Source organism: Nocardioides sp. JS614 (genome assembly GCF_000015265.1).
Taxonomy (GTDB): Bacteria; Actinomycetota; Actinomycetes; order Propionibacteriales; family Nocardioidaceae; genus Nocardioides.
On sequence record NC_008699.1, the window covers coordinates 2,038,527 to 2,094,753 of the forward strand.

Annotated in this window: 55 protein-coding genes, 1 tRNA gene and 1 pseudogene (2 of these 57 only partly in view); 43 read left to right on the top strand and 14 right to left on the bottom strand. The window is 72.7% G+C overall.

The genetic code is table 11. From position 1 onward, the window contains the following. Positions 1 to 979 carry the 3' portion of a hypothetical protein gene (locus NOCA_RS11090; RefSeq protein WP_011755367.1) on the top strand. 263 nt of this gene lie to the left of the window's left edge, so the window shows 979 of its 1,242 coding nt (coding positions 264–1,242); its start codon lies beyond the left edge, outside the window; the stop codon is at positions 977 to 979. On the opposite strand, the gene NOCA_RS11095 is transcribed toward NOCA_RS11090, so the two are convergent. Continuing rightward, complete coding sequence (locus NOCA_RS11095) at positions 967 to 1,272, bottom strand: hypothetical protein (protein WP_011755368.1); 306 nt, start codon at positions 1,270 to 1,272, stop codon at positions 967 to 969. The two genes, NOCA_RS11090 and NOCA_RS11095, sit on opposite strands and share 13 nt — an antisense overlap. 101 nt (positions 1,273 to 1,373) lie before the next feature. Between NOCA_RS11095 and NOCA_RS11100 the strand changes: the two genes are divergently transcribed. The 9 genes from NOCA_RS11100 to NOCA_RS11140 all read left to right on the top strand — a co-directional run bounded on the left by NOCA_RS11100 (position 1,374) and on the right by NOCA_RS11140 (position 9,419). After that, positions 1,374 to 2,411 carry a PhoH family protein gene (locus NOCA_RS11100; protein WP_011755369.1) on the top strand — a complete coding sequence of 346 codons (1,038 nt, stop codon included), beginning with the start codon at positions 1,374 to 1,376 and terminating at the stop codon, positions 2,409 to 2,411. 16 nt (positions 2,412 to 2,427) lie between these two features. Next, the gene (ybeY, locus tag NOCA_RS11105) at positions 2,428 to 2,877 is read left to right on the top strand and encodes an rRNA maturation RNase YbeY (RefSeq protein WP_011755370.1); all 450 of its coding nucleotides are present in this window, start codon (positions 2,428 to 2,430) and stop codon (positions 2,875 to 2,877) included. 31 nt (positions 2,878 to 2,908) lie between these two features. After that, entirely contained in the window at positions 2,909 to 4,201 is a 1,293-nt protein-coding gene (locus tag NOCA_RS11110) for a hemolysin family protein (RefSeq protein ID WP_011755371.1), read from the top strand. Then, entirely contained in the window at positions 4,194 to 4,544 is a 351-nt protein-coding gene (locus tag NOCA_RS11115; protein ID WP_011755372.1) for a cytidine deaminase, read from the top strand. The genes NOCA_RS11110 and NOCA_RS11115 overlap by 8 nt, the downstream gene beginning before the upstream one ends. Positions 4,545 to 4,601: 57 nt before the next feature. Next, a complete protein-coding gene (locus NOCA_RS11120) occupies positions 4,602 to 5,981 on the top strand; it encodes an FAD-binding oxidoreductase (RefSeq protein WP_011755373.1) in 1,380 nt (459 codons plus the stop codon). After that, the gene (locus NOCA_RS11125) at positions 5,978 to 7,252 is read left to right on the top strand and encodes an SAM-dependent methyltransferase (protein WP_011755374.1); all 1,275 of its coding nucleotides are present in this window, start codon (positions 5,978 to 5,980) and stop codon (positions 7,250 to 7,252) included. Before NOCA_RS11120 ends, NOCA_RS11125 begins: the two co-directional genes overlap by 4 nt. Positions 7,253 to 7,321: 69 nt before the next feature. Then, positions 7,322 to 8,095: a siderophore-interacting protein gene (locus NOCA_RS11130; RefSeq protein WP_011755375.1), complete on the top strand. Its 774-nt coding sequence runs from the start codon at positions 7,322 to 7,324 to the stop codon at positions 8,093 to 8,095. Next, a complete protein-coding gene (gene era, locus NOCA_RS11135; RefSeq protein ID WP_011755376.1) occupies positions 8,092 to 9,033 on the top strand; it encodes a GTPase Era in 942 nt (313 codons plus the stop codon). Before NOCA_RS11130 ends, era begins: the two co-directional genes overlap by 4 nt. After that, a complete protein-coding gene (locus tag NOCA_RS11140; RefSeq protein WP_011755377.1) occupies positions 9,033 to 9,419 on the top strand; it encodes a nuclear transport factor 2 family protein in 387 nt (128 codons plus the stop codon). The genes era and NOCA_RS11140 overlap by 1 nt, the downstream gene beginning before the upstream one ends. Before the next feature lie 2 nt (positions 9,420 to 9,421). Here the strand turns inward: NOCA_RS11140 and NOCA_RS11145 are convergent, their stop codons facing one another. After that, positions 9,422 to 10,291, bottom strand: a complete 870-nt coding sequence (locus tag NOCA_RS11145; RefSeq protein WP_011755378.1) for a septum formation family protein — start codon at positions 10,289 to 10,291, stop codon at positions 9,422 to 9,424. Next, the gene (locus tag NOCA_RS11150) at positions 10,288 to 11,088 is read right to left on the bottom strand and encodes a septum formation family protein (RefSeq protein WP_011755379.1); all 801 of its coding nucleotides are present in this window, start codon (positions 11,086 to 11,088) and stop codon (positions 10,288 to 10,290) included. Before NOCA_RS11150 ends, NOCA_RS11145 begins: the two co-directional genes overlap by 4 nt. Before the next feature lie 172 nt (positions 11,089 to 11,260). Here NOCA_RS11150 and NOCA_RS11155 point away from each other — a divergent pair, with 172 nt between their 5' ends. Next, entirely contained in the window at positions 11,261 to 12,796 is a 1,536-nt protein-coding gene (locus NOCA_RS11155) for a SpoIIE family protein phosphatase (RefSeq protein ID WP_011755380.1), read from the top strand. On the opposite strand, the gene NOCA_RS11160 is transcribed toward NOCA_RS11155, so the two are convergent. Together NOCA_RS11160 and NOCA_RS11165 are read right to left on the bottom strand one after the other, a co-directional pair. Continuing rightward, complete coding sequence (locus NOCA_RS11160; protein ID WP_011755381.1) at positions 12,766 to 13,512, bottom strand: GAF and ANTAR domain-containing protein; 747 nt, start codon at positions 13,510 to 13,512, stop codon at positions 12,766 to 12,768. The genes NOCA_RS11155 and NOCA_RS11160 overlap by 31 nt on opposite strands. Continuing rightward, the gene (locus NOCA_RS11165; RefSeq protein WP_011755382.1) at positions 13,509 to 14,357 is read right to left on the bottom strand and encodes a sigma-70 family RNA polymerase sigma factor; all 849 of its coding nucleotides are present in this window, start codon (positions 14,355 to 14,357) and stop codon (positions 13,509 to 13,511) included. The genes NOCA_RS11160 and NOCA_RS11165 overlap by 4 nt, the downstream gene beginning before the upstream one ends. Positions 14,358 to 14,642: 285 nt before the next feature. Here NOCA_RS11165 and NOCA_RS11170 point away from each other — a divergent pair, with 285 nt between their 5' ends. Next, positions 14,643 to 15,824 (top strand): zinc-dependent alcohol dehydrogenase, encoded by a 1,182-nt coding sequence (locus NOCA_RS11170; RefSeq protein ID WP_011755383.1) that lies wholly within the window; start codon positions 14,643 to 14,645, stop codon positions 15,822 to 15,824. Positions 15,825 to 15,974: 150 nt separating this feature from the next. Then, complete coding sequence (gene leuA / locus NOCA_RS11175; protein ID WP_041547409.1) at positions 15,975 to 17,681, top strand: 2-isopropylmalate synthase; 1,707 nt, start codon at positions 15,975 to 15,977, stop codon at positions 17,679 to 17,681. Positions 17,682 to 17,690: 9 nt separating this feature from the next. Here leuA and NOCA_RS11180 read toward each other — a convergent pair whose 3' ends face one another. Beyond that, positions 17,691 to 20,453 carry a PAS domain S-box protein gene (locus tag NOCA_RS11180; protein WP_011755385.1) on the bottom strand — a complete coding sequence of 921 codons (2,763 nt, stop codon included), beginning with the start codon at positions 20,451 to 20,453 and terminating at the stop codon, positions 17,691 to 17,693. Positions 20,454 to 20,544: 91 nt separating this feature from the next. On the opposite strand from NOCA_RS11180, the gene NOCA_RS11185 reads away from it, so the two are divergent. The 5 genes from NOCA_RS11185 to NOCA_RS11205 all read left to right on the top strand — a co-directional run bounded on the left by NOCA_RS11185 (position 20,545) and on the right by NOCA_RS11205 (position 26,019). Further along, entirely contained in the window at positions 20,545 to 21,402 is an 858-nt protein-coding gene (locus NOCA_RS11185; RefSeq protein ID WP_158305661.1) for an alpha/beta fold hydrolase, read from the top strand. A gap of 29 nt (positions 21,403 to 21,431) precedes the next feature. After that, positions 21,432 to 22,166: a DNA repair protein RecO gene (gene recO, locus NOCA_RS11190; protein ID WP_011755387.1), complete on the top strand. Its 735-nt coding sequence runs from the start codon at positions 21,432 to 21,434 to the stop codon at positions 22,164 to 22,166. A 140-nt stretch (positions 22,167 to 22,306) separates the two neighbouring features. After that, positions 22,307 to 23,548, top strand: coding sequence for a sensor histidine kinase (locus NOCA_RS25750; RefSeq protein ID WP_049774313.1), 1,242 nt, complete (start codon positions 22,307 to 22,309; stop codon positions 23,546 to 23,548). A gap of 27 nt (positions 23,549 to 23,575) precedes the next feature. Further along, the gene (locus tag NOCA_RS11200; RefSeq protein ID WP_041546476.1) at positions 23,576 to 24,403 is read left to right on the top strand and encodes an isoprenyl transferase; all 828 of its coding nucleotides are present in this window, start codon (positions 23,576 to 23,578) and stop codon (positions 24,401 to 24,403) included. A gap of 8 nt (positions 24,404 to 24,411) precedes the next feature. Then, positions 24,412 to 26,019: a sensor histidine kinase gene (locus NOCA_RS11205; RefSeq protein ID WP_011755390.1), complete on the top strand. Its 1,608-nt coding sequence runs from the start codon at positions 24,412 to 24,414 to the stop codon at positions 26,017 to 26,019. A 23-nt stretch (positions 26,020 to 26,042) separates the two neighbouring features. Here NOCA_RS11205 and NOCA_RS11210 read toward each other — a convergent pair whose 3' ends face one another. Genes NOCA_RS11210 through NOCA_RS11225 form a run of 4 tightly spaced genes read right to left on the bottom strand, consistent with a single transcriptional unit; the run spans position 26,043 to position 29,233 of the window. Then, a complete protein-coding gene (locus NOCA_RS11210; protein ID WP_011755391.1) occupies positions 26,043 to 26,450 on the bottom strand; it encodes a Fur family transcriptional regulator in 408 nt (135 codons plus the stop codon). Further along, a complete protein-coding gene (locus tag NOCA_RS11215) occupies positions 26,437 to 27,450 on the bottom strand; it encodes a metal ABC transporter permease (RefSeq protein WP_011755392.1) in 1,014 nt (337 codons plus the stop codon). Before NOCA_RS11215 ends, NOCA_RS11210 begins: the two co-directional genes overlap by 14 nt. Next, the gene (locus NOCA_RS11220) at positions 27,447 to 28,310 is read right to left on the bottom strand and encodes a metal ABC transporter ATP-binding protein (RefSeq protein WP_011755393.1); all 864 of its coding nucleotides are present in this window, start codon (positions 28,308 to 28,310) and stop codon (positions 27,447 to 27,449) included. Before NOCA_RS11220 ends, NOCA_RS11215 begins: the two co-directional genes overlap by 4 nt. Then, positions 28,307 to 29,233, bottom strand: coding sequence for a metal ABC transporter substrate-binding protein (locus NOCA_RS11225; protein ID WP_049774314.1), 927 nt, complete (start codon positions 29,231 to 29,233; stop codon positions 28,307 to 28,309). Before NOCA_RS11225 ends, NOCA_RS11220 begins: the two co-directional genes overlap by 4 nt. 156 nt (positions 29,234 to 29,389) lie before the next feature. Here NOCA_RS11225 and NOCA_RS11230 point away from each other — a divergent pair, with 156 nt between their 5' ends. The 6 genes from NOCA_RS11230 to NOCA_RS26500 all read left to right on the top strand — a co-directional run bounded on the left by NOCA_RS11230 (position 29,390) and on the right by NOCA_RS26500 (position 36,009). Next, positions 29,390 to 31,171: a TolB family protein gene (locus tag NOCA_RS11230; protein WP_011755395.1), complete on the top strand. Its 1,782-nt coding sequence runs from the start codon at positions 29,390 to 29,392 to the stop codon at positions 31,169 to 31,171. 41 nt (positions 31,172 to 31,212) lie between these two features. Next, positions 31,213 to 31,533, top strand: a complete 321-nt coding sequence (locus NOCA_RS11235) for an antibiotic biosynthesis monooxygenase family protein (RefSeq protein WP_011755396.1) — start codon at positions 31,213 to 31,215, stop codon at positions 31,531 to 31,533. Positions 31,534 to 31,593: 60 nt separating this feature from the next. Beyond that, positions 31,594 to 33,009: a glycine--tRNA ligase gene (locus NOCA_RS11240; RefSeq protein WP_011755397.1), complete on the top strand. Its 1,416-nt coding sequence runs from the start codon at positions 31,594 to 31,596 to the stop codon at positions 33,007 to 33,009. Positions 33,010 to 33,033: 24 nt separating this feature from the next. Then, on the top strand, positions 33,034 to 33,789 hold the full coding sequence (locus NOCA_RS25755; RefSeq protein WP_049774315.1) for a hypothetical protein: 756 nt from the start codon (positions 33,034 to 33,036) through the stop codon (positions 33,787 to 33,789). A 43-nt stretch (positions 33,790 to 33,832) separates the two neighbouring features. Further along, positions 33,833 to 34,993, top strand: a complete 1,161-nt coding sequence (gene dusB / locus NOCA_RS11250) for a tRNA dihydrouridine synthase DusB (protein WP_011755399.1) — start codon at positions 33,833 to 33,835, stop codon at positions 34,991 to 34,993. 146 nt (positions 34,994 to 35,139) lie between these two features. After that, positions 35,140 to 36,009: an SH3 domain-containing protein gene (locus tag NOCA_RS26500; protein WP_011755400.1), complete on the top strand. Its 870-nt coding sequence runs from the start codon at positions 35,140 to 35,142 to the stop codon at positions 36,007 to 36,009. 30 nt (positions 36,010 to 36,039) lie between these two features. Here NOCA_RS26500 and NOCA_RS11260 read toward each other — a convergent pair whose 3' ends face one another. After that, a complete protein-coding gene (locus NOCA_RS11260; protein WP_011755401.1) occupies positions 36,040 to 36,726 on the bottom strand; it encodes a HEAT repeat domain-containing protein in 687 nt (228 codons plus the stop codon). An 88-nt stretch (positions 36,727 to 36,814) separates the two neighbouring features. Here NOCA_RS11260 and NOCA_RS11265 point away from each other — a divergent pair, with 88 nt between their 5' ends. From NOCA_RS11265 to NOCA_RS11290, 7 genes and pseudogenes are all read left to right on the top strand, one after another. Beyond that, positions 36,815 to 38,086: a deoxyguanosinetriphosphate triphosphohydrolase gene (locus NOCA_RS11265; protein ID WP_011755402.1), complete on the top strand. Its 1,272-nt coding sequence runs from the start codon at positions 36,815 to 36,817 to the stop codon at positions 38,084 to 38,086. A 176-nt stretch (positions 38,087 to 38,262) separates the two neighbouring features. Then, positions 38,263 to 39,177 carry a 2-hydroxyacid dehydrogenase gene (locus NOCA_RS11270; protein ID WP_011755403.1) on the top strand — a complete coding sequence of 305 codons (915 nt, stop codon included), beginning with the start codon at positions 38,263 to 38,265 and terminating at the stop codon, positions 39,175 to 39,177. A gap of 21 nt (positions 39,178 to 39,198) precedes the next feature. After that, positions 39,199 to 39,384: pseudogene (locus NOCA_RS28650) on the top strand (CHC2 zinc finger domain-containing protein); the annotation flags it as partial. A gap of 417 nt (positions 39,385 to 39,801) precedes the next feature. After that, complete coding sequence (locus NOCA_RS11275; protein WP_443189695.1) at positions 39,802 to 41,997, top strand: toprim domain-containing protein; 2,196 nt, start codon at positions 39,802 to 39,804, stop codon at positions 41,995 to 41,997. Then, on the top strand, positions 41,994 to 42,515 hold the full coding sequence (locus NOCA_RS11280; protein ID WP_011755405.1) for a hypothetical protein: 522 nt from the start codon (positions 41,994 to 41,996) through the stop codon (positions 42,513 to 42,515). The genes NOCA_RS11275 and NOCA_RS11280 overlap by 4 nt, the downstream gene beginning before the upstream one ends. A 55-nt stretch (positions 42,516 to 42,570) precedes the next feature. Further along, positions 42,571 to 42,643 (top strand) — tRNA-Asn (locus NOCA_RS11285). A gap of 108 nt (positions 42,644 to 42,751) precedes the next feature. Further along, positions 42,752 to 43,627 (top strand): sulfotransferase, encoded by an 876-nt coding sequence (locus NOCA_RS11290; protein ID WP_158305662.1) that lies wholly within the window; start codon positions 42,752 to 42,754, stop codon positions 43,625 to 43,627. A gap of 21 nt (positions 43,628 to 43,648) precedes the next feature. On the opposite strand, the gene NOCA_RS11295 is transcribed toward NOCA_RS11290, so the two are convergent. Together NOCA_RS11295 and NOCA_RS11300 are read right to left on the bottom strand one after the other, a co-directional pair. Continuing rightward, positions 43,649 to 44,377, bottom strand: coding sequence for a hypothetical protein (locus NOCA_RS11295; RefSeq protein WP_011755407.1), 729 nt, complete (start codon positions 44,375 to 44,377; stop codon positions 43,649 to 43,651). A gap of 44 nt (positions 44,378 to 44,421) precedes the next feature. Next, on the bottom strand, positions 44,422 to 45,135 hold the full coding sequence (locus NOCA_RS11300; RefSeq protein WP_011755408.1) for a cytochrome c biogenesis CcdA family protein: 714 nt from the start codon (positions 45,133 to 45,135) through the stop codon (positions 44,422 to 44,424). 145 nt (positions 45,136 to 45,280) lie between these two features. On the opposite strand from NOCA_RS11300, the gene NOCA_RS11305 reads away from it, so the two are divergent. The 11 genes from NOCA_RS11305 (at position 45,281) to hemA (ending at position 54,754) form a co-directional block, all read left to right on the top strand. After that, the gene (locus NOCA_RS11305; protein ID WP_011755409.1) at positions 45,281 to 45,928 is read left to right on the top strand and encodes an ABC transporter ATP-binding protein; all 648 of its coding nucleotides are present in this window, start codon (positions 45,281 to 45,283) and stop codon (positions 45,926 to 45,928) included. Beyond that, positions 45,925 to 46,587: a heme exporter protein CcmB gene (locus NOCA_RS11310; protein ID WP_011755410.1), complete on the top strand. Its 663-nt coding sequence runs from the start codon at positions 45,925 to 45,927 to the stop codon at positions 46,585 to 46,587. The genes NOCA_RS11305 and NOCA_RS11310 overlap by 4 nt, the downstream gene beginning before the upstream one ends. Positions 46,588 to 46,763: 176 nt before the next feature. After that, on the top strand, positions 46,764 to 48,077 hold the full coding sequence (locus NOCA_RS11315; protein WP_197687659.1) for a hypothetical protein: 1,314 nt from the start codon (positions 46,764 to 46,766) through the stop codon (positions 48,075 to 48,077). A gap of 11 nt (positions 48,078 to 48,088) precedes the next feature. Continuing rightward, on the top strand, positions 48,089 to 48,853 hold the full coding sequence (gene ccsA / locus NOCA_RS11320) for a cytochrome c biogenesis protein CcsA (RefSeq protein WP_011755412.1): 765 nt from the start codon (positions 48,089 to 48,091) through the stop codon (positions 48,851 to 48,853). Continuing rightward, positions 48,846 to 48,995, top strand: a complete 150-nt coding sequence (locus NOCA_RS27545; RefSeq protein WP_011755413.1) for a hypothetical protein — start codon at positions 48,846 to 48,848, stop codon at positions 48,993 to 48,995. The genes ccsA and NOCA_RS27545 overlap by 8 nt, the downstream gene beginning before the upstream one ends. Beyond that, positions 48,992 to 49,456, top strand: a complete 465-nt coding sequence (locus NOCA_RS11325; protein ID WP_011755414.1) for a cytochrome c maturation protein CcmE — start codon at positions 48,992 to 48,994, stop codon at positions 49,454 to 49,456. The genes NOCA_RS27545 and NOCA_RS11325 overlap by 4 nt, the downstream gene beginning before the upstream one ends. Before the next feature lies 1 nt (position 49,457). Then, entirely contained in the window at positions 49,458 to 51,434 is a 1,977-nt protein-coding gene (locus tag NOCA_RS11330; protein WP_011755415.1) for a heme lyase CcmF/NrfE family subunit, read from the top strand. Next, positions 51,431 to 52,000 (top strand): TlpA family protein disulfide reductase, encoded by a 570-nt coding sequence (locus NOCA_RS11335; RefSeq protein ID WP_011755416.1) that lies wholly within the window; start codon positions 51,431 to 51,433, stop codon positions 51,998 to 52,000. Before NOCA_RS11330 ends, NOCA_RS11335 begins: the two co-directional genes overlap by 4 nt. Then, a complete protein-coding gene (locus NOCA_RS11340) occupies positions 51,997 to 52,524 on the top strand; it encodes a cytochrome c-type biogenesis protein (protein ID WP_011755417.1) in 528 nt (175 codons plus the stop codon). The genes NOCA_RS11335 and NOCA_RS11340 overlap by 4 nt, the downstream gene beginning before the upstream one ends. Then, positions 52,521 to 53,411, top strand: a complete 891-nt coding sequence (locus NOCA_RS11345; RefSeq protein WP_011755418.1) for a tetratricopeptide repeat protein — start codon at positions 52,521 to 52,523, stop codon at positions 53,409 to 53,411. The genes NOCA_RS11340 and NOCA_RS11345 overlap by 4 nt, the downstream gene beginning before the upstream one ends. Further along, positions 53,408 to 54,754, top strand: coding sequence for a glutamyl-tRNA reductase (gene hemA / locus NOCA_RS11350; RefSeq protein WP_011755419.1), 1,347 nt, complete (start codon positions 53,408 to 53,410; stop codon positions 54,752 to 54,754). Before NOCA_RS11345 ends, hemA begins: the two co-directional genes overlap by 4 nt. Here hemA and NOCA_RS11355 read toward each other — a convergent pair. Next, a complete protein-coding gene (locus NOCA_RS11355) occupies positions 54,691 to 55,428 on the bottom strand; it encodes a PIG-L deacetylase family protein (RefSeq protein ID WP_011755420.1) in 738 nt (245 codons plus the stop codon). The genes hemA and NOCA_RS11355 overlap by 64 nt on opposite strands. A gap of 39 nt (positions 55,429 to 55,467) precedes the next feature. On the opposite strand from NOCA_RS11355, the gene NOCA_RS11360 reads away from it, so the two are divergent. Beyond that, positions 55,468 to 56,227, top strand: partial view of a hypothetical protein gene (locus NOCA_RS11360; protein ID WP_011755421.1) — the 5' portion only. It continues 263 nt past the right edge of the window; only the first 760 of its 1,023 coding nucleotides appear in the window; the start codon lies at positions 55,468 to 55,470; the stop codon falls past the right edge of the window.

A 56,227-nucleotide genomic window follows, 5' to 3' on the forward strand; every position in this document is an offset into this window, starting at 1 on the left:
TGCCGGGACCGACGACTACCGCTGCTTCCTGCTCGACCCCGGGCTGGACCGGGACGTGTGGCTCACCGGCAGCAACGTGCTGCCCGGCAACCCGCAGGTCGTGCACCACGTGATCCTGTTCCGGGTGCCGCCCGAGAAGACCGCCGAGGCCGAGCGCCTCGACGCCGGCACGCCGGGCGAGGGCTGGACCTGCTTCGGCGGCACCGGCATCTCCGGCGACTTCACCAACGTCGACGACGCGTCCTGGCTGGCCGCCTGGGCGCCCGGCGGGGACGAGACCAAGGTCCGCGACGGGTACGGCGTCCGCCTGGACGCGGGGTCCCGCATCGTCATGCAGGTCCACTACAACCTGCTCCAGGGTGCGGCCCCCGACACCTCGAGCACGTTGCTTCGCTGGATGCGGTCGGACCGTGACCTGACCCCCCTGCACACCTACCTCACCCCGGCGCCGGTCGAGATGCCGTGCCGGCCCGACCACGACGACTCACCGCTGTGCGACCGGGACGCGGCGGTGGCCGACGTGCTGTCCCGCTTCGGCGCCGCCGGCAACACCAACAGCCTGCTGCACCTGCTCTGCGGCACCGAGGCGCGCCCCTCGCGGACGACCTCGTGCACCCGCTACGTCAACCGGCCGGTGACCGTCCTCGGCGTCGCGGGCCACATGCACCTGCTGGGCCGGTCGCTGCGGATCGAGGTGAATCCCGACACTCCACGCGCGCGCACCGTCCTGGACATCCCGACCTGGGACTTCGACGACCAGCAGGTCCGCCCGATCCGCCCGGTGCAGCTCGTCCCCGGGGACACGGTGCGGATCACCTGCCGTCACGTGCAGTGGCTGCGGGACGTGCTGCCGGCCTTCGAGAGCAGCCGGGAGGACCGCTACGTGATCTGGGCGGAGGGCTCGACCGACGAGATGTGCCTGGGGATGCTGCAGGTCGCGTTCGACGAGAAGGAGCCGCGCTCACGTCACCACGCGTAGACCACGCGCAGGACGGCGAACACGACCGGCAGCCCGAACAGCACCAGCAGCGCCCAGGCGGTGACCCGGTGGCCGAGCTTGGTGGAGTCCAGCTGGCCGGCGAAGTCGAGGATGGCCCCGTCGGGCACGTGGTGGGTCAGCCCGATCCTGCGGGCGTCCGGCGGCAGGTGCTGGCCGGCGAACCAGTACGGCGGCGCCGGACGGTCCGGGTCGTCGAGGCTCCAGTCCTCGGCGTACGGGTCCTCGGCGTCCGGCTCCTCGCCGACACCCTCTCCCCACGCCTGGCCACCCATGCAGTCACGGTACTCGCAACTCGCTGGGCCGGTGCGGGGCCAGCCCGTACCATGGAAGGGCTCGATCGCCTATCGGAGAGGGTGCCCCGCGCGGGGCTTCCATGACAGACAGCAACCACCAGGGGGACCGCCCCGCGACCGCCACGCGGCACACGGTCGTGGTCCCCAACAGCATCAACATGGTCAGCCTGCTCGGGCCCGGCGACGAGCACCTCGGCGTGATCGAGCGGTCCTTCGACGCGGACGTCCACGTGCGCGGCAACCGGGTGGCGCTGTTCGGCGAGCCCGGCGAGGTGGCGCTGGCCGAGCGGCTCCTCGACGAGTTGGTCGCGATCATCCGCACCGGCCAGGGCGTGACGACCGAGACCGTCGAGCGAGTGATCTCGATGCTGCGTGCCGAGACCACGGAGCGCCCGGCCGACGTGCTCAGCCTCAACATCCTGAGCAACCGCGGCCGCTCGATCCGCCCGAAGACGCTGAACCAGAAGCGCTACGTCGACTCGATCGACAAGCACACGATCACCTTCGGCATCGGCCCCGCCGGCACCGGCAAGACCTACCTCGCCGTCGCCAAGGCGGTGCAGGCGCTGCAGTCGAAGAATGTCAACCGGATCATCCTCAGCCGCCCGGCGGTCGAGGCCGGTGAGCGGCTCGGCTTCCTGCCGGGCACGCTCAGCGAGAAGATCGACCCCTACCTGCGGCCGCTCTACGACGCCCTGCACGACATGATCGACCCCGAGACGATCCCGAAGCTGCTCGCCGCCGGCACCATCGAGGTCGCGCCGCTGGCGTTCCTGCGCGGCCGGTCGCTCAACGACTCCTTCATCATCCTCGACGAGGCACAGAACACCACGCCCGAGCAGATGAAGATGTTCCTCACCCGGCTCGGCTTCGGCTCGAAGATCGTGGTCACCGGCGACGTCACCCAGACCGACCTCCCCGGGGGCCAGAAGTCCGGGCTGCGCGCGGTCGAGGAGATCCTCGACGAGGTCGAGGACATCAGCTTCAACCGGCTCACCAGCCACGACGTCGTACGCCACAAGCTGGTCGGCAAGATCGTCGCGGCCTACGACGACTTCGACGCCCGCTCCGGCCGTTCGCAGGAGCTCAAGCAGGCCAACCGCCCCGGGCCGCGTTGAGTCCCGGGAGCCACCGATGAGCATCGAGATCCTCAACGAGTCCGGGCATCCGCTGGACGTGAAGCGGCTTGCCGCGCTGAGCCGGTTCGTGATGGACCGGATGCGCGTGCACCCGCTGGCCGAGCTGTGCATCAAGGCGGTCGACGAGCCCACCATCGCGCAGCTCAACGAGCAGTGGATGGAGAAGGCGGGCCCCACCGACGTGCTCGCCTTCCCGATGGACGAGCTGCGCCCCGGCCTGGTCGACGAGGATCCCGAGGAGGGCGTGCTCGGCGACCTGGTGCTCTGCCCCGACGTCGCCGCCCGCCAGGGCGAGACCGCCGGGCACGGCACCGAGGCCGAGATCGAGCTGCTCACGGTGCACGGCATCCTCCACCTGCTCGGCTACGACCACGCCGAGCCGGAGGAGCACCGGGAGATGTTCGGCCTCCAGGACGAGCTCCTGGCCGCCTGGCGCGCCCGGTGACGGGGCCGGTGAACGGTCCAGTGAGACCTCGGTGAGCGTCTGGCTGCTGCTGGCCGCGGCCGTCCTGGTCGGGCTGGCCGGGCTGTTCTCGGCGACGGACGCCGCGGTGTCGTCGTTCTCCCGGGCCCGCGCCGAGGAGCTGCTCGCGGAGGGCCGCCCGGGATCGAAGCGGCTGGTCGCGCTGCTCGACGACCTGCCGCGCTACCTCAACACCGCGCTCCTGCTGCGCCTGCTGTGCGAGGTCTCCGCGATCGTGCTGGTCACCCTCGAGGCCAGCAGTGCGTACGACGGCCGCGCGTGGCCGACCGCGCTGACGGTGATCGGCGTGATGCTGGTGGTCTCGTTCGTCGCGATCGGCGTCGCACCGCGCACCCTCGGCCGCCAGCACTCCGAGCGGTTCGCGCTGCTCTCGGCCGCGCCGCTGGCCACGGTGACGGCCGTGCTGGGGCCGCTGCCCCGGTTGCTGATCCTGGTCGGCAACGCGCTCACCCCCGGCAAGGGCTTCCGCGAGGGGCCGTTCTCGACCGAGACCGAGCTGCGCGAGCTGGTCGACCTCGCCGAGGCCTCCGCGGTCATCGAGTCCGGCGAGCGCAAGATGATCCACTCGGTCTTCGAGCTCGGCGACACCATCGCCCGCGAGGTGATGGTGCCGCGCACCGATGTCGTCTACATCGAGCGGCACAAGAACCTGCGCCAGACGCTGTCGCTGTTCCTGCGCAGCGGCTTCTCCCGGGTGCCGGTGATCGGCGAGAACCTCGACGACGTCGTCGGCATCGCCTACCTCAAGGACATCGTGCGCCGCGACTTCGAGGCGCCCGACGTCGAGTTCACCGAGCGCATCGACGAGGTGATGCGCCCCGCGCACTTCGTGCCGGAGTCCAAGCCGGTCGACGGGCTGCTCTCGGAGATGCAGGCCATGCGCCAGCACATCGCGGTCGTCGTCGACGAGTACGGCGGCACCGCCGGACTGGTGACGATCGAGGACGTGCTCGAGGAGATCGTCGGCGAGATCACCGACGAGTACGACGAGGCCACCGTCGAGGTGGAGAGCCTCGACGACGACGCCGTGCGGGTCTCCTCGCGCTACCCGATCGACGACCTCGACGAGCTGTTCGGCTTCGCGGTCGAGGAGGAGGACATCGACAGCGTCGGCGGTCTGATGGCCAAGCACCTGGGCCGGGTCCCGATCCCGGGCTCGGTGGTCGAGGCGCACGGCCTGCGGTTCGAGGCCGAGGGTGCCTCGGGTCGGCGCAACAAGATCGGCACCGTGCTGATCAGCCGGGTGGGGCCGGTCGACGACGAGAACGAGGAGAGCGATGACTGACGGCGCCGGGCTGACCGCCGAGGACGCGAAGCTGGTGACGCTCGCGCGGGCCACCCGCGCTCGGACCGGCGCGGCGGAGGGCGCCGCCGTCCGCGACGCCGACGGGCGCACCTACGCCGCCGCCACCGTGGACCTGCCCTCGCTGCAGGTCTCCGCGCTCGGCGTCTGCGTCGCGATGGCGGTCGCGAGCGGGGCCAAGGGGCTCGAGGCCGCGGTCGTCCTCACGGACGCGGCCGGGCTCGCCGACCCAGACCTCGGCGCGCTGCGCGACCTCGGCGGCACCGGCGTGGTCGTCCACCGCGGCGACCCGCGGGGGACCGTCGTCGAGACGGCGACGACCTGACGCACGCCGTACGGGCGACCTCTGACTGAAACCTGCCCGACCCCCACGTGGAGTAGGTTGCGCTGTGTGAATCTGCGTGGCTGGGCCGCACACGAGGTGGCCGTCGAGCGCCTCAGGTCCTCCTACGCCGCGATCCCGGCGGGCGCGCCGGTGCGCCTGGCGAAGAAGACCTCCAACCTGTTCCGCCCGCGGGCGGCCGCCGACGGCCCGGGACTGGACGTCTCGGGCCTGGACGGCGTGATCGCGATCGACGCCGTCGCGCGGACCGCGGACGTGCAGGGGATGTGCACCTACGAGGACCTCGTCGACGCCACGCTGCCGCACGGCCTGGTCCCGAAGGTGGTCCCGCAGCTGCGCACGATCACCCTCGGCGGCGCGGTCACCGGCCTCGGCATCGAGTCGACGAGCTTCCGCAGCGGCCTGCCGCACGAGTCGGTGCTCGAGATGGACGTGTTCACCGGCGGGGGCGAGGTCGTCACCTGCCGGCCCGGCCCGGACGGCGAGCACGGCGACCTGTTCGACGCGTTCCCGAACTCCTACGGCTCGCTGGGCTACGCCACCCGGCTGCGGATCGAGCTCGAGCAGGTGCCGGCGTACGTCGCCCTGCGCCACCTGCGCTTCGACGACCCCGGCCTCCTGGCGAAGTCGATCGCCGAGATCGCCAGGTCCCGCGCCCACGAGGGCACCCCCGTGGACGGCCTCGACGGCGTCGCCTTCGGGCCGGGGGAGTACTACCTCACCCTCGCCACCTGGACGGACGCGCCCGGACCCACGAGCGACTACACCGGGCAGCAGGTCTACTACCGATCGCTGCAGCAGCGGGAGACCGACCTGCTGACCATGTACGACTACCTGTGGCGCTGGGACACCGACTGGTTCTGGTGCTCGGGCGCCTTCGGGCTGCAGCACCCGACCGTGCGCCGGCTGTGGCCCAGGCGCTGGCGGCGCTCGGACGTCTACCACAAGCTGATCGGCCTGGACCGCCGGATCGGCTTCGCCGACTGGCTGGACCGGCGCCAGGGCCGGCCGCTGCGCGAGCGGGTCATCCAGGACGTCGAGGTGCCGGTCGAGCGGCTGCCCGACTTCCTCGAGTGGTTCGACGAGGCGGTGGGGATGCGCCCGGTCTGGCTGTGCCCCTGCGTGGCGCTGCGCAGCTGGCCGACCTACCCGCTCGAGCCCGGGCTGCTCTACGTGAACGTGGGCTTCTGGGGCACCGTGCACGTCGGCCCGGAGGCGCCGCAGGCGCCCCGCAACCGGGCGATCGAGCAGCGGGTGCACGAGCTCGGTGGCCACAAGTCGCTCTACAGCGACGCCTTCTACGACCGGGCGACGTTCGACAGGCTCTACGACGGCGACAACCTCGCCGTGGTGAAGGGTCGCTACGACCCACAGGACCGGCTGACCAGCCTCTACGACAAGGCGGTGAAGAGACATTGACTCGCCAGACCATCACGATCGCCCAGGCGTTCGACACCCTGCTCAAGGAGCCGCTCCCGCTGCGGTTCACGGCGTACGACGGCAGCGCGAGCGGTCCGGAGGACGCGCCGTTCCGCTTCGACCTGCGCAACCAGCGCGGGCTGTCCTACTTGCTGACCGCCCCCGGTGACCTCGGGATGGCGCGCGCCTACGTGACCGGCGACCTGGTCATCGAGGGGGTGCACCCCGGCGACCCGTACGAGGCGATGCGGCTGCTGCAGAAGGGCCTCAAGATGCGCCGCCCGTCCGCCGCGGAGGCGATCGAGATCCTGCGCTCGGTGGGGCTGTCGACGCTGCGCCCGCCGGCGCCGCCGCCGCAGGAGGCGATCCCGCGCTGGCGACGGGTGGTCGAGGGCCTGCGCCACTCCGAGGGACGTGACGCGGAGGCGATCCACCACCACTACGACGTGTCGAACACCTTCTATGAGTACGTCCTCGGCCCGTCGATGACCTACACCTGCGCCGTGTACCCGACCGAGGAGGCGACCCTCGAGGAGGCGCAGTTCACCAAGTACGAGCTGATCTGCCAGAAGCTCGGCCTCCAGCCGGGCCAGCGGCTGCTCGACATCGGGTGCGGCTGGGGCAGCATGGTCCGGCACGCCGCCCGCGAGCACGGCGTCCAGGTGCTCGGCGTCACCCTGTCGCGCGAGCAGGCCTCCTGGGCCCAGCAGGCGATCAAGGAGGAGGGCCTCGACGACCTCGCCGAGGTCCGGCACCTGGACTACCGCCACGTGGAGGAGACCGGCTTCGACGCGATCTCCTCGATCGGGCTCACCGAGCACATCGGCGTGCGGAACTACCCGGAGTACTTCGGCTGGATCCGCGACCACCTCCGCCCCCAGGGCCGGCTGCTCAACCACTGCATCACGCGGCACGACAACCGGCCCCGCGAGACCGGCGCGTTCATCGACCGCTACGTGTTCCCGGACGGCGAGCTGATCGGGTCCGGCACGATCATCACCCAGGTGCAGGACGCGGGCCTGGAGGTGCAGCACGAGGAGAACATCCGCGTGCACTACGCCAAGACGCTTGCCGGCTGGTGTCACAACCTCCAGGAGCACTGGGAGGCCTGCGTGGCCGAGGTCGGCGAGGAGGTCGCCCGGGTGTGGGGGCTCTACATGGCCGGCTCGCGGCTGGCGTTCGAGCGCAACGAGATCCAGCTGCACCACGTGCTCGCCACGAAGACCGACGCCAACGGGGCCAGCGGCTACCCGCTCCGCCACGCGTTCTGAGCTGCCCTCGCCCCCGAGCGAAGCTCGAGGGCGAGGACCCAGCCGCCGCCCGACCGATACGGTTGCCCGGTGAGCACCAGGGCCCAGCAGTACGACGCGCGGGTGTTGCGCCGCGAGCAGCTCTCGGCGCACCTGGTCCGGCTCACCCTCGGCGGGGCGGGACTCGCGGGCTTCGAGAGCACCGGCATCCCGGACGAATGGGTGGGGCTCGTGGTCCCCGGGCAGTTCCAGAGCCGCTACTACACGGTCCGCTCGTGGGACGGCTCGGAGCTGGTGCTCGACGTCGTCGTCCACGAGAGTGGGCTGGTCACCGAGTGGGCCCAGCTGGACGTCGAGGGGCAGGCGGTCACGATCACCGAGGCGAAGGGCTCGTTCGCGATCCCGGCCGACGCGCAGTGGCTGATCCTGGTCGGCGACCTGACCGCGATGCCGGCGATGGCCCGGATCGCCGAGACCGTCCGCGTGCGCACCTCCGTGTATGCCGAGGTCCCGGACGACCTGCCCGACTACCTCCCCCCGGGGCCGCAGGTGACCTGGCTGGACCCGCCGGGCGAGGGGGAGAGCCGGCTCGCCGAGGTGGTCGAGGGCATCGACTGGCCCGACGGTGCGGGCTACTTCTGGATGGCCGGTGAGTCGGCGCAGATGCGGGCGATCCGCAAGCACCTGATGCGGGTGCGGCACCTGCCGAGCACGGCGTACGACGTCATGGGCTACTGGCGCGGCGTCGCCCACCGCCAGCCGCGGGCCGTCGACCCCGGCCCGATCTACCGGGCGGGCAAGGCGGCCGGGAAGTCCGACGAGCAGATCTGGGCCGAGTACGACGAGGCGGGGGAGCGCCGGTGACCAACCAGGGGAGCGGGCCGCAGCCCGCGCACCGCAGCGGGTTCGTGTCGTTCGTCGGCCGGCCCAACGCCGGCAAGTCGACGCTGACCAACGCACTGGTCGGCAGCAAGGTCGTGATCACCTCCGACAAGCCGCAGACCACGCGCACGGTGGTCCGCGGCATCGTGCACCGTGACGACGCCCAGCTGATCCTGGTCGACACCCCCGGACTGCACCGGCCCCGCACCCTGCTGGGGGAGCGGCTCAACGACCTCGTGAAGACCACCCTCGCCGAGGTCGACGTGGTGGCGGTCTGCCTGCCGGCGAACGAGAAGGTCGGCCCGGGCGACCGGTTCATCGTCAACGAGATGGCCAAGATCAAGCGCACCACCAAGGTCGCGATCGCCACGAAGACCGACCTCGCGAGCCCGGACCGGATCGCGGAGCACCTGCTCGACATCGCGCGTCTCGGCACCGAGACCGGCACCGAGTGGGCGGAGATCGTCCCGGTCTCGGCGAAGTCGGGTGACCAGGTCGAGCTGCTGGCGGACCTGCTCGTCGGCCTGCTGCCCGAGGGGCCCCAGCTCTATCCCGACGGTGACCTCAGCGATGCGCCCGAGGAGATCCTCGCCGCCGAGCTGATCCGCGAGGCCGCGCTCGAGGGCCTGCGCGACGAGCTCCCCCACTCCGTGGCGGTGGTGGTCGAGGAGATGGGTCTGCGCGAGGGTCGCCCCGACGCCAAGCCCCTGCTCGACATCCACGCCAACGTCTACGTCGAGCGCGACTCCCAGAAGGGCATCATCATCGGCCCGAAGGGCGCCCGGCTGCGAGACATCGGCACCCGCGCCCGCGGCCAGATCGAGGCGCTGCTCGGCACCCCGGTCTACCTCGACCTGCACGTCAAGATCGCGAAGGACTGGCAGCGGGACCCGCGCCAGCTCAGGAAGCTGGGCTTCTGATGAGCCGTCCCGAGCCGCTCGCCCGCTGGCACGCCATCGCCGAGTCGCGCGACCCGGCCGGCCTGGCCGGGCTGCTGGCCGAGGACGTGACGTTCCGGTCCCCGGCGGTGCACACGCCGCAGGAGGGGCGGGACCTGACCACGGCGTACCTGTCCGCGGCGATCGTGGTCCTCGGCCCGACGCTGACCTACGTCCGCGAGTGGTACGACGCCTCCTCGGCGGTGCTGGAGTTCCGCGCGGAGCTGGACGGCCTGAGCGTCCACGGCATCGACATGCTGACCTGGGGCGCGGACGGCCGGCTCACCGACTTCACGGTGATGGTCCGACCGTTCACGGGGCTGCAGAAGCTGATCGAGCTGATGGCCGCCGAGCTGTTCGGTCAGTAGCCTCACGGCCCGCTCGGCGCCCAGCAGCGCCCGTAGCGCTGGCCACCGGCCCACTGCTCCGCGCTCGGCCACTCGTAGCCCCACTGGTAGTCGAGCGTGGACTCGGCGACCGCCGCGCCGGCGTCGCGGCAGCGGTCCTCCCCGGCCGCGCGGACCTGCTCCTCGCCGGGGTAGGCGTCCCCGGCCAGCGGCACGACCGCGATCGCGCGCCAGGAGTGGTCCGCGGAGCAGACCACCCGCTCGAAACCCGGGGTGCCCGGCTGCGCGGTCCCGCACATGCCGTAGCGGTCCCGGCCCGCGGGCTCGTCGAGCACGCCCGCCAGGCGCCCGGTCAGCGGTGCGAGCCGGTCCTGCGCGGCCAGGGCGACCACGTCGCAGCGGTACCACGCCGCGCCGGCGTCCGACTGCTCGACGGTCGGGGTGAACCACACCGCTCGGAGCATGCTGAGCCGCCGGTCCTCGCGGGTGCCGCCGACGAACGCGGCCAGTCGCTCGGGGCAGGCGGTGGCGACCTGGGCCTGCACCCGATCGGCGTCGACGGCGAGCAGGTGCCCGTCGACCACGGTGTCGAGCCGGCCGACGGCGAAGGTCATCGAGGTGTGCCGGCTCCCGCACTCGACCGGCGTCCGGTCGGTGGTGGGGGCGACCACCTCGTCGTAGGCCAACCGGTAGCAGGCCCGGTCCTCCGGGGCCGGCACCGGCGTGGCGGTCGGCGGCGCCGGGGTGCTGGCGGAGGCCGAGGGGGTCGGCTCGGCGGTCGGGTCGTCCCCGCCGCTGCAGCCCGCCAGGACCACGAGCCCGGCGACCACGCCCACCGCCAGACCGACGGCCAGCGCGCGGGAGGTCAGCGAGCGAGTCGCTGGTCGGCTCACTGGTCGGTCTTCGCCCAGCAGACCGAGCGGCGGTTGCCGGCGTCCCACTCCGCCTGGTGGAACCAGGTGTAGCCGAAGTCGTAGTCGACCGGGTAGTTCAGCCACGCGCCGACCGACTTGGAGCAGAAGTCGCGGGTGGTGACCTCGACGACCCGGTCGCCCGGGTACGCGTCGCCCTGGTCGCCGAGGGCGATGGTGGTCACCGCGCGCCACAGGTGTGGCTCGGTGCACGCGACCTTCACCGAACCGGCGACCGTCGGCCCGTCCGCGCAGACCATCCACTCGTCCTTGGGGCGCCCGAGCAGCAGGCCCTTGGCGGTGGTGGGCAGGTCGACGTACTCCCTGCTCTGCTCGCCGCCGCCGACCACGTCGCAGCGGTACCACCGTGCGCCGTCCGCCCAGGCGTCCTCGCTCGGCCGGAACCACGCCCAGCTGACCACGGTGCGCATCACCAGGCTCTCGTCGGCACCGAGGAAGTCCATGAACGCCTTGGAGCAGGTCTCGTAGGCCCAGGAGCCGAGGCCCTCGTCGTCGTAGTCGACGTCGTCGAACGTGCTCGGGAGCTGCCCGACGGCGTAGGTCTCGGCCGTGTGCGGCTCGGTGCACTCGACCGGCGTGGTGCTGTTGCTCGGTTCGGCCACGTCCTCGGGGGCGAGCACGCGGCAGGCACCGAGGTCCGGGGCCGCTTCGTCGGCGGCCGGCGCCGCCTTGTCGCCGCACGCGACCAGGACACCCGCCAGCGCCACCGCGAGGACGAGGGCGAGCAGGCGGGCACGGCGGCGCTCGGCCAACGGCACGGTTCCTCCTCGCAGGGTGCGGGCCCAGGGTCCGCGCGATCGTACCGCCGGGGATCCACCTCCCGGGCCCCCGGCGTAGTGATCCGGGACGGATGGGGTACCCGGGCCGCAGGGACCAGGTGCCCGCCACCGGGCAGCTGGGCGCAGGCACGCACGGACGAGGGGGTGTGAGGTGGACCGGGAAGGAATCAGGCAGCGCGACCGGTACGTCGTCACCGCCATGCAAGACGCCCTCCTGCCGGTCGGCGTGGTCGCGCTGCCCAGGGTCGACGTGGCGGCCCGGTACCTGCTCTCCGAGGATGACCGGTCGGCCGGTGGTGACTGGTTCGACACGGTCCCCCTGGGCGACGGCCGGGTCGGGCTGGTCGTCGGCGACGTCGTGGGCCAGGGCGTCACCGCGGCGTCGACCATGGGCCAGCTGCGAGCGGTGCTCACCGCCGCGCTGCTCGCTCGGGAGGACCCCGTCGAGGCGCTCGAGGAGGCGTCCCGGTTCGCCGCCGCCCTGCCCGAGGCGCGCGGTGCGACCGCGGTCGTCGCGCTCGTCGACCCGGCGGCCGGCGAGCGGGGGTCCCTGCGCTACTGCACCGCGGGCCACCCGCCGCCGCTGGTGGTGCGCGCCGACGGGTCCGCCGCCTTCCTGCCGGTCACCGGGGGCGGCCCGCTGGGGAGCGGTACGCCGCTGCAGGCAGCGGAGGCCGCCCTCGGCCCGGGCGACCTGCTGCTGCTCTACACCGATGGCCTGCTGGTCCGCCCGGACGCGGCGGCGGCGTCGAGCCTGGACGACCTGCTCGCGGCGGCCACCGACGCCTGCCGGGAGGCCGCACCGGCCGCGGCCGGGGCCGTCGCCGAGGCCGCCTGCGAGCTCACGCTGGAGCGGTTGACGCGGCGCACCGGGGTCGCCGACGACGTCACCGTGCTGGCCGCGCAGCTGCTCCCCAGCCGCACCGAGGACCTGTTGCTCGACCTGCCCGCGCTGCCGGACACCGTCCGGGTGGTCCGCCTCGAGCTCGGCGGGTGGCTGGCCGACCTGCGGCTGTCCTCGATCGACCAGCTCGCCCTCCAGCAGGCGGTCGGGGAGCTGGTGGGCAACGCGGTCGAGCACGCCTACCCTCCCGGCTCGCAGGCGCTGCACACCTCGGTGCGGGTCCGAGCCACCCACACCGATGCGGGGTGCATCGAGGTCGACGTGTCGGACCGGGGCCGGTGGCGGCCGCGCCCACCCGGCGGGACGCACCGCGGCCTGGCCCTGGCCAGCGGCTTCGTCGACCACTTGGAGCGGGTGCCGGCCGACACGGGGACCCATCTGCGGGTGCGGCACCGGGCCCTGCGCCCGGCGCACCTGCTCACCGCGACGCCCGGCGGTGCGGGCGCGGAGACCCGGGCGGCGCGGGAGCAGCCGGGCCTCAGCGTCCGGCGCAGCGCGAGTGGCGACCTGGCGCTGAGCGGCGCCGTCGACCCACTGAGCGTCGACCGCCTCGCGGCAGAGGTCCGCCGCTCGACGGCCGGGCCGGACCGCCCGGTCGTGGTCGACCTCTCGGCGGTGACGCTGCTGTGCAGTGGCGCGGTGCAGGTGCTCAGCGACGCCGTCCCCGGCGCCGGTTCCGCCCATGCCCCCGTGGTGCTGCGGACACCGGCCGGGAGCGTGGCGGAGCTGGTGCTCGAGCTGACCCGGGTGCCCTACGAGACGATCGAGGGCCCGCCCGGCTGATCCGTGCCGGCTCGCTCGTCATCCGGCCGGTCACCCGGCAGTCCGCGGTCCTCGATCACCTGCCGGGCGAGGTCGCGCAGCTTGACGTTGTGGTCGTTGGAGAACCGGTGCAGCACGTCGAAGGCGCGCTCGTAGGTCAGGCCGTAGCGCACGGCCAGCACGCCCTGCGCCATGCCGATCAGGTGGCGCGACTCCAGGGCCGCCTGCAGCCCGGAGACCAGGCGGGCCTTGCGCATCGCCTCGGTCGCGTGCGCGGCGTAGATCAGCGCGACGTCGACGGTCTCCTGGTCGAACGCGCCGGCCCGGTCGGCGTACAGGTTCAGCGCGCCGAGGGTCTCGGTCTCGGTGTGCAGCCGGATCGCCATGGCGGCGCGCACCCCGCGGTCGAGCGCGTCAGCGGCCCAGCGCGGGTAGCGGGTGTCGGTCGCGGTCTGCTGCACGATGCAGTTCTCCCGGTCGAACGCGACGTCGAGGCACGGGCCCTCGCCGTGCTCGTGCTGGAGCTGGTCGAGGCGCTCGACGTCGTCGTGGGTCGCGGCGACGGTCTGGACCCGGCCACGCCGCACCCGCAGCATGATGCCGGCCATCGTGCACGCCGGGATCGTCTCGACCGCGCGCTGGACCACCCGCTCGAACGTGACCGTCTCGTCGGGGTCGCTCAGGAGGTCGCCGCTCAGCTCGGCGAACTGTGCCGCGAGCGTGCGGGGTCCGCTCACCCGGCCTCCTTGAGCTCGTCCCTGAGGTCCCCGAGGATCCGGCTGAGCAGGCGCGAGACCTGCATCTGGGTGACGCCGAGGTCGCGGCCGATCTCCTCCTGGGTGAGGTCCTCGAAGAACCGCAGGTAGAGGATCCGGCGGTGCCGCTCGGGGAGCCGGCGTACGACGGGCGCGAGCAGCATCCGGGCCTCGGTCGCGGGCCCGTCGGCGTCCGCACCGGCGATCAGCTCGCCGACCGGAGTCTCGCCCTCGTGGCCCACTGGCTGGTCGAGGGAGGTGGGCTGGAAGCAGCCGAAGGCCGAGGCGGCGTCGCGGTACTCCTCGACCGTGGTGTCGAGCTCGGCGGCGATCTCGTCCTCGGAGGGCTCCCGGCCGCGCTCCTGGGTGAGCCGCTCGATCACCTGGTTCACCCGCCACTGGAGCTCCTGGATGCGCCGCGGGGGCCGCACCGTCCAGCCCTGGTCGCGGAAGTAGCGCTGCAGCTCGCCGCGGATGGTGGGGACGGCGTAGGTGAGCAGGTCGTTGCGCAGCTCGGGGTCGAACCGGTGCACGGCCTTGGTCAGGCCCTCGTAGGCGACCTGGCGCAGGTCCTCCTGGGGGATCCCGCGGTTGCGGAACCGGGCGGCGACCGCATCCGCGACACCGCGGTTGATCACGACGACCCGGCCGAGCACCTCCTCGCGCTCGCCTGCGTCGTCGCTGTGCTGGGCCTCGTCGAGCAGGCGCGCCGTGTGCTCGGCGCGCTCGGGGCGGGTCAGGCCGCAGTCGGGGTCCCGCGTGGGGTCCAGGCTCGGGTCGAGCCGGTCCGGAGGAGCGTCGGTGGAGGGGGCGGGCAACGTGGTCATCGGGCGTTCTCCATCCCGAGTGATGGGTCCTTGCCGGCTTCTTCAGCAAGGTTCGTGCGTCCGTCTCCTCCCGACGACGCTACCGGCTGAGCCCGGCAGCGCAACCCTCATCGGCGTCGGACGCCACGTCCAAACCCTTACCCGGGCGGTTCTGGCGAGAAACCCCGGGCCGCCGGAAGCACCCGAAGACCACCCCCAGGGGTGGGGTGATCGGCGTGTGGGCGGGCTCGTGCTGGGTACCCGGCGAGGAACCGTCGACCGCAGCTGAGAGGACGTCCGAGGAGCATGAAGGCAGTGACCTGGCAGGGCCGCAAGGACATCCGTGTCGAGGAGGTGCCCGACCCCCGGATCGAGGAGCCGACGGACGCGATCATCCGGGTCACCACGACCGGGCTGTGCGGGTCGGACCTGCACCTCTACGACCCGCTCACCCCGTTCATGACGCCGGGCGACATCGTCGGTCACGAGCCGATGGGCGTGGTCGAGGCGGTCGGCTCGGAGGTGACGGAGCTCGCCGTCGGGGACCGGGTGGTCGTCCCCTTCAACATCAGCTGCGGCTCCTGCTGGATGTGCGAGCGCGGGCTCCACAGCCAGTGCGAGACCACGCAGAACCGCGACACGGGCACCGGCGCGAGCCTGTTCGGCTACAGCTCGCTGTACGGCGCGGTCCCCGGCGGCCAGGCCGAGCTGCTGCGGGTGCCGTTCGCGGACTTCCTGCCCGTGCAGGTGCCGCACGGGCCCCCCGACGACCGGTTCATCTACCTGTCCGACGTGCTGCCGACGGCCTGGCAGGGCATCGCGTACGCCGGGGTGCCCGAGGGCGGCACCCTCCTCGTGCTCGGCGCCGGGCCGATCGGGGACATGGCCACCCGGATCGCGCTGCACCGCGGGATCCGGGTGATCGTCGTCGACCGGGTGCCCGAGCGGCTCGCTCGGGTCTCCGCCCGGGGCGCGGAGATCCTCGACCTCGGGGAGATCGACGACGTCGCCGAGCAGGTCCGGGGCCTGACCGGGGGCCGCGGCGCGGACAGCGTGCTCGAAGCCGTCGGCATGGAGGCGCACGGCTCGCCGGTCGCCGAGGCGGTGCAGAAGTCGCTGCGGCTGCTGCCCAAGAAGCTCCAGCAGCTGATGATGACCAACCTGAGCGTCGAGCGGCTCGCGGCGCTCTACCTGGCGTTCGAGGCGGTCCGCCGGGGCGGGACCGTCTCGATCTCGGGGGTGTACGGCGGCACCTCCGACCCGATGCCGATGATGCAGCTCTTCGACAAGCAGCTGCAGCTGCGGATGGGCCAGGCGAACGTCCGGGCCTGGACCGACGAGCTGCGGACGCTGCTCGAGCAGGACGAGGACCACCTCGACGTCGAGGGCTTCGCGACCCACCACCTGCCGCTCGACGCGGCACCTCAGGCGTACGCGTCCTTCCAGGCCAAGGACGACGGGATGGTCAAGGTCCTGTTCCGGCCCTGACACCACGTGGGCTAGAGTGGCCCCGTCATGACGCGCAGCCTCCTCCTTCGCTGCCGCAGCGAGGTCTGAGCCCACCAGGGCAGAGTCCGGACCCCCTCGCTGCGGAGTGACTGCGTGCGCCGGCCCCGCACCGACCCGAGCGAGGACATCATGACCATTCCCCAGCAGCAGCCCAGCGGTATGCCGTTCCGGCGCTACCGCCCGTTCCCCCCGATCGACCTGCCCGACCGCAGCTGGCCGCAGCGCACGATCACCCAGGCACCCCGGTGGCTCTCCACCGACCTGCGCGACGGCAACCAGGCACTGATCGACCCGATGTCACCCGCCCGCAAGCTGAAGATGTTCGACCTGCTCGTGCGGATGGGCTACAAGGAGATCGAGGTCGGCTTCCCGTCGGCCAGCGAGACCGACTTCAGCTTCGTGCGCCAGCTCATCGAGAGCGACCACATCCCCGACGACGTCACGATCTCGGTGCTGACCCAGGCCCGCGAGGACCTGATCGAGCGCAGCGTGCAGTCGCTGATCGGCGTACCCCGCGCGAACATCCACCTCTACAACGCGCTCGCGCCGCTGTTCCGCCGTGTGGTGTTCCGGGCCAGCAAGGACGAGGTCAAGGACATCGCCGTGCGCGGCACCCAGCTGGTGATGAAGCACGTCGAGAACAACCTCGACACGACCGTCATCGGCTACGAGTACAGCCCGGAGATCTTCACCAGCACCGAGCTGCCGTTCTCGGTGGAGGTCTGCGAGGCGGTCTCGGACGTCTGGCAGCCCGACGACGGCCGCGAGATCATCCTGAACCTGCCGGCGACCGTCGAGGTCGCGACCCCGAACGTGTACGCCGACCAGATCGAGTGGTTCTCCCGCCAGCTGACCCGGCGCGCGAACACGGTGATCTCGCTGCACCCGCACAACGACCGCGGCACCGCGGTCGCGGCGACCGAGCTGGCCGTGATGGCCGGCGCGGACCGGGTCGAGGGCTGCCTGTTCGGGCACGGCGAGCGCACCGGCAACGTCGACCTGGTCACGCTGGGGCTGAACCTGTTCAGCCAGGGCGTCGACCCGCAGGTCGACTTCTCCGACATCGACGAGATCCGGCGCACGGTCGAGTACTGCACCCAGCTGCCCGTCCACCCGCGACACCCGTACGCCGGCGACCTGGTCTACACGGCGTTCTCCGGCTCCCACCAGGACGCGATCAAGAAGGGCCTGGAGGACCTGGACCGGCAGGCCGCCGAGCAGGGCGTGCCGGTGGGGGAGCTGCCCTGGGAGGCGCCGTACCTGCCGATCGACCCGAAGGACGTCGGCCGCACCTACGAGGCCGTGATCCGGGTGAACAGCCAGTCCGGCAAGGGCGGCGTGGCCTACATCCTGAAGGCCGAGCACAAGCTCGACCTGCCCCGCCGCGCGCAGATCGAGTTCAGCCGGGTGGTCCAGGAGCGCACCGACGCCGAGGGCGGCGAGATGTCGCCCGACGAGATCTGGTCGGTGTTCTCAGCCGAGTACCTCGACCGTCGGACGCCCCTCGAGCTCAACTCCGTGCACACCTCGTCGGCGGCGGGGGAGAAGGACGCGCTCGACGTGAACGTCTACGTCCACGGCGAGCTGATGTCGCTGCACGGGGTCGGCAACGGCCCGATCGCGGCCTTCGTCAGCGCGATCAACGAGCTCCCGAACGACTGGGACGTCCGGGTCCTCGACTACGCCGAGCACGCACTCTCCGCCGGCGGCGACGCGCTCGCGGCGGCGTACGTCGAGTGCCTGGTCCGCGACCAGGTCTACTGGGGCGTCGGCGTCGACGCCAACATCGTCACCGCGTCGCTGAAGGCCGTGATCAGCGCCGTCAACAGGGCTTGACGGGCGGGCCTAACGGGCCAGGGGCAGTCGGACGGTGAAGGTGGTGCCCTGCAGGTGGGCGGAGTCGACGTCGATCCGCCCACCGTGGGCAGCGACCGTGGCGGCCACGATCGACAGCCCCAGGCCGGTGCCCTGGATCGCATGCGCCTGCGCGGTGGAGGAGCGGAAGAAGCGCTGGAACAGCCCGTTCTGCTCCTCCACGGGGATCCCGAGCCCGGTGTCGCTGATCGACAGCCAGGCCTCGTCGTCCTGCCGGCCGACCCGGCACTCGATGCGACCGCCGTCCTCGGTGAACTTGACCGCGTTGCCCAGCAGGTTGATCAGCGCCCGCTCGAGCTGGACCCGGTCGCCGAGCACCAGGACCGGCGCCGGCTCCGCGAGCATCGACAGCTCGAGGTCGCGGCCGGTGAGCTGGGGGCGGATCGCCTCCTCGGCGGGCGGCAGCAGCGTGGCCAGGTCGAGGGTGTCGTGCTGCCAGGCGGTGGCGCCCGAGTCCAGCCCGCTGAGCGTGAGCAGGTCGTCGCAGAGCAGGATCAGCCGCTGGCCGTTGCGGGCGATGCTCTCCAGCATCGGGCGCTGCTCCGGGGCCGGGTCGACGACGGTGCCGTCCTCGAGCAGCTCGGTGTAGCCCACGATGCTGGCCACGGGGGTGCGCAGCTCGTGGCTCACGGTCGAGACGAACTCGCTCTTCGCCACGTCGAGCTGGCGCAGCCGCTCGACCGCCAGCCGCTCCTTCTCGAGTGCGGCGACGAGCATCTCCTGGCTGGCGCGTGCCTCGGTGACGTCGCGGCCGGCACACAGGTAGCCGACTCGTGCGGCGAAGGTGTCGGCGGCGACGCTGAGCGACATCGAGACCGTGTGGCGGCGGCCGTCGGCGCCGATCCACGTCCAGTCCCGGGTTCCGGTGTCCGCGCCGCTGTCGATGCCCGCGACCAGGCGGGCGAAAGCCTCCTCGCCGGTGGCCCCGGACAGGCGCTCGGCGAGCTGCTCGGGATCGAAGAGATCCACGAACGGCGTGCCGACCGTGTCCTGGCCGTCATAGCCGAGCAGGTTCACGGCGCCCGGGTTGAAGACCGTGATCCGGCCCTGGGTGTCGATCCCGATGAGGGCCGTGGTGATGGCGGCCTCGAGGAGGTGTCGGTTCAGGCCCGCGGTCATCCGCTCCATGGTGAGGTCGGTGCCGGTGAGCACGATGTGGGTCGGCCGGTCGCGGTCGTCGTGGACGTACCCGGTGTTCCACTGGATCCGCCGGCGCTGGCCCGAGCGGGTCACCACGTCGGTCTCCCGGCCGACCTGGCCCTCGGGGGTGTCCGGGAGGCCGGCCGGGTAGCCGTCGGAGCCGGGCGGGGCGAACGGGAGGTCCCAGACCGCCACCCCGACCAGCTCGTCCTCGTCGAAGCCGGTGAGCGTGGTCGTCGCGCCGTTGACGCGGACGACGACCCCCATCAGGTCCGTCACGAGGATCATCGCCGCGGTGGTGTCGAGGGTCGCGCTGGTCAGCTTCTCGGCGGCCTCCAGCCGGCGGCGCGCATCGTACTCCGCCGTGACGTCTTGCAGCTGCGCCGAGAAGGTCGGCTCCGGGTCGTTGGTCAGCAGCGAGACCGCGACGTTGACCCGGGACCCGCGGCGGTCCCTCAGCCCGGTCTGCGCGCGCCACCCGTCGAGGTCGCCCGCGAGCATCTGCGCGGCGATCAGCTCCAGCGGCTCGGTGGTGTCGAGCAGCTCGGCCAGGTCGCGGCCCACGGGCGAGCCGGTGCGGCCGACGATCCGCGCCGCCGCCTCGTTGACGTCGACGATCTCGAGCGGGGTGTCGCCGCTGCGCATCAGGACCATGCCGATCAGGGACTCGGTGAAGTTGCGGCGGAAGAGCCGCTCGCTGGACGTCAGCCGGTCGAGCAGCCGCCGACGCTGACCGACCGCGATCGCGAGGGGCAGGCACAGCAGTGCTGTGCACATCAGGTAGAGCTGGGAGAGCGACCCCATGGACCGGGCGTCGAGCTCTCCGGTGCGGTAGTGATCGCCGAACGGTCCGTAGCCCTGCGCGGTCAGGAAGGTGACCAGGACCGCGAAGCCCACCAGCTCCCAGGCCGCGAGACGCAGGTCGAAGCGCAACGCCGCCCAGACGATCAAGGGGAGTGGCAGGAAGGACAGCGACAGCGACTGGTGGGGGGAGAACACGACGAGCGTCATCGTCGCGAGCGCGACCACCTGGAGCGGGGCCTCCCAGCGACGCGTGCTCCGCGCTGCGGGCCGCGCCATGGCGACCGGCACGATCACGAGTGTGGCCGCAGCGTGTGAGGCGCCGAGCGAGAGCCAGATCCGTCCGAACGAGCCGCCTTCGAGGAGATGGACGCCCGTGGCCCCGATCGTCGCCATCGTGAGGCCGCCGAGAAAGGCGGCGGTGACGAGTCGGATGAAGTCTTCGGGCGAGTCGAGGCTCGGCAGTCGGTCCCGTCCGTACAGCAGCACAGCACTGGCCACGACCGCGTCCGAGGTGTTGGCCACGCCGAACGCGGCCGAGACGTCCAGAGGCCGGCCCGCCGAGAGGTTCGCGATCCCGCTCACGACGCAGATCCCCAGCGCGAGCAGCCACCAGCGCCGGCGCGGGCTCGAAGCCACGAGCACCGCCGCGATGCCCGCCGCCGGCCACCAGGTCGCGACGGGATCGTCCTGGGGCGCGAACGCGACCGCGCCGACGCCTGCGACGTAGACCCCTGCCAGCAGGCCGATGGTCGCGGGCCAGCCGAGCTGCCCGCGACCAGACCAAGACATGGGTGCAGTCTCGTCCACCCGCGCCCGGAGCGCACGCTCCCACGCGCGGGGATCGGGGATCTGCCTGCCGCCGGTGGCCTATGTTGGGCCCATGCTGGTGTCGGAGCGGATCGGGCAGTTCTTCGTGGAGACGGAGGCCGGCCGTGATCGCCTCGAGTACACCGAGTACGGCTCCGGTGACGCGTGGGTGCTCCTGCTGCCCGGGGAGCTGATGCCGCGCCGGATGCAGCAGCCCCTGGCCCGGGTGCTCGCTGCGGAGGGGCTGCACGTGGTCACCCTCGACCCCCTCGGCCACGGCCGGTCCGACCGGCCGGCGGACCCGCACGCCTACTCGGTGACGGCGTTCGCCGAGCAGGCCGTCGCGCTCCTCGACCACCTGGGCGTCGCCCAGGCGGTGGTCGGCGGCACCGGGCTCGGCGCCAACGTCGCGCTCGAGGCCGCGGCGATCGCGTCCGGTCGGGTGCGCGGCCTGATCATCGACGCCCCGCTGCTCGACAACGGCGTGGAGGCCGGGATCCTCGCCTTCGGCCCGCTCCTGCTCGCCGCTCGCTTCCTGCCGCTCTCCGTCTGGGCCGTGCGCAGGCTGACCCGTCCGGTGCCGCGGGGGATCGTGCCGTTCTGGGCCGGCATCGCGCTCGACGCCTGCGACCAGCGGCCCGGGGCGATGGCGGCGCTGCTGCATGGGTTGTTCTTCGGCCGCGCGGCGCCCTCGGCCCGGGAACGCCGCGCGATCCCGGTGCCCGCGCTGGTCGTCGGCCACCCGGGCGACCCGATGCACCCGCTCGCCGACGCCAGGATGCTCGCCGAGGAGCTCCCGCGCGGGACCTTCGTGCGGGCACACTCGCTGCTCGAGTGGCGACTCACCCCCGAGCGTCTCGACCGGGCCGCGATCGGCCTGGCCACCGGGTGCTGGAAGACGCCGCGCCGCCACCGCCGCTCCGGCGCCTGAAACGCGCACGCACCCGGCACAATGGAGGGGTGCTGTACCGCGACGAGGCGATCGTGCTCCGCACCCACAAGCTGGGTGAGGCTGACCGGATCGTCACCCTCCTCACCCGGCAGCGGGGCCGGGTCCGGGCGGTCGCCAAGGGGGTGCGCCGCACCACGTCGCGATTCGGGTCGAGGCTCGAGCCGTTCACCCACGTCGACCTGCAGCTGGCCGAGGGCCGCAACCTGGACACGATCACCCAGGCGGAGACGCTGACCCCGTTCTCCAAGGGCCTGGGCCTCGACTACGACCGCTACACCGCCGGCACGGTGATGCTCGAGACCGCCGATCGTCTGGTGGCCGAGGAGCGGGAGCCGTCGGTTCAGCAGTTCCTGCTCCTGGTCGGCGGCCTGCGGGCGATGGTCGCGGGGGAGCATGCACCCGGCCAGGTGCTCGACTCCTACCTGCTGCGCTCGCTCGCGGTCGCCGGCTACGCCCCGTCCTTCGAGCACTGCGCGCGCTGCGGCACGCTGTCCGCCGAGGGCGCCCACCGCTGGTTCAACCCGTCGATGGGCGGGATGCTCTGCTCGACCTGCCGGGTCCCGGGGTCCGCGTCGCCGGCCCCGGAGACGGTCGCGCTCCTCGGCGCCCTCCTCGCGGGCGACTGGGCGGTGGTCGACCCCGCTGCGGCCCGGAACCTCAAGGAGGCCAGCACCCTGGTCGCCGCCTACCTCGCCTGGCACCTCGAGCGAGGCCTGAAGTCGATGGCGTACGTCGAGCGCTGATCCAGCGCCGCACCGAGTGCTCGCACCGGCCCGAACCCGGCGCCGGGCCCGGGCTCAGGTTCTGGGAGCACCCGCCGATCCTTCCCTGGACGAAGGACGGGAGGTGAGCGATGCGTGCCTGGGGGCCACGGTGCCGGTGGGTGGTCCGGCACCTGTGCTGGAACGGCGGCGAGCCGGATCCGCGCGTCCTTCAGTCGTCCTTCACGCTGATCCTGGCGATCGCCCTCGGGTTCCGGATCGCCGCCGAGGGGCCGGTCGCCCCGCTCTCGTGGCCGGTGGCCGGCGTCGTCATCGCGATCGTCGGCAGCCTGATCGTGCTGACGGCGCCCGCTCCTCGGGTCGACGTCCTGGCCCGGGCGTTGGCGGTCGTCCACATCGCTGCGCTCGGCATGCTCGCCCAGGGCTCCGAGCTCGGGATCGCCTCCGGGCTGGTCGTGTTCCCGTCGATCTGGCTGGGCCTCGAGCTGGGGCAGCGGGGGGTAGCGCTGGCGACGGGAGCGACCGTGGCGTTCATCGCCGTGCCGGGACTGGTCTCGCGCGGTGCCGGCGTCGCCCACGTGGAGTGGCTGCTCCTGCTGACGATCCTGGCGGGCTTCAGCGCGTTCGCGACCGACGCCGCGCTGATCGCGGCGCGCACCGCGCAGGCCCGCGCCGAGGCTCGTGAAGCGGAGCTCGCCGTCGCCTTGAAGGTCAAGGAGGACTTCGTCGCCCTGGTCTCGCACGAGCTGCGCACCCCGTTGACCTCGATCGTGGGGTACGTCGCCGTCGCCTTGGAGCGCGACGACCTGGACCCGGTCCTGCGCACGCAGCTCGACGCGGTCGACCGCAACGGCAAGCGGCTCGAGCGGCTGGTCCAGGACCTGCTCGACGAGGTCCAGCACTCCGGTCGACCGCTGCCGCTGCGCGAGCAGGACACCGACCTCGCCGTGATCGTCCGCGAGTGCGTCGCCGGTGCGCGCCTGCAGGCCGCCCGGGGCGGCGTCCGGCTGGACGCCGACGTCCCGGACAGCATCGCGTTCACCGGCGATCCCGAGCGGCTCGCCCAGGTCGTCGACAACCTGGTGTCCAACGCGATCAAGTACACCGAGCCGGGAGGGAGCGCCCGGGTGCAGGCGATCGTCGTCGCCGACGGCTCCGTGCGGATCTCCGTCCAGGACACCGGCATCGGGATCGACCCCGCGGAACGGGCCCGGCTGTTCAGCCGGTTCTTCCGCGGCGCGGAGGCCAGCCGCCGGGCGATCCAGGGCATCGGGCTCGGCCTGTCGATCACCAAGTCGATCGTGGAGAGCCACGGCGGGCGGATCGAGGTCGACAGCGAGCCCGGCCGGGGCAGCGAGTTCCGGGTCGTGCTCCCGTCGTACGCCGCCCAACTCGCCTCCTGAGGACCGTCCCCCGACTAGGCTCGCGCCGTGAGACGTGCCGTGCGCCAGCCCACGCCGCACCCGACGGGGGCGCGCCCCCCGGCGATCCCACGAGAGCTCGTGCCCCGGCACGTCGCCATCGTCATGGACGGCAACGGCCGCTGGGCCAAGGAGCGCGGGCTGCCGCGGACCAAGGGCCACGAGCGTGGCGAGCACTCACTGTTCGACGTCGTCGAGGGCGCCATCGAGATCGGGGTCAAGGCGATCTCGGCGTACGCGTTCTCCACCGAGAACTGGTCGCGCTCGCCCGACGAGGTGCGCTTCCTCATGGGCTTCAACCGTGACGTGATCCGCCGCCGTCGGGACGAGATGCACGAGCTCGGTGTCCGGGTGCGGTGGGCCGGGCGTGCGCCGCGGCTGTGGAAGTCGGTGATCCGGGAGCTGCAGGTCGCCGAGGAGCTCACCCGCCGCAACGACGTGCTCACCTTGACGATGTGCGTCAACTACGGCGGGCGCGCCGAGCTCGCCGACACCGCACGCAGCATCGCCCGCGAGGTCGCCGCCGGACGGCTGGACCCCGAGAAGGTCGACGAGAAGGTCTTCGCGCGGCACCTCTACGTCCCCGAGCTCGCCGACGCGGACCTGGTCTGGCGGACCTCGGGTGAGCAGCGGCTGTCCAACTTCATGCTGTGGCAGGCGGCGTACTCCGAGCTGGTCTTCACCGACGTGCTGTGGCCCGACGTCGACCGGCGCCACCTCTGGCACGCGATCGAGCTCTACGCGAGCCGGGACCGCCGGTACGGCGGCGCCGCCCCGAACCCCGTGCCGGGACCGAGCCAGGGCCCCGTCGCCGCCCCGGCGCCGGGCGAGGACTGAGCCGCGCCATGGGGAGGGTGGCGACGAGGCTCGCGGGGTTGCACCGCCGGCTGCTGTTCGCCGACGACCCGGATCCGGAGCTGCTCCAGGGTGTCTTCGCCGCCCTGTTCCTCCTCGACTTCGTGCTGCGCGCGGCCGGCGGCTCGTCGCCGGCGCTGGCTTCTTGGCCGGTCCTGGGGCTGCTCGTCATGGCGCTCGCCTCGGCGGCCGCGATCGCGGTGCCGTGGGAGCGGGCGCCCGTCTGGGCGGTCGGCATCCTCCCGGCCGTCGACATCCTCGCCCTCGGCTTCTCCCGGATGGACCCCGCCGGCGGCGCGACCGGGACGCTCGCAGTGGTGCCGGCGCTGTGGCTCGGCCGCCAGTACGGTCGGCGCGGCGCCGTCGTCGTCCTCCTGTCGACCGCGTTCCTGCTCGCCGGGCCGGGGCTGCTCTACCTGGGGGCGTCGGGGGCGAACCTGACCCGCACCGTGATGATCCCGCTGGTCGCCACCTGGGCCGCCCTGGCCATCTCCTACGCGCTCGAGCGGGTCCGGGCCGGCATCGAGGTGATCGAGCACCAGCGTCGGGTCTCCCAGGCGATCTTCGACACCGTCGACGTGGGCCTGGTGCTCCTGGACGAGTCAGGGGCCTACCAGGGGATCAACCGCCGGCACGCCGACTTCATCCGCCTCGCCTTCCCCGAGGGGCACCAGGGGCGAGCAGGCCAGCTCGGCGCGGTGTACGACGCCGACGGCACCCGGGAGCTGGCCGCGGAGGAGATGCCGACGCACCGCGCGAGCCTGGGCGAGCAGTTCGAGGACGTGCGGATCTGGGTCGGCCCGGACCCGCTGACCCGCCGGGCGCTGTCGGTCTCCGCGCGCCGGGTGGAGGACGAGGCCGGGGCCCTCGCCGGCGCCTCGCTGGCCTACAAGGACGTCACCGACTTCATGCGGGCGCTGCGGGTCAAGGACGAGTTCGTCGCCTCGGTCTCCCACGAGCTGCGCACCCCGCTGACCTCCATCGTCGGCTACACGCAGATGCTGCTCGAGCGCGACGACCTGCCGGCCGACGTCGTCGCCCAGCTCGAGGTGATGGCCCGCAACAGTGGGCGGCTGCACCGGCTGGTCGCCGACCTGCTGCACACCGCCCGCCTCGACGAGGGCGGGGCGCCCCTGGTGCGGGCGCCCGTCGACCTGGCTGCGGTCGTGCGGGACTGCGTGGAGGCCGCCGCCCCGGCGGCGCGTCGCTCTGGCGTCGAGCTCGTCCTCGAGCTGCCGCCGACGCTGGTGCTGCGGGCCGATCAGGAGCGGCTGGCGCAGGTCGTCGACAACCTCGTCTCGAACGCCGTGAAGTACACCAGCGCCGGTGGCTGCGTGCAGGTGACCCTGCTCCTCGACGGGGACCGGGCCGAGCTGTGCGTCGCCGACACCGGGATCGGGATCGCCGCGGCCGACCGGGACCGCCTGTTCACCCGCTTCTTCCGCGCCCGCCAGGCCGAGGAGCGCTCGATCCAGGGTGTCGGGCTCGGCTTGAGCATCACCAAGGCGATCGTCGAGAGCCACGGTGGCCGGATCGAGGTCGAGAGCGAGCTCGGCAGGGGCAGCGTGTTCCGCGTGCGGCTGCCCCTGGACGCCTGAGCCCGGCGGTGTGAGTACGGCGCTCAGCCGCAGCGCGCGCAGGTGCCGAAGATCTCCAGTGTGTGGCTGACCTCGGCGTACCCGTGCTCGGCGGCGATCGCCCTCGTCCACCGCTCCACCGCGGGACCCTCCACCTCGACCGTCGCGCCGCACGAGCGGCAGACCAGGTGGTGGTGGTGCGCCTCGGAGCAGCGCCGGTAGATCGCCTCGCCGTCCTCGGTGCGCAGCACGTCGACGTCGCCGGCCTCGGCGAGCCGCTGCAGGGTGCGGTAGACCGTGGCCAGCCCGACGGTCTCGCCGCGGCGGCCGAGCAGCTCGTGGATCTCCTGGGCCGAGCGGAAGTCGCTGAACGAGTCGAGCGCCTCGGTGACGGCGCGGCGCTGGCGGGTCGGGCGCAGGCGCGGGGTCTCCGCGTGCTCAGTGCTCGTCATAGTGCCTCCCGTGCGGGGCGTGCCGGTGGCCGTCGTGGACGTAGTCGACGTGGTCGCCGTGCTGGACCGCCACGTGACCGCAGTCCTCGCCGTGCTCGTGCGGGTGCTCGTCCTCCCCGACGGCTTGGTGTGCCGCGGTCGTGACGACGGGGAACGGGCGGCGCAGTCGCTGCCGCGCGCGCAGCCAGACCCCGATCGGCCAGGAGAGGGTGAAGCAGCCCAGGGCGAGCAGCACGATCGCCGGCCCGGGGGCGACGGTGGTGCCGTCGGGGGCGGCGGCCGAGATCAGCAGCCCGCCGACCGCGGCGACGGTCCCGAGGGCCATCGCCGCCAGGAGGGTCCCGCGGAACGAACGGGTCAGCTGCTGGGCGGTCGCGACCGGGACCACCATCAGCGCGGAGACCAGCAGCAGCCCGACGGTCCGCATCGCCACGCTGACGCTGACCGCGGCCAGCACGGCGACCAGGACGTTGTAGGCCCGGATGTTGAGCCCGGCCACCCGGGCGAACTCCTGGTCCTGCGCGACCGCGAACAGCTGGGGGGCGAGTCCGACGCCCAGCAGGACGACGACGCCCGCGAGCGCCATCGTCACCAGGACGTCGGCCTCCGACATCGTGGTGATGGACCCGAAGAGGTAGGTCTGCAGCCGCGCCCCGCTCTGGCCGGCGAGGCCGGTGATCAGCACGCCGCCCGCGAGACCGCCGTAGAAGAGGAGTGCGAGCGCCACGTCGCCGTTGGCGTGGCCGCGCTCGCGGATCACCTCGATCAGGATCGCGCCGAGCACCGAGACCAGCACCGCCATCCAGACCGGCGAGACGCCGGTCAGCAGGCCGAGCGCGACGCCGGTCACCGCGACGTGACCGATGCCGTCGCCCATCAGTGCGAGCCGGCGCTGCACCAGGTAGGTGCCGACGACCGGGGCCGCCAGGCCGGTGAACAGCGCCGCGATGATCGCCCGCTGCATGAACGGCAGGCCGAGCAGGTCCAGGTAGTCGCTCACCGGTCCTCCTCGGCGTGCCGGTCGAGGGGCGATGCCACGTGCGGGGCGTGGTCGTGGCGCGCCCCCGTCGCGTGGTCGTGGTGGTGCCCGGGGTCGAGGTCGTCGACGTGGGCGAGCGCCAGGTCCGCGGAGAGCTCGGGCTCGTGCACCTGGTCGTGGGTCAGCGGCGGGCCGTCGTAGGTGATCCGGCCGTCGCGCATCACCACCGCACGGTCGACCAGCGGAGCCATCGGGCCGAGCTCGTGGGCCACCAGCACCACGGTCGCGCCCCGCCCCGACAGCGTCGCCAGGCTGTCGGCGAGCACCTGCTGGTTGGGCAGGTCGACGCCCGCGGTCGGCTCGTCGAGGAAGAACAGCTCGGGCTCCCCGGCCAGCGCGCGGGCGATCAGCACCCGCTGCTGCTGGCCGCCGGACAGCGTCGAGACGCCGTCGCCCGCGCGGTCGGCCAGGCCGACCACCTCCAGGGCGTCGACGATCGCCGCGCGGTCGCGCCGCCCGAGTCGGCGGAACAGCGGGCGGTGGGTCAGCCGCCCCGACGCGACCACCTCCCACACCGAGGCCGGCACGCCGGAGGCCGCGCTGCCGCGCTGGGGGACGTAGCCGACCCGGCGCCAGTCGTGGAAGTCGTCGTACGCCGTCCCGAACAGCCGCAGGCTCCCGGCGGCCAGCGGGTGCAGCCCGGTGAGCGCGCGCACCAGCGTCGACTTGCCCGACCCGTTGGCGCCCATCAGCGCCAGGAACTCCCCGGCGGGGACCGTGAGGTCGATGCCGCGCAGGATCGGGCGGCCCGCGATGGCGACGGCGCCGCCGCTGAGCTCGACGACGGGCCCGGTGGCCGATCCTGGTGCGGGCGCGCTCAACAGTCGTTCGCCTTCTCGAGGGCGGCGAGGTTGGCGCGCATGAGGGAAAGGTAGTCCTCGTCGGCGGTGCGGTCGGTCAGCCCCTCGATCGGGTCGAGCACGTCGCTCTCCGCGCCGGTCTCCCGGGCGAGGGCCTCGGCCGCCTTGGCGCTGACGATCGACTCGGAGAAGACGGTGGTGACCCCGTCCGCGCGGATCAGGGCCTGCAGCCGGGCCAGGTCGGCCGGGGTCGGCTCGGCCTCGGGGGAGAGGCCGAGGATCGCCTCCATCTCGACGCCGTAGCGCTGCAGGTAGCCGAACGCGTCGTGGCTGACGACGACGGTGGTGCGGGTGCAGCTCGCGAGGCCGTCGGCGTACTCCTGGTCGAGTCCCTCGAGGTCGCCGCGCAGGTCGGCGGCGTTCGCGCGGTAGTCCGCGGCGTGGTCCGGGTCGGCCTGTTCGAGCCGGTCGGCGACGGCGTCGGCGACGTCGGCGAGCAGCAGCGGGTCGAGCCAGAAGTGCGGGTCGGTCTCGTCGGAGTCGACTCCGTGCTCGCGGAACGGCACCAGGTCGACGACGCCGGCCGCGTCCAGGACGTCGCCGGCCGCGTTCTCGTCCACCGCGGCGTCGACCGCCGGCTGGAAGCCGCGCTCGTAGACGACGAGCCCGGCCCCGGCGACCTCGGCGGTCACCGCGACCGACGGCTCGAGGTCGTGCGGCTCGCCGCCCGGTGCGGTGAGGTTCGTGACGTCGACGTGGTCACCGCCGACCCGGTCGGCGACGTACGCGAGCGGGTAGAACGCCGCCGCGACCCGGACCCCGCCGGCCCCCTTGCCGGCAGCGGAGGCGGGGCCGCCGCCGTCGTCGGTGAACGCCGCGCACCCGGTGAGAGTGAGCCCGGTGAGCGCGAGCGTGACGGGGATGGTGGCGGCAAGTCTCTTCATGAGAATCATTCTCAGCCAGATTGAGAATGATTGTCAAACTCGGAGGTCGTTCGTCCGGGGTGGCCCGTTCGGGCTATTACCGCGCCGCGAGGCGGACTCCTAGGTTGCTGAGATCGGCCCGGTCGGGCGGGCGCGTCACGGACACGAGGTGACCTGATGTCGAAGACCTACCCCACCCTCGCGGCGCTCTGTGTCGCCGCCGGGCTCGTCCTCCTCGCGCCGCCGACCGAGGTCGCGGGGGCGGCCGGGCCGGCTGCTGCGGCGACGACGACGACCGAGCGCGTGGCGGCGACCACGATCGACGACCGCCAGCTGGCGCGGTCGAAGGGCTGGGGAGCGGTGACCGCATCGAAGGCCTATCGGCAGACGCTCTCGAAGTCCACGATGAAGGGAGCGACCGCGACGACGAAGGCCGCGGGGTCGGGCGTCTCGGTCACCTTCGAGTTCGGCCCCCGCCGGGGGAAGGCCCAGATCGTCGTGGGGGGCAAGGTCCGCACGACGGTCTCGACCGCGGCAGCGAAGGTCCGCCTCCGGGCCGTCCAGGTCAGCGGTTCGGGCAAGGTCGAGGTGCGGGTGGTCGTGGGCGGCAAGGGGGTCTTCCTGGACAAGGTCGTGCTCACCCCAGGCTCCGGAGCGGGCTCGCCGTTCGCGACCGGAGCGATCAGCCAGGTCGACGCGACGTCCGCGGGCGCCGGCGCCAACGGGAGCTCGGTCAACTCCGCATCGGTGTCGCCCGACGGGAGGTACGTCGCCTTCTGGTCCAACGCGACCAACCTCAGCCCGGACGCGAGCGACGGGCTCATGCATCTGTTCGTCAAGTCGCTGGCGACCGGAGCCATCGGGGTGGCGGACACGTCGGCCAGCGGCGTCCTGGGCAACGACAACGGCTACACCGGTGAGGCGCGGGTGATCGGGTGGAAGCCCGGCAGCCACGAGCTGCTCTTCACCACCTATGCCAACAACCTGATCGACGGGTTCACCCTCGACGGCTCGTACGCCCCGTTCCTGATGGCCAAGAGCATCGACGACGGCTCGGTGGGCTACATCGCGGCCGCGGTCTCCGACGCGTCGTGGTCACCGGACGCGACCTGGATCGCCTTCAGCTCCAAGTTCGTCGACGGCTGCGCCACCGACCCGTGCCCGGGCAACACCAACTTCAGCTGGCAGATGTTCGCCTGGCAGGTGGGCACGGACACCTACGTGCCGGTCAGCGCCGACGCGTCGGGCGCCCTGCCCTCCGACGGGTCCGGGCCACTCGATGCTTCCGACCCCACGTGGAGCCCCGACTCGACGCGGGTGGCGTTCGTGTCCGCGTCCCACGAGCTGGTGCCGGGCGACACCAACGTCAACCGGGACGTCTTCGTCAAGAACGTGTACACCGGGGCCATCGTGCGGGCGTCCGTCTCCGCCGGCGGGGCGCAGGCGGACAACTACAGCGGGGACCCGGCGTTCGCGCCGACGGGCAACCGGCTGGCGTACAGCTCCGCGGCCACCAACCTCGTCCCCGGTGACGACAACTCCGCCCAGGACGTGTTCGTCAAGAACCTCGCGACCGGCGCCGTCTCGGCGGTCTCGGTGCGGCCGAATGGTCAGTTCGTGGTGAGTCCCGACGGCAGTCGGACTCCTGCGTGGTCCCCGGACGGCACCAAGATCCTGTTCACGTCACAGGCGTTCGCCCTGGTCGACCGAGCCGACAAGAACGTGGAGGACGACGTCTACGTCAAGGACCTCGCGAGTCAAGGGCTCCAGCTGGTGTCGGTGCGCCCCGACGGCACCAACGGCACCAGCTCCTCCACCCTGTTCGGCATGGTGGGGTCCGCGGGTCCCGCCTGGGCGCCCGACGGCCGGTCGGTGTTCTTCCTCTCCGCGGCGACGAACTTCGCGGCGCAGGACAACAACGCCTTCCAGCGGGACCTCTTCCGCAAGTTCCTCCGCTGACACGCTCGGTCGATCGTGGGGCGAGGCGGTATGGTCGCCGCGTGCTGGTCGTCAACAGGTTCCGGGTCCCGCTGTCCGACGGCGAGCCGTTCCGTGCCGACCTGGAGACCGCGCACCGCACGCTCGCCGCGTGCGCGGGGTACGCCGGCGGCGAGATCGGCCGGAACGTCGACGACCCGGAGCTGTGGGTGCTGACCACCAGGTGGGCCAACGTGGGCAGCTACCGCCGGGCGCTCTCGACGTACGACGTGAAGCTGCACGCGGTCGCGATCCTGAGCCGCGCCCTGGACGAGCCGTCCGCCTACGAGCTCGCCGAGCCCGGCACCACCCTCAACGTCGCCTCGACCCGGTCGTTAGGCTGAGCCCTTCCGATCACCCACTCTGACCGGCAGCCAGCCGGCCAAGTCATCAGGAGCGCCACCGTGGCCAAGCCCCCGCCGTCCACCGTCGACCACGTCGTCTCCCTCGCCAAGCGGCGGGGCTTCGTCTACCCGTGCGGCGAGATCTACGGCGGCACCCGCTCCGCCTGGGACTACGGCCCGCTGGGCGTGGAGCTCAAGGAGAACATCAAGCGCCAGTGGTGGAAGTCCATGGTCACCATGCGCGACGACATGGTCGGCCTCGACTCCAGCATCATCCTGCCGCGGCAGGTGTGGGAGGCCAGCGGCCACGTCGACACGTTCATGGACCCGCTCACCGAGTGCCAGTCGTGCCACAAGCGGTTCCGCGCCGACCACCTCCAGGAGGAGGTCGCGGAGAAGAAGTCCAAGTCCGAAGGGCACAGCGTCAACCCCGACGACGTCGATCTCGCGACGGTGGCCTGCCCCAACTGCGGCACCCGCGGCGCGTGGACCGAGCCGCGGCAGTTCTCCGGCCTGCTCAAGACCCACCTGGGCGTCATCGAGAACGAGGAGGGCCTGCACTACCTGCGGCCCGAGACCGCCCAGGGCATCTTCATCAACTTCGCGAACGTCGTGACCTCGAGCCGGCACAAGCCGCCGTTCGGCATCGCCCAGATCGGCAAGAGCTTCCGCAACGAGATCACCCCCGGCAACTTCATCTTCCGGACCCGCGAGTTCGAGCAGATGGAGATGGAGTTCTTCGTCAAGCCCGGCGAGGACAAGGAGTGGCACCAGTACTGGATCGACGAGCGCACCCGCTGGTACGTCGACCTCGGCATCGACCCCGACAACCTGCGCCACTTCGAGCACCCGCAGGAGAAGCTCAGCCACTACTCCACGCGGACCGTCGACATCGAGTACCGGTTCCGGTTCGCCGGCTCGGAGTGGGGAGAGCTCGAGGGCATCGCCAACCGCACCGACTTCGACCTGAGCACCCACTCCAAGCACTCCGGCCAGGACCTCTCCTACTTCGACCAGGCCAACAACGAGCGCTACGTCCCCTACGTCATCGAGCCGGCCGCCGGCCTGTCCCGCAGCCTGATGACCTTCCTCGTCGACGCCTACCAGGAGGACGAGGCGCCGAACACCAAGGGCGGCGTCGACAAGCGCACCGTGCTGCGCCTGGACCCGCGGCTCGCGCCGGTCAAGGTGGCGGTGCTGCCGCTCTCTCGCAACGCGGACCTCTCGCCGAAGGCCAAGGACCTCGCCATGGAGCTGCGCCGGGCCGGGTGGCACGTCGACTTCGACGACTCCGGCGCGATCGGCCGCCGCTACCGCCGCCAGGACGAGATCGGTACGCCGTACTGCGTGACCGTCGACTTCGAGACGCTCGACGACCAGGCGGTCACCGTCCGCGAGCGCGACAGCATGCAGCAGGAGCGGATCGGCCTGGACCGGATCAGCGCGTACTTCGCCGAGCGTCTGATCGGCTGCTGACCGCTCGGCATGCACAATGACCGAATGATCCGGCTCACCACACTGCTCGGGGCCGCCGTCGCGGGCGCGCTCGCTCTCGGCGGCTGCTCGGGATCCGACGAGGGCGCCCAGCCCGAGGAGCAGAGCACGCTCACGGTGCCGCCCGCCTCGACCGGGGCGACGCCGTACCTCCCGGTGCCCGACGGCGTCGAGCTCACCGAGCCGGGCAGCCAGCTCGCGGTCGGCGACCACGCGGTCGTGGCCTACCACCCGCGCCAGGAGCAGGTCGGCGCGCTCGACATCGCCGTCACCAGGCTCGAGAAGACCTCGATCAAGGACTTCTCGGCCTGGCAGCTCAGCGACGCCCAGAAGGCGTCGACGCCCTACTACGTGCGGGCCCGGGTCGAGAACGTCGGCGACACCGACCTCGGCGGCCGGCCGGTGCCGCTCTACGTCGTCAACGAGGACAACGTGCTGCTCGAGCCGACGCCGTTCGCGAGCTCCTTCCAGGCCTGCCCGAGCACGCCGTTCCCGGAGAAGTTCGCGCCGGGCGACACGGCGCGGGTGTGCCTGGTCTACCTGGCGCCCGACCACGGCGACCTCGTGTCGGTGAGCTTCCGTCCCGAGGAGACCTTCAACCCGATCACCTGGAGCGGCGACGTGGCGAAGTACGAAGCACCGCAGGCGGACCAGCCCAAGAGCGGGACGCAGGGCAAGGGTGGGACTCGGGGCGGAAAGGCCGACCCCAAGGCCGGCAAGGGCGGCACCCGGGCCGGCAAGGGCGGCACCCGCGGCGGCTGAGCCCGATTTGGGGCGCCGGACGGCGGCCCCGGACAATGGCTGCATGTCCTCGCCCACCTCACCGACCGGCAGTCCGGCCGGGGGGCTGGCCCTGGGGTCGCTGCGCGTCGACACCCCGGTGGTGCTCGCGCCGATGGCCGGCATCACCAACGCGGCCTACCGCCGGCTGTGTGCCGAGCAGGGGGCCGGCCTCTACGTCTGCGAGATGATCACCAGTCGGGGGCTGGTCGAGGGCGACCAGCACACCAAGGACATGCTGGTCTTCGACGAGCTCGAGACGATCCGCTCCGTCCAGCTCTACGGCAGCGACCCGGCCTACGTCGGCAAGGCCGCCGAGATCCTCTGCGCGGAGTACGGCGTCGCGCACATCGACCTCAACTTCGGCTGCCCGGTGCCCAAGGTGACCCGCAAGGGCGGCGGCGGCGCGCTGCCGTGGAAGCGCGGGCTGCTCGCCGAGATCCTGGAGTCGGCCGTCGCCGCGGCCGCGCCGTACGACGTGCCGGTCACGATGAAGACCCGCAAGGGCATCGACGAGGATCACCTCACCTACCTCGACGCCGGCCGGATCGCGCAGGAGTCCGGATGTGCGGCGATCGCGCTGCACGGCCGGACGGTCGCGCAGGCCTACTCCGGCGCGGCCGATTGGGACGCGATCGCGGCGCTGGTCGAGCACGTGGACATCCCGGTGCTCGGCAACGGCGACGTCTGGGAGGCCGCGGACGCACTGCGGATGGTCGAGGAGACCGGCGTCGCGGGCGTCGTGGTCGGCCGCGGCTGCCTGGGCCGGCCCTGGCTCTTCCGCGACCTCGCCGCCGCGTTCGGTGGCGAGGACGTCGCGACCCTGCCGGCCCTGGGCGAGGTGGCCGCGATGATGCGCCGGCACGCCGAGCTGCTGTGCCAGCACCTGGGGGAGGAGCGCGGCTGCAAGGAGTTCCGCAAGCACGTGACCTGGTACCTCAAGGGTTTCGGCGCGGGCGGCGAGATGCGGCGCTCGCTGGGCCTGGTCGACAGTCTCGCGGCACTCGACCGGCTGCTGGCCGAGCTCGACCCGGACGAGCCGTTCCCGGAGCGCGAGCTGGGCGCCCCGCGCGGGCGCCAGGGATCGCCGCGGGCCAAGGTCGCCCTGCCCGAGGGTTGGCTCGAGGACGCGGACGGTCGCGGCCGGCACGTCCAGGAGGACGCGGACGAGACCACCGGCGGGTGACGAGGAACACGCCGCTCCTGCTGCCCCCCGATTCCGGAGACCGCGGGGCGTGTGGTTGACTCGGGCGGTCGTTGCCGATTCGTGACCTTTCTCGGGTGTCCACGGCAGGGGCAGACCCCCGACAGCAACAGCAAAGGATCAGCGCTGTGGCAGAGCATCGCCACAAGCGGGCCGATGCCCGACGCAAGCCCCGAGCCGCCTTCATCGCCGCACCCCTCGCCGTCCTGGCAACCGCATCCGCGGTGTCGCTCGGTGTGGTCGCGACCAACCCGGAGGCGCGCGACCTGGTCGCTCAGGAGACCGCCGGTACGACCGCCGACCTCGGGGCCGCCGCGGACCGGCCGGCGCCCCTGTCCCGGGCCGGCTCGCGCGTCGGCGCAGCGGACAAGCGGGCCGAGAAGCTCGAGCAGCGGCGGGCGGCGACCGAGCGCGCCGTGCGGCGGGCCGACACGAAGCTGTGGACCACCACGGTGCTCAACCTGTGGTCCAACCCCGGCGAGGACGCCGTGCAGGTCGGCGAGCTCGAGGCCGGCAAGCGGATCCTGGTGACCGGTCGCTCCACCGATGAGCGGGTCGAGGTCGTGTGGCAGGGCAAGTCGCGGTGGGTGACCGCGGGCTACCTGTCCGAGGACAAGCCGCTCACCGCGGCCGCCGGGCTGTCCATGGCGCCCTGCCCGGACCCGAGCGTGGAGCACGGCCTGACCTCCGACGCGGTCTACGTCTACCGCTCCGTGTGCCACGCCTTCCCGCAGATCACCTCGTACGGCGGCTGGGACGACCACGGTGAGCACGCGTCCGGCCGGGCGCTGGACATCATGACCAGCGACGTCGCGCTCGGCAACGCGATCGCGGAGTTCCTGCAGCAGCATGCTGCCGAGCTCAACCTCTACGACATCCTCTGGCGCCAGCAGATCTGGACCCCGGAGCGCGCCAGCGAGGGTTGGCGCTCGATGTCCTCCCGTGGGTCGGCGACCGCGGACCACTACGACCACGTGCACGTCGCCACGAACGGCTGACCCTCGGGGAATTCCGGCGGCCCGCGGGGCTCACAGCAGTCGGGTGAGCCGCGCCTTCTGCAGGTTCTCCCGCACGATCCACGCGATGTCGGCGTCGGCGTCGTCGAGCGCCCAGAACGCCGGCAGGCCTTGGGCCGGGTCGGCGGCGACCGCGACACTCCAGCAGTAGCCCAGTCCCTGCCGCAGGGTCCGCACCTCGCTGTCGCCGCGGCGCTCGGCCGGCAGGTCGGCCAGCGCGCGCGTCGTACGCCGGCAGACCTCGATCGCGACCGCGGCGGCGGCGGGCCCGACGAGCAGCCGTGGCTCGCAGATGCCGGCAGCCGCGGCGCGCTGCACCAGCGGACGCGGGTCGTTCGCCCAGTCGAGGACGACCATCTCCAGGGCCGGAAGGTTGAGGTCGCCGAAGTGCTGGAGCGCCATCGCGACCGCCTCGCGGATCCGCCAGCGCTCGTCGGTGGCGAGCTCGCGCAGGCGCGCCTGCACCTCCGGATCCGCCGCGGTGGCGCCCAGGCCGAGGACCCCGCAGAAGGTGCGGTACTCGTCGCCGCTCGCGATCAGCTCGTCGTCCAGCGCCAGGTCGGCGAGCTCGGCGAACGCCATCGCGAGCTCGATGTTCCCACGCGGGCCCGGGAGGTGGGAGTGCCGGTCGAGGTAGCCCGGCCACGCGGCGCGGTCCAGCCGACCGAGGTCGGAACGGTACTCGTCGATCCGCGTCATGCCTCAACGATCTTCAATGTGGCGCGGGTCACGGTAGGGCCCGAGGTCCCAAGTCGAAGGTCAGTCGGTCGCACTAGGGTCTGCAGCGATGGAACACCTGGAGCTGTACGACGCCGCCGCGCGCGCGCGTCTGGTCGAGGAGCCGCCGAAGCGGGTCGACGCCCCCGAGCGGACGCCGTTCGAGCGCGACCGCGCCCGCCTCGTCCACGCGGCGGCCTCGCGGCGGCTGGCCGCGAAGACCCAGGTGGTCGGCCCGCAGAGCAACGACTTCGTGCGCAACCGGCTCACCCACAGCCTCGAGGTCGCCCAGGTCGCGCGCGACCTCTCACGGGCCCTCGGCAGCCAGCCGGACATCGCCGAGACCGCGGCGCTGGCCCACGACCTCGGGCACCCGCCGTTCGGCCACAACGGCGAGCGGGTGCTGGCCGAGCTCGGAGAGTCCTGCGGCGGCTTCGAGGGCAACGCCCAGACCCTGCGGCTGCTCACCCGGCTCGAGGCGAAGACCGTGGACGCCTCCGGTGCGTCGGTCGGCCTGAACCTCACCCGGGCGACCCTGGACGCCTGCACCAAGTACCCCTGGCCGCGGTCGGCGGCCGAGGAGCCGCAAGGGGTGCACGCCGACGGGTCGCCGCGGCTGGTGCGCAAGTTCGGCGTGTACGACGACGACCGGCCGGTGTTCGACTGGATGCGCCGGGGCGCGGTCGGCACCCACCAGTGCCTCGAGGCGCAGGTGATGGACCTGGCCGACGACGTCGCCTACTCCGTCCACGACATCGAGGACGGCATCGTCGCGGGCCGCGTCGACCTCACCCGGATCGACGAGGCCGCGGTCTGGGCGACGGTGCGCGACTGGTACCTCCCCGACGCGACCGACGAGGTCCTCGGCGCGACCCTCGCCGGCCTGCGCGAGGTCGGCAGCTGGCCGGAGGCGCCGTACGACGCCAGCCGCCGCTCGCTGGGCGCGCTCAAGAACCTCACCAGCGACCTGATCGGACGCTTCTGCGGGGCGGTGCAGCACGCGACGTTCGCCGCGAGCGACGGCCCGTTCGTGCGCTACGCCGCCGATCTGGTGGTCCCCGAGCGGACCCGCCTGGAGATGGCGGTGCTGAAGGGCATCGCCGCCTACTACGTGATGCAGGCCGACGACCGGGTCGCCGCGATGGTGCGCCAGCGCGAGCTGCTCGCCGAGCTGGTCGCCGTCCTCGCCCACCGCGGCCCGGATGCCCTCGAGCGGGCGTTCGCCGACGACTGGCGCGCCGCGGCCGACGACGCGGCCCGCCTGCGGGTCGTCATCGACCAGGTCGCCTCGCTGACCGATGCCAGCGCGCTCACCTGGCACGAGTCGCTCCGCTCGCGCTGACCACGGCCGCGACGCCGTTGGTCGAGCTTGTCGAGACAGTCCCCGGCACGCAAGGCAGGGCGGGCGAGATTCGGGGCAGTTCGACCCAGACGACAGACGGGGCACGCTCTGGTCGGACGGTCCGGCCGCGAACCGCCCCGGGTTCGGTCCCCGGCCCCGCCGTAGGCTCGACCCTCGTGAGCGATCGTCTCGTCTGGCTGCCGTTCGACCCCGCCGAGCTGGGCGACCCGCCGGAGGGCCTGCGCTACCAGGTGGTCGACCCGACGCAGCACGTCCCCGACACGGTCGGCGACGTCCGGTTCTACGTGCCGCCCTACCAGGTCGGCAGCCGCGTCGCGGAGGTGCTGCCGCGGATGACCGGGCTCGAGGTGGTCCAGACGGTCACGGCCGGCGTCGACAACCTGCGCGGCCGCGTGCCGGACGGCGTCACGCTCTGCAACGGCCGTGGCATCCACGACACCTCCACCGCCGAGCTCGCGCTGACCCTGATCCTGAGCAGCCTGCGCGGGATCCCGGACTTCGTGCGCGCCCAGGCCCGGCACGAGTGGGCGCCCGGGTGGCGCCCGGCGCTGGCCGACAAGCGCGTGCTGGTGATCGGGTACGGCGCCATCGGGCGGGCCATCGAGGCCCGGCTGCTGCCGTTCGAGGTCGAGGTCGTCAGGGTCGCCCGCACCCGACGCGCCGGCGTGCACGGCATCGACGAGCTCCTCGGGCTGCTCCCGGACGCGGACGTCGTGGTGCTCGTCGTACCCCTCACGGAGGAGACCCGCGGCCTGGTCGACGCGGGCTTCCTGGCCGCGATGAAGGAGGGTGCGCTGCTGGTCAACGTCGCCCGCGGTGCGGTCGTCGACACCCCTGCCCTGATCGACGCGCTCGACTCGGGTCGGATCCGGGCAGCGCTCGACGTGACCGACCCCGAGCCGATCCCGGAGGACCACGCGCTCTGGGACGCGCCCGGCCTGCTGATCTCGCCGCACGTGGGCGGCGCGAGCAGCGCGATGTGGCCGCGGGCGTACCGGCTGGTGCGCGACCAGCTGCACCGTTACGCGGCGGGGGAGCGGCTGTGGAACATCATGTCCGACGACTACTGACCGGGACATAGACTCCGCACCGTGGCAGGGCGGATCCGTGATGAAGACATCGCCGAGGTGCGCGAGAAGGCACGCATCGACGACGTCGTCTCGCAGTACGTGACGCTGCGCCCGGCCGGCGGCGGCTCGCTCAAGGGGCTCTGCCCGTTCCACGACGAGAAGTCCCCGTCGTTCAACGTCAACCCGAGTCGCGGGTTCTTCCATTGCCTGGCCGGCGAGACCAAGGTCTTGACCTGGGACGGGCCGCGGCCGATCAGCGAGCTTGCCGGTGGCACCCACCGGATCCTCAACGTGCACGGCGACTGGGCAGAAGCGCCCTTGAAGTCCTACGGCGTGCAGCGGCTGTGGCGGATCGTCGTCACGCGGAACCGTGAGCGCAAAGAGCTCTTTGCGACCGACGGCCACCGCTGGTTCGTTCCCTCTGGAAGGACTGGATCGAAGCATCGTGAGGTGCTGACCAAGGAGCTCAAGGCCGGCGATCGACTGGTCTCGAAGTTCCCTCGCTCGCGGATCCAGCGGACGACACCGTCACCGTTCGGCATCGCGCACGGGTTCACCTACGGCGACGGGACCCGGTCGGGCACCGGCAGCATGGCACTGCTGCGCCCCCCGAAGGACCTGGCGATGCTGAAGTGGTTCTCGAACAGCCACACCTCGGCTTCAGGTGACAACCTCCTGGTGCACCATCTACCGCGCTTCTTCAAGGAGCTGCCCGACCCCGATGAGTCGGTCTCCTACCTGTACGGGTGGCTGGCCGGCTACTTCGCCGCCGACGGCTGCGTCGCGGCCGATGGGACCGTGATCCTCAACTCGGCCCGGCGGGAGAACCTCGAGTTCGTACGGATGGTCACCACGCGACTCGGCATCGCGACCTATGGCATCACCACCCAGTCGCGAGTAGGGCTGGGGAAGGAGCACTCCGACCTGCACCGGGTGCACTTCGTCAACGACGACCTCACCGAGAGCTTCTTCCTCCTCGACGAGCACCGGCGGCGCTTCGCGGAGGCGACCAAGAAGTATGCGCGACGGGGGTGGGTGGTCCAGGCGGTCGAGGAGACGGACCGCGTCGAGGAGGTGTATTGCGCGGAGGTCGAGGACGGTCACGCGTTCACGCTCGAGGACAACATCCTCACCGGCAACTGCTTCGGTTGCTCCGAGGGCGGCAACGTCATCACGTTCCTGATGAAGATCGACGGCCTGACCTTCGGGGAGGCGGTCGAGCGGCTCGCGGACAAGGTCGGCGTGCAGCTGCGCCGCGAGGAGGGCGACGTCCGCGAGGAACGGCCCAAGGGTCCGCCGCGGCGGCGGCTCGTGGAGGCGCACAAGGTCGCCCAGGAGTACTACGCCGACCAGCTCGCCACCCCGGACGCTCTCGTCGCGCGGCAGTTCCTCGGTGGGCGCGGCTTCGACCAGGCCGCGGCCGAGCACTTCGGCATCGGCTTCGCTCCTCGCGATGGGGACGCCCTGAAGACGCACCTGCGCCAGAAGGGCTTCAGTGCCGAGGAGATGACGGTCGGCGGGCTGATCGGCCCGTCGGGCTACGACCGGTTCCGCGGCCGGCTGCTCTGGCCGATCCGCGACGCCAGCGGCGACACGATCGGCTTCGGTGCCCGCCGGATCTTCGACGACGACCGGATCGACGCCAAGTACCTCAACACCTCCGAGACCCCGATCTACAAGAAGAGCCAGGTGCTCTACGGCATCGACCTGGCCCGGCGCGACATCGGCCGCTCCTCCCAGGCGGTGATCGTCGAGGGCTACACCGACGTGATGGCCTGCCACCTCTCCGGCGTGACCACCGCGGTCGCGACCTGCGGCACCGCGTTCGGCGACGACCACTCTCGCGTGCTGCGCCGCTTCCTCAACGACCACCAGGTCACTCACGGCGAGATCATCTTCACCTTCGACGGCGACGCCGCCGGCCAGAAGGCCGCGCTCCGTGCCTTCGGCGGTGACCAGAACTTCGTCTCCCAGACGTACGTCGCCGTCGAGCCCGGCGGGCTCGACCCGTGCGACCTGCGGATCCAGCAGGGCGACGCCGCGGTCCGCGAGCTGGTCGCCCGCCGGGTGCCGCTCTACCGATTCGTCCTCACCAATGTCGTTCGGGAGTTCGACCTGGATAGGGCGGACGGCCGGATCGCCGCCGTGAGGGAAGCCGCAAAGCTCGTGCTGAGTAGTCGCGACAACTCCGTGGCCCAGAGCTCCTTTGCTCGCGACATCTCCGAGCTCACAGGAGTCGACCCGAACGAGGTCCTCGTCGAAGTCAGGCGCGTCGTGGCGCGGCATCGGAACGGGGACCGCGGGGCGGTTGCCGAACCGCCGACGAATCGGAGTGCGGTTCCCAGCCTGCACGACCCGCGGTTCGCGATCGAGCGCGAGACCCTCCAGCTGGTCATCCAGCACCCGATGACGATCGGTCGCAGCACCGGCGACATCGGCCCCAACGACTTCGTCCACCCGACCTACCGGGCGGTGTGGGAGCTGGTCGCGGCGGCCGGCGGCCCCGGCGCGGGCGCCGGCGACCCGTCCTGGGCCAACCGGCTGCGCGACGCCGCGACCGACCCGGCGGCCTCCTCGGTGATCAGCGCACTCGCCGTCGAGCCGCTCAAGAAGGAGCCGGACGCCGCGTACGTCGCCGAGCACGTGTTCCGGCTGCTCGAGCTCACCGCGGCCCGGCGGATCGCGGCCATCAAGTCCAAGCTGCAGCGCACCAACCCGGTCGAGCATGCGGAGGAGTTCAACAAGATGTTCGGAGAGCTCGCCGCGCTGGAGGCGCACCGCCGGGCGCTGCGCGACCGGCTCGCGGGGAGTGCCACGTGAGCCCCTGGCGTCGCCAGCGCCCGCCGATCCGGGTCGAGCGCGGCGAGCGGCTCCTCGCCGACGCCGTCGCGGCCGAGGGCCACCTCGGCGGCACCCGCGACGCCCTCTACCTGGTGCGCTCCCGCGGCGGCACCGCCTTCGAGCTGAGCGAGACCGTCCGGATCCCGTGGGAGGACGTCGAGGCCGCCGACTGGGACCAGGAGACCGAGGTGCTGCGGGTCACCGAGGTCGGCAGCTGGGGACAGGTGCGTCCGGAGCACCGCTTCACCCTCGACGAGCCGGGCCGGCTCCTCGAGCTGGTCCGCGAGCGCGTCACCGCCAGCATCGTGCTGCAGCGGCACGTGCCGGTCGACGAGCGCCGCGGCCTGCGGGTGATCGCTCGTCGAGCGCCGTCCGGGAACCGGCCGGTGCAGTGGGTCTACGAGTACGACGAGGGCGTCGACCCGGACGATCCCGAGGTGCGCAGGCTGGCCCGGGAGGCGCTCGCGGCCGCCCAGCAGGACGTCGGCCCGGTCTGACCACCTCGATTTCTGTTGGTCCGCCCGGATTGCTAACCTGTGCGGGCTGCACCGATCCCCTGTAGCTCAACTGGCAGAGCATTCGGCTGTTAACCGGAGGGTTGTTGGTTCGAGTCCAACCGGGGGAGCAGAAGAACGGCCTGGCCGCGGAAGCATCCGCCGGTCAGGCCGTTCGCCGTTGTCGGGTGTCGAGCGTCGGCCGCCGGGCCCGGGCGCCAGCGCCTACGATGGCGGCCGTGCCGACCTCCGCCGACAGCAGGACCTTCGTGCTCGGCGTCGGGGCCCAGAAGGCCGGGACGTCGTGGTTGCACGACCACCTGGCGTCCTCGCCGCAGTGCGACCCGGGGTTCTTGAAGGAGTACCACGTCTGGGACGGCCTGGACCTCGAGGCGATGGCGCACTTCCGCGAGCGGCTGATGAAGCGGTCCCAGCGTGCCGCGGCGCGGCTCGCGCGCGGCCGGGAGGCCGACCCGGAGAACCTCCGGCTGGCGTCGTTCTACGCCGACCCCGAGGCGTACTTCGACTACTTCGAGCTGCTGCTCTCCCGGCCCGGCATCCGGGCGACCACCGACATCACGCCGTCCTACGCGATGCTCTCGGTCGAGCGGCTGGCCGCGATCCGCGACGGCTTCGGGCGGCGGGGGATCCGGGTGGCGCCGGTGTTCTTGATGCGCGAGCCGGCCGAGCGGATCTGGTCCGCGGTCCGGATGTACAAGAAGCGCCGCCCCGAGCGGCACGACCGGACGCCGGAGGAGCGGGTGCTCGAGGTGTACGCCGAGCCCTGGTTCGAGCTGCGCACCCGCTACGAGCTCACGATGGGGGCCCTGGAGGCCGTGTTCGGTCGGGACGGGGTGCACTACGTCCTCTACGAGCGGCTCTTCGAGGAGCCGACCGTGCAGGAGCTGGCCGCGTTCGTCGGGATCGACCCGGCGCCGGCCGACACCGACCGGCGGGTGAACGCGTCGCCGAAGACCGACGTACTGCGGCTCCCCGACGACGCGGCGCGGCGGATCGCCGAGCACTACCGGGCCACCTACGAGGCCGTGGCGGCGCGGCTCGGTCACGACGTGGTCGCCACCGCCTGGCCCGACCTGCGCTGGCTCGAGAGCTGAGCGTCGTCCGGGGCCCGACCGTCAGCGGTGCCGGCGCACGGAGACGAGGACGAACGACTCGCTCCCGCCGGACATGTCCTTCTCCCGGACGATGCCCAGGCCGGGGGCGTAGAGCTTGAGGGAGAGCACCGGCTTCTCGAGGCGGGTCCACTCGAAGCTGCGCACCAGGTGATGGAGCGTCCCGTAGGGCACGGTGGTCGAGGCGTTGCGCTGCACGATCCAGGCCTGGTCCTCGGCCTCGCCCCTGAGGAACTCCTGGCGGTAGGCGTCGGTCGGGCGTGGCTCCGCGGGCATGATCAGGCCGGCGACGGCCCCGTCCACCCCCGCCCGCCAGGAGCCCTCGCGGCTCTCGAGGCGGCCCGACCTGTCATAGGTCGCCGTCGCTTCGCCGAAGTACCAGACGTTGCCGTCGTTGTCGGCCGCGTACCAGTCGGAAGTCTGCTCGGCCAGGCTGCCGTCGGCGCGGCGCAGGGTGTCCCGGACGACGGTCGTCGTGACGCCCTGGATGCGCTTGGTCCGGTGCGTGACCCGCACCCGCTCGACGAACCGGTCACCCTCGTCGGTGCCGCGATAGCGCGTGACCGTGCCCGGCTCGAGCGGGAAGTACTCGTTCTGCTGCGGCCTGTCGAACTGCGCAGGTGCCACGGCCCTCGGCACCGCCGGCGGCTGTCTCAGCGCCGGCACCGCGACGGCCGACAACCCGCCGGCCAGGGTGAGTGCGGCGGTGACGGTGGCGAGCCTGCTGAGCATCGCGTGCTCCCTTCCGGAGAACCGTGCACTGGCATGGTTCCCACCTAGAGGGCGGGCACACCCCCCTGCAGCACCCGGGTCAGCCACGAGAGCTGGTCGGTGACCAGCATCAGCCCGTAGCCGAACAGCACCACGGCCGAGGCCCGGGAGAGCAGCAGCCCTCGGGCGCGCACCCAGCGCAGCGTCGGTCCCAGCCGGCCGAGGAACACCGCGGTGACGAGGAGGGGGAGGGTCAGCCCGGCGGCGTAGCAGGCCAGCAGCAGGCCGCCGCGGGCCGCCCCGTCCTGGCCGGCGGCGACGGTGAGCACCGAGCCCAGCACCGGCCCGATGCAGGGAGTCCAGCCGAACGCGAACGCCGCTCCCATGACCGGGGCGGCCCAGGTGGCGCCGGCGCCGGGTCGTGGGTGGAAGCGGAGCTCCCGCCCTCGCGCGAACGGCAGGTCGAGGGTGCCGGCGAACATCACCAGCGCCAGCGTCAGCACGATCGCGCCGCCGATCCGGGTGATCGAGACCTGTTCGCGGGTCAGGGCGCCGCCCAGCGCGGTGGCGGAGAGCCCGAGCAGCACGAACACGATGCCGAACCCCGCGGCGAAGGCCGAGGTGCCGGCCAGCACCCGGCCCAGGCTGCGCCGCTGCTGGAGGTCGGCCACCCCCAGGCCGGTCGCCACCGACAGGTAGACCGGCACGAGGGGGAGCACGCAGGGCGAGGCGAAGGAGATCACGCCGGCGGCGAACACGAGCGCGATCTCTGCGGTCATCGTCCCTCCCGGTCTAAGGTGCAAAAGTATGACCGTTAGAAGCGAGGTCGGCAAGGGTGGACGAGAGCACCGTTGACGCGGGGCGCCGAGCCACCTACCGTCTCTCTAATGTTCAACTAGATTTATTTTAGAATGGAGGCTCGGCGTGGGCGTGATCCAGCTGCGGCGGGTGGCCCGCCTCTTCGACGGGATGCCCGCGATCACCCAGGTCGACCTCGAGGTCCAGCGCGGGGAGCGGATCTGGCTCTCGGGCACCAACGGGTCGGGCAAGTCGACGCTGCTGCGGGTCGTGGCGACCGCGCTGTCACCGACCTTCGGCAGCGGGACGGTCTGCGGCCTGGACCTCGTCCGGCAGCGCGCCGCGGTGCGGGCCCGGATCGAGCTGCTCGGCCACGAGCCGCGGTTCTACCGCGAGCTGTCCGCCCGGGAGAACCTCCGGTTCGTCTGCTCGCTCACCCGCGCCGACCCCGCCCGCATCGACGGCGCGCTCGAGCGCGTCGGCCTGGTCGAGGTCGCCGACGTTCGCTTCGCGAGCTTCTCCCAGGGCATGCGCCAGCGGCTCGCCCTCGCCCGCTGCATCGTGCGTGAGCCCGAGGTGGTGCTGCTCGACGAGCCGTACGCCGGCCTCGACGAGGACGCGCGCTCGGTGGTCGACGACGTGCTCGTCGAGGCGCGCGGGTGCGGGCGCACCGTGCTCCTGGCCAGTCACGAGCAGCCGCCCACCGGCCTGGTGGACCGGCGCGTCGTCATGGACGCGGGCCGGGTGGTCGCGCACGACGGAGCGCTGCGGTGACCGGCGGCGCGGTGTGGGCGGTCGCCGGCAAGGACCTGCGGGCCGAGGCGCGCAGCAAGTACGCCCTCGGCTCGGTGCTGCCGTTCGCCGCGACCATGCTGCTCGCGTTCGGCTTCGCACTCGGCCCGGACCGGGTGCTGCTCGAGCGCGCGGCGCCCGGTCTGCTCTGGCTCGCGGCCCTCTTCGCGGCCGTCGACCTGTTCCACCGCTCCTACCAGGCCGAGGCCGACGCGGGCGCGCTCGACGGGCTCGTGCTGGCGCCGTTGCACAAGGGCGACATCTTCTTGGGCAAGGCCATCGCCGCCGCCGTCCAGGTGCTGGTGCTCGTGCTGGGCACCGGCCTGATCGTCACGGTGCTGTTCGGGCTCGAGCTCGCCCGGGCACCCTTGCTGCTGCTCACGGCCGTGCTCGGCGTCGCCGGGCTGAGCGCGCTGGGCAGCCTGTTCGGCCTGCTCACGGTCCTCGGCCGGCGCCAGGCCGCTCTCCCGGTGCTGCTGCTGCCGCTCGTCACGCCCGTGCTGATCGCGGCCATCCGCGCGACCGCGACCCTGGTCGAGGGCACCGCCGGCGTGGCCGGCTGGCTCGGCGTGCTCGCCGCCTTCGACGCGATGTTCCTCGCCGCGGGCTACCTGGTCTTCGGGCATCTGCTTGAGGACTGAACCATTTGCCGTTTGCTCTTGACAGCGCCCTCCGGCGAGCGTGACTCTCTCTAAGACACAAAAATGTGTCTGTTAGAGAGAGGCATCACGCGATGGTCAAGCAGGAAGACCCTCACCACGTACCACCACCCGATCCTCGGGGCCGCGGTCGCGGCCCGCGACGCTGGCTCGCCACCGTGGGCATCCTCGCCCTCGGTGGGATGGTGGCCCTGGCCTACCAGGCAACGGCGGGTCCGCCGGCGGCGAAGCCGGCGACCGTCCAGAACCCCCCGTCCGCCGGCGACAACGCGCAGGCGATGGTCAAGGAGGGTCGACACACCTTCCGCTACGACACGTTCGGGGACCAGGCGTTCTGGGGCGGCACGCTCCAGCTCCACGACGCGATCGCGGGGGAGGACAACGGCGGCGTCGGTGGCGGCGTCAGCCCCAAGACGGCGCTGGCCGTCGGGCTCAAGGTCGACGTCAAGCGGCTGCCCGCCAGCGTCAAGAACGCACTCGCGAACGGCAAGGTGAACCTCGACGACCCGGCGGTCACCCTGGCCCTGTTGAAGCTCAACTCGGTGGTCGGCGTGAGGGGGTTCTTCAACTCCGACGGCACCCTGCGGACCGTCGGCATCGAGTGCGCGCTGTGCCACTCGACGGTCGACGACTCCTTCGCACCGGGCATCGGGAACCGGCTCGACGGCTGGGCCAACCGGGACCTGAACGTCGGGGCGATCGTGTCCCTCGCGCCGAACCTGCAGCCGATCGCCGATCTGCTGCACACCGACGTCGACACGGTCAAGCAGGTCCTGGCCGCGTGGGGTCCGGGCCGGTTCGACGCGCAGCTGTTCCTCGACGGGAAGGCCTTCCGTCCGGACGGTACGACGGCGGCCACGGTGCTGCCGCCCGCGTTCGGGCTGCAGGGTGTCAACCAGCACACCTCGACCGGGTGGGGCTCGGTGACGTACTGGAACGCCTTCGTGGCGAACCTGGAGATGCACGGTCAGGGCAACTTCTACGACCCGCGTCTCGACAACGCCGACCAGTTCCCGATCGCGGCGGAGAACGGCTTCGGCCACGTGCGGTCGAAGGTCGACAAGATCTCGTCGAAGCTGCCGGCGCTCGCCGCCTACCAGCTGTCGCTGACCGCGCCGACGCCGCCGAAGGGCAGCTTCGACCCGAAGGCGGCGGCCCGCGGTGAGTCGCTGTTCATGGGACAGGCCCAGTGCTCGACCTGCCACGTCCCGCCGACGTTCACCGAGCCGGGGTTCAACATGCACACCGGTGAGGAGATCGGGATCGACAACTTCCAGGCCGATCGCTCGCCGACGCACATGTACCGCACCAGCCCGCTCAAGGGTCTGTGGAGCCACCAGAAGGGCGGCTTCTACCACGATGGTCGGTTCCCGGAGCTGGTCGACGTCGTCCAGCACTACAACGACACCTTCGGCCTGGGCCTCACCGAGGCCCAGCAGGGCGACCTCGTCCAGTACCTGAAGTCGCTCTGACGGGATGTGAGATGAAGACCTTCGATCGCCTTCTCGTCAAGGTCGGGACCCCTCGGGCCCAACGGCTCTTCGGTGGCGCTGCGTTGGTCACGTTGGGAGGCACCGCCGTGATGGCACTCGCGGTGGTGCCCCCCGACGCCGAGCAGGGGGACGTGCAACGGCTGATGTACGTGCACGTCCCCGCTGCCTGGTTGGCCTTCCTGTCCTTCGGCGTCGTGTTCGCGGCGAGCATCGGCTACCTCCGGACCGGCCAGATCCGGTGGGACCGGATGGCCGTCGCCTCCGCGGAGATCGGCGTGCTGTTCTGCTCGCTGACCCTGTTCCTCGGCTCGCTGTGGGGCCGCCCGGTCTGGGGCACCTGGTGGACCTGGGACCCGCGGCTGACCACCACCGTGGTCCTGCTGCTGATCTACCTCGGCTACCTCTCGGTCCGCCGCGTCGCCGACAGCCCGAGCCGGCGCGCACACTGGTCGGCGGTGATCGGCGTGATCGGCTTCATCGACGTGCCGATCGTGCACATGTCGGTGGTCTGGTGGCGCTCGCTGCACCAGGAGGCCACCGTCGTCCGCGCCGGCGCGCCCACGATGGATCCCGGCATGCTCGCCACGCTGCTGCTCGGCGCCGTGGCGTTCTCGATCGTCTACGGCTACCTGATGGCCGTCCGGATGCGGGTCGGTCGCCTGGAGGACAGCGCGGCCGGTTCGCTGATGCGGCGCCCGACCCCGCGGGCGGGTCTCGTCGGGGCCCGTGCCGAAGGAGGTGAGCGTCGTGGCTGACCTCGGCTACGTCGTCGCCGGGTACGGCGCGACCGCGGCCGCGCTGGCCTGGTATCGGTGGTGGCTCTCGCGCCGCGCGGTCCGGGCCCGGGCCCTGACCGCCGCGCTGACCGGGCGGGCCCCGCGCAAGGGGCTCCGGTGAGCACGACCACGGCACCCGAGCCGACCCACGGTCCGGACGCGGTGCCCTCGCCGCCCCGACGAGGCTCGACCCGGCTCCGGGTCGTCGTCTGCGTCGCGATCATCCTGGGAGCCCTCGGCTGGATCGCGGTGCGCGGCCTCACCGGCAGCTTCGTGTACTACCTGACTCCCACGGAGGTCGTGAGCGGTGGCCAGGCCGAGATCTCCCAGCGGATCCGCCTCGGCGGGTACGTCGAGCCCGGCAGCGTCACCCGGGACGACCAGGGCCTGACCTTCACGGTCTCCGACGGCGAGGAGTCGATCCGGGTCGTCAGCACCGGGTCGGTGCCGCAGCTGTTCCGAGCCGGCCAGGGCGTCGTGCTCGAGGGAGCACTGGGCGCCGACCGGCTCTTCCACGCCGACACGCTGCTGGTGAAGCACGACGGCGAGTACCGCGCTCCCGACCCCACGAAGGGACCCTGACATGGCGCACCTCGGACAGCTCGGCCTGCTGCTGGCACTGGCGCTGGCGGCGTACGGCATGGTGGCCGCCTTCGCCGGCGCCTCGCCCCGGCGCGCGGCCTGGCTGGAGAGCGCCCGGCTCGCGGCGTTCGCCGTGCTGCTCGTCGTCCTGGTCGTCAACGGCGCCATGCTGATCGCGCTGCTGACCGACGACTTCGGCGTGCGCTACGTCGCCGAGAACTCCTCGACGACGACACCGGTGTTCTTCAAGACCCTGTCCCTGTGGGCCTCCGACGACGGCTCCCTGCTGCTGTGGAACCTGGTGCTCGCCGGCTACGGCGCGGCCGTCGCCTGGCGGTTCCGCACAGACCGTCCCGCCGGCTTCCCGGTGGCCCTCGGTGTGATGTTCCTCGTCCAGTCCTTCTACCTGCTCCTGGTGAACGGGCCGTCACGACCGTTCGCCACCCTCGCGACGGCGCCTCTCGACGGACGAGGACCGGCGCCGCTGCTGCAGAACCATCCCCTGATGGCCGTGCACCCGCCGTTCCTCTACCTCGGCTTCATCGGCTTCACCGTGCCCTTCGCGTTCGCGATCGCCTCGCTGGTCAGCGGCTCGCAGCCGGACCGGTGGGTCGAGGTGATCCGCGGCTGGACCATCGCCGTCTGGACCTTCCTCACCGTCGGGCTGGCGCTCGGCGCGCTCTGGTCGTACTCCGTCCTGGGCTGGGGCGGCTACTGGGCGTGGGACCCGGTCGAGAACGTCGCCCTGTTGCCGTGGCTGGTCGCGACCGCGTTCCTCCACTCGGTGATGCTGCAGCGCCGCAGCGGGATGGCGACGTTGTGGAACGTCGGCCTGGTGATCGGCGCCTTCGCCCTCACCACGTTCGGGACGTTCCTGACCCGCGGCAGCGTGCTCACCTCGATCCACGCGTTCGCCGACTCCTCCGTCGGGCCGGCGTACCTCACCTTCCTCACGCTCGTGCTCCTCGGCGGCTTCGGGCTGGTCGTGTGGCGGCTGCCGCTGCTGCGCTCCCCGGCCCGGATGGACTCCCTGCTGTCGCGGGAGGCGGCGCTGGTCGGCAACAACGTGCTGCTGCTGGCCGCCACCGGCATCGTCCTGCTCGGCACCGTCTTCCCGATGGTCGCCGAGGCCGTCTTCGACCAGCAGCTGACGGTCGGGCGGCCGTACTTCGAGTCCGCCGTCACCCCGGTCTTCCTCCTGCTGCTCCTGCTGATGGGGGTCGGCCCGCTGCTGCCGTGGCGGCGGGGCACCCCCGGCCGGGCGTGGCAGCGGCTGCGGCTGCCGGCGTCGGCCGCGGCGCTCGTCGCCGTCGTGCTCACGCTGGCCGGCGTCCGGTCCACGGGCGCCGTCGTCGGGCTCGGCCTGGTGGCGCTGGTCGTCGTCGGCACCGGCCGGGAGCTGGTGCGCGGCGTCCGGGGCGGCGGAGGACCCCGACGGGTGCTGCGCGGCAGCCGGCGGTACGGCGGGCTCCTGGTGCACGTCGGGATGGCGGTCCTCGCCGCGGGCGTGATCGCCTCCTCGGCGCTCGGCCAGGAGGGTGAGGTCACCCTCGCGAAGGGCGAGACGGCCACGTTCGCCGGCCACGAGCTGCGCTACGAGGGCCTGCAGACCGACCGGCAGCCGAACCGGACCGTGCTCACGGTCGCGCTCACCGTGTCCGGTGACGGCGACGAGCTGCGACTGGATCCCAGGCTCAACCTGTACCCCGCCGCGTCGGAGCCGATCGCCTCGCCCGCCATCGACCGCGGGCCGGTGTGGGACCTGTACACCTCGGTGATCTCACTGCAGGACAACGGCGACTCGGCGACCGTCCGGGTGCTGCACACGCCGGGCGTCAACTGGCTCTGGCTCGGGGCGCTGTTGATGATCCTCGGTGGCCTGCTGGCCGGCTGGCCGCACCGCGTCCGGCGACGCCGCCCACCGGCGACGGCCGAAGGGCGGGTGCCGCCCGTGGTCGTGACGGGTGCGCGGCCATGAGCGGCGGCGGGGTGCGCGGTGGCGGTCGGCGGCTGGTGCCGCTGGGTGGCCTCGCCGTCGGCGTGGCCCTGGTCGCGCTGCTGCTGGCGCTCGGGCTCACGACCGACGCGAAGCTGGCGGCCTCGCCGCTGTCCGGCCGCCCGGCCCCGGCCTTCGACCTGCCCGGCCTGGACGGGGCCGAGCAGAGCCGGGTCCGCCTGGAGGACCTGGAGGGGCAGGTCGTCGTGGTGAACTTCTGGGCATCGTGGTGCACCGAGTGCCGGGTCGAGCAGCCGGAGCTCAACGCGGCCTGGGAGCGGTTCCGCGACTCCGGCGTCGTCGTTCTCGGGGTGAACTTCCAGGACGCCCCCGGCGACGCCCGACAGTTCGCAGCGACCAGCGGTGCGTCGTACCCGATGGTCGTGGACCGGGACTCCTCGACGGCGCTGGACTTCGGGCTGCGCGGCGTCCCCGAGACCTTCCTGATCGACCGAGACGGCCGGATCGTGGAGCGGTTCGTGGGGCCGGTGACGGCGGCGACGTTGGGTGAGCGGCTCGAGCCGCTGATCGACGGAGCACGGCCATGAGCCCCGCACGCCCGGCGCGCCCGTCGGGCGGCCGTCTGCGCCTGGCCCTCGCGGCCCTCGTCCTGATGGCCACCGCCGGCGCCCTGGTGTGGGGCGCCGCGACCGGCCGGCCACCGACCGACGAGGAGCGCGCCACGGCGATCGCCGCGGGGCTGCGGTGCCCGGTCTGCACGGACCTGTCGGCCGCCGACTCCTCGGCACCACTCGCGCGGCAGATGCGGACCGAGATCCGGCAGCAGGTGGCGGCCGGGGTCTCCGACGAGGAGATCCGTCGCGGCTTCGTCGAGGCCTACGGGCCGTCGGTGCTCCTGACCCCGCCCGCGGACGGCATCGGCCGGGTCGCGCACCTCCTGCCCGTGCTCGTCCTGGCGGCCGCGGCGGCGGGTGGCGCGACCGTCCTCGTGAGGGGTCGGCGCTCCGTGAGCCGGACCGGGCTCGGCCTCGCCGGGCCGGAGCCCGGCTCACCGACCGACCGGGCCCTGGTCGACCGCGCGCTGGCCGACCTGCTGAAGGAGGAGTCGTGACCCTCGCCCTCGTGGCCGGAGCGATCAGCGTGGTCGCGCTCGCCCTGCTGACCCGGCCGTTCCTGGCCGCGAGCCGCGCCCCGCGGCCCTCCGGCGCGAGCACCCCCGACGTACGCCGACAGCTGCTGCGCCAGGTCCGCGACCTCGATGCCGAGCGCGCGGCCGGCGAGCTGACGGACGCACAGCACGCCGCCCGCCGCCGCGCCCTGGAGGCCGAGCTCGCCCCACTGCTGCGCGCCGAGCCGGTCGTGCGCGAACCCCGGGCCCCGGCGCGGAGCATGCGGACCCGGCGCGCGCGTTGGACCCGGCGGGTCGCCGTCCTGGCGGTCCTCGCCACGGCCGCCACCGGAACCGCGGTCGTGCTCCGCAACACCGTCGAGCCCGAGCCGCCGGCGGCGGCCGCGCCACCGGCGGCTGCCGCGGCCGCACCCGACGGCGCCTTCGCGACCCAGCCCACCGCAGCGGAGCTCGACGCCGTCGACGCCGCGGTGCGACAGGTCCGCCGACAGCCGCAGTCCGTCGGCGCACACCTGGCCCTGGCGCACGCCTACACGCGGGCGCGACAGCCGCAGCTGGCCACCGTCGAGTACCTCGCCACCCTGCGGATCGCGCCCGGCAACGCCGAGGCCAACACCGCGCTGGCCCTGGTGGCGTTCACCTCCGGCAACGCCGAGCAGGCCAAGCCGATGGTCGACCGGGCCCTCCGCACCAGGCCGGGCTATCCCGAGGCCCTCTACGTCCGCGGCCTGGTGCTCGCGATGGGGCTGAAGCGTCCGGCCGCCGCCGAGCAGGACCTGCGTGCCTACCTCGACCGGGCACCGTTCGGCTCGCACCGCCAGACGGTCCGGGCCGTGCTCGCCCTCGTGCAGAAGGAGGGACGTCGATGAGCCGGCTGACCTGCCTCGCGTTCCCGGGCCGCAGCATCCCGATGGCGGTCCTGGAGCGGCTCTCCGTCGCGGCGCGCGAGCTGCCCGCCAGCGTCCGGGCGCTCCGGGCGGTGCCGGGGGTCGACCAGGTGCTGGTGCTCTCGACCTGCGAGCGCACGGAGGTCTACGCGTGGTGGACCGACGAGGCGGACCCGGCGGCGCTGCTGCGGGCACTCGCCGGGCAGCGCGGGCTGGGGCCGGAGCCGCTGCTCGAGCACGCCGTCGGCCTGACGGGTCGTGAGGCCGTGCAACACCTGCTCCGGGTCACCGCCGGACTCGACTCCTTCGTCCGCGGCGAGTCCGACATCGTCGGCCAGGTGCGGGCGGCGGTCCAGGCCGCTCGGGCGGAGGGTGCGGTCGGGCTGGAGGTGCAGCGGCTGGTCGACGCCGCCGTGAACACCTCGCGCCGGGTGCACCGCAGCACGGGCGCCGGGCTGGCCGCCGGCTCGGTCGCGTCGACCGCCGTCGCCGCCGTGGCCGGGCTGCTCCCCGACGGACTGGCCGGACGCGACCTGCTGGTCGTCGGCACCGGCCAGGTGGCCGTGAGCGTCGTCGCCGCCGCTCGGGAGGCCGGTGCCCGCCTGACGGTGTGCGGGCGGGACCCGGAGCGGGCCGCCGCGATCGCGCCGGCCGGGGCGCGGGTGCTCGGGTTGGACGATCTCCCGGGCGCGCTCCTCGACGCGGACGCCGTCGTGTTCGGCACGTCGTCGCCCGAGCGGCTGCTCCGTGCCGGCGACCTCGGACCGGGGTTGAGCGAGCACCGGTCCGGTCGTGAGCTCGTGGTCGTCGACCTGTGCGTGCCGCGCAACGTCGACCCGGACGTGCGGGGTGTGCCCGGGGTGCGACTGCTGGACCTCACCGACCTCCGCGGCGCCGCCGTACCGGGCCGGCGTCCGTCCGCCCCGGCGCCGGCGGCGCTGGAGCTGGCCGAGCAGATCGTCGCGCAGGAGGTGGACCGCTTCCTGCACTGGTGGGTGGACCGTGCGGCCGCGGAGCCGGTACGCCGCCTGCGCGCAGACGTCGAGGCGTGCGTCCGCGAGGAGGTCGCGCGAGCCACCCGGGGTCTCTCGCCCGACCTCGAGCCGCTCGTCGCCGAGGGGATCCGCCGGGCGGTGCAGCACCTCGCGCACGGGCCGACGCGTCGGCTCCTCGACGCCGCGGCAGCAGGCGAGGACGAGGTCGTCGCGCTGCTCGCCGGGCTGTTCGCGCCGTCGGCCGAGGAGGACCAGGCTGTCCCGGCCTACTCGCCCCAGCCCATCGGGAACACCTCGAACGCCGCGGCGAGCGCGACGCCGAGGCGCTGACCGGTCTGGCGGCCGAAGCCCTCGAGGAACTCGCGGGCGTCGAAGTGCTCCCAGCCGAGGCCGTCGATGTAGGCGCGGTGCGCCTCCAGGGAGGCGACCCCGGCCTCGAACGTGTCGCTCGTGTCGACCGCGTGCGCGGCGTTCGGGGAGCCGAAGGCCCAGACGGCCCGGACGCCGCCCCACGGCTCGAGCCCGTCGCCGAGCTGCTCGGGGAACACCCACCGGTTGCCGGCGTCGCGCACGGCGTCGACCACCGCCCGGCCGGTCGCGATGTGGTCGGCCTGGTTGAGGTTCACCCCGCCCCAGGTGTCGCGGAAGTTGCCGGTCACGACGATGTCGGGCCGGAAGCGGCGTACGACGTGGGCGATCTCGCGGCGCAGCGAGACGCCGTACTCGAGCACCCCGTCGGGCTGGTGGAGGAACTCGACCGCGGACACGCCGACGATCCGCGCCGACTCGACCTGCTCGGCCTCGCGCACGACCCGGCACTCCTCGGGCGGCATCGCGTCGATGCCCGCCTCGCCGCTGGTCACCATGCAGTAGGTGACGTCCTTGCCCTGCGCGGTCCAGCGTGCGACCGCGGCCGCCGCGCCGAACTCCATGTCGTCGGGGTGGGCGACCACGCAGAGCGCGCGCTCCCAGTCCTCCGGCAACGACTCGAGCTGCTCGTCCATGTGCGACCTCCTGCTCGCGAGCATGACACGCTGCCTGGCATGACGCGCTACGCCGACCTCGCGCTGCGGCTGCCGCCGGCCAGCGAGCGCTGGGCGGGGGAGGCGTTCCGGTCCGAGCTGCTGTCCTGGGTGACGTCGGCCGTGGGGGAGCCGCGGTCGCTGGAGCCGGTCCAGACCCGCCCCTGGGCGACGGTGTGGCGGGCCGAGACGGCGACCGGGGTCTTCTACGCCAAGCAGAACTGCGCGACCCAGTCCTACGAGGCTGCCCTCGTCCTCGCGCTCAACGACCTCGCGGCGCACCGCGTCGTCCCCCTGGCGGCGGTCGACACGACCCGCGGCCTGTTCCTCACCCCGGACCTCGGGATGCCGGCCGGCGACGTCGAGCGGGACGCCGACGATGACATCGGGCTCTGGTGCCGGGTGGTCGCCGCCGGCGCGCACCTGCAGCTGGAGGTCGCGCGGTACGTCGACCGGCTGGTCGAGGCCGGGCTGACCACGCTGGCACCGGCCGACTGCGTGGGGTACGTCGAGGAGCGGCTCGAGGCCTTCGCGGCCCTGCCGCCGGGCGACCCGCGGGGCCTGGCCGCCGAGCAGGCGGCCGCCGTGCGGGCCGCGCTGCCGCGCGTGGCGGGCTGGGCCGACCGGGTTGCGGCGCTCGGGCTGCCGCTCACGCTGTGCCACAACGACCTGCATGGACGCAACGTCTTCGAGGTGCGCGGTGAGCTGCGGTTCTTCGACTTCGCCGACGCCCTCCTGACCGAGCCGCTCGCGGCGCTCCTGGTGCCCCTGAACGTGCTCG

Coding starts and splice junctions, on each gene's coding strand:
- NOCA_RS11095 (WP_011755368.1), bottom strand. CDS start 1,272: ATGGGTGGCCAGGCGTGGGGAGAGGGTGTCGGCGAGGAGCCGGACGCC.
- NOCA_RS11100 (WP_011755369.1), top strand. CDS start 1,374: ATGACAGACAGCAACCACCAGGGGGACCGCCCCGCGACCGCCACGCGG.
- ybeY (WP_011755370.1), top strand. CDS start 2,428: ATGAGCATCGAGATCCTCAACGAGTCCGGGCATCCGCTGGACGTGAAG.
- NOCA_RS11115 (WP_011755372.1), top strand. CDS start 4,194: ATGACTGACGGCGCCGGGCTGACCGCCGAGGACGCGAAGCTGGTGACG.
- NOCA_RS11140 (WP_011755377.1), top strand. CDS start 9,033: ATGAGCCGTCCCGAGCCGCTCGCCCGCTGGCACGCCATCGCCGAGTCG.
- NOCA_RS11165 (WP_011755382.1), bottom strand. CDS start 14,357: ATGACCACGTTGCCCGCCCCCTCCACCGACGCTCCTCCGGACCGGCTC.
- NOCA_RS11170 (WP_011755383.1), top strand. CDS start 14,643: ATGAAGGCAGTGACCTGGCAGGGCCGCAAGGACATCCGTGTCGAGGAG.
- leuA (WP_041547409.1), top strand. CDS start 15,975: ATGACCATTCCCCAGCAGCAGCCCAGCGGTATGCCGTTCCGGCGCTAC.
- NOCA_RS11180 (WP_011755385.1), bottom strand. CDS start 20,453: ATGTCTTGGTCTGGTCGCGGGCAGCTCGGCTGGCCCGCGACCATCGGC.
- NOCA_RS11185 (WP_158305661.1), top strand. CDS start 20,545: ATGCTGGTGTCGGAGCGGATCGGGCAGTTCTTCGTGGAGACGGAGGCC.
- NOCA_RS11205 (WP_011755390.1), top strand. CDS start 24,412: ATGGGGAGGGTGGCGACGAGGCTCGCGGGGTTGCACCGCCGGCTGCTG.
- NOCA_RS11210 (WP_011755391.1), bottom strand. CDS start 26,450: ATGACGAGCACTGAGCACGCGGAGACCCCGCGCCTGCGCCCGACCCGC.
- NOCA_RS11225 (WP_049774314.1), bottom strand. CDS start 29,233: ATGAAGAGACTTGCCGCCACCATCCCCGTCACGCTCGCGCTCACCGGG.
- NOCA_RS11230 (WP_011755395.1), top strand. CDS start 29,390: ATGTCGAAGACCTACCCCACCCTCGCGGCGCTCTGTGTCGCCGCCGGG.
- NOCA_RS25755 (WP_049774315.1), top strand. CDS start 33,034: ATGATCCGGCTCACCACACTGCTCGGGGCCGCCGTCGCGGGCGCGCTC.
- dusB (WP_011755399.1), top strand. CDS start 33,833: ATGTCCTCGCCCACCTCACCGACCGGCAGTCCGGCCGGGGGGCTGGCC.
- NOCA_RS11260 (WP_011755401.1), bottom strand. CDS start 36,726: ATGACGCGGATCGACGAGTACCGTTCCGACCTCGGTCGGCTGGACCGC.
- NOCA_RS11265 (WP_011755402.1), top strand. CDS start 36,815: ATGGAACACCTGGAGCTGTACGACGCCGCCGCGCGCGCGCGTCTGGTC.
- NOCA_RS11275 (WP_443189695.1), top strand. CDS start 39,802: ATGCTGAAGTGGTTCTCGAACAGCCACACCTCGGCTTCAGGTGACAAC.
- NOCA_RS11295 (WP_011755407.1), bottom strand. CDS start 44,377: ATGCTCAGCAGGCTCGCCACCGTCACCGCCGCACTCACCCTGGCCGGC.
- NOCA_RS11300 (WP_011755408.1), bottom strand. CDS start 45,135: ATGACCGCAGAGATCGCGCTCGTGTTCGCCGCCGGCGTGATCTCCTTC.
- ccsA (WP_011755412.1), top strand. CDS start 48,089: ATGAAGACCTTCGATCGCCTTCTCGTCAAGGTCGGGACCCCTCGGGCC.
- NOCA_RS11330 (WP_011755415.1), top strand. CDS start 49,458: ATGGCGCACCTCGGACAGCTCGGCCTGCTGCTGGCACTGGCGCTGGCG.
- NOCA_RS11335 (WP_011755416.1), top strand. CDS start 51,431: ATGAGCGGCGGCGGGGTGCGCGGTGGCGGTCGGCGGCTGGTGCCGCTG.
- NOCA_RS11340 (WP_011755417.1), top strand. CDS start 51,997: ATGAGCCCCGCACGCCCGGCGCGCCCGTCGGGCGGCCGTCTGCGCCTG.
- hemA (WP_011755419.1), top strand. CDS start 53,408: ATGAGCCGGCTGACCTGCCTCGCGTTCCCGGGCCGCAGCATCCCGATG.
- NOCA_RS11355 (WP_011755420.1), bottom strand. CDS start 55,428: ATGGACGAGCAGCTCGAGTCGTTGCCGGAGGACTGGGAGCGCGCGCTC.